General features: G+C 71.4%; 50 protein-coding genes (1 of these 50 running past the window's edge). 37 read left to right on the top strand and 13 right to left on the bottom strand.

The features are described from left to right. A protein-coding gene (locus tag JYK17_RS24650; RefSeq protein WP_108015519.1) for a cysteine desulfurase family protein crosses the window boundary here: on the top strand, positions 1–1005 show its 3' portion. 159 nt of this gene lie to the left of the window's left edge; the window shows 1005 of its 1164 coding nt (coding positions 160–1164); the start codon falls outside the window, past its left edge; its stop codon occupies positions 1003–1005. 34 nt (positions 1006–1039) lie between these two features. Here the strand turns inward: JYK17_RS24650 and JYK17_RS24645 are convergent, their stop codons facing one another. Next, the gene (locus JYK17_RS24645; RefSeq protein ID WP_128801866.1) at positions 1040–1708 is read right to left on the bottom strand and encodes an N-acetylmuramoyl-L-alanine amidase; all 669 of its coding nucleotides are present in this window, start codon (positions 1706–1708) and stop codon (positions 1040–1042) included. Positions 1709–1768: 60 nt separating this feature from the next. Between JYK17_RS24645 and mnmA the strand changes: the two genes are divergently transcribed. Then, on the top strand, positions 1769–2899 hold the full coding sequence (mnmA, locus tag JYK17_RS24640) for a tRNA 2-thiouridine(34) synthase MnmA (protein ID WP_108015517.1): 1131 nt from the start codon (positions 1769–1771) through the stop codon (positions 2897–2899). A 573-nt stretch (positions 2900–3472) separates the two neighbouring features. Here mnmA and JYK17_RS24635 read toward each other — a convergent pair. Both JYK17_RS24635 and JYK17_RS24630 read right to left on the bottom strand, forming a co-directional pair. Beyond that, positions 3473–4249, bottom strand: coding sequence for an alpha/beta fold hydrolase (locus tag JYK17_RS24635; RefSeq protein WP_222811189.1), 777 nt, complete (start codon positions 4247–4249; stop codon positions 3473–3475). Positions 4250–4296: 47 nt separating this feature from the next. After that, positions 4297–4620, bottom strand: a complete 324-nt coding sequence (locus tag JYK17_RS24630) for a DUF427 domain-containing protein (protein ID WP_108015515.1) — start codon at positions 4618–4620, stop codon at positions 4297–4299. Positions 4621–4670: 50 nt separating this feature from the next. Here JYK17_RS24630 and JYK17_RS24625 point away from each other — a divergent pair, with 50 nt between their 5' ends. The 5 genes from JYK17_RS24625 (at position 4671) to JYK17_RS24605 (ending at position 11700) form a co-directional block, all read left to right on the top strand. Next, the gene (locus tag JYK17_RS24625; protein ID WP_108015514.1) at positions 4671–5210 is read left to right on the top strand and encodes an LOG family protein; all 540 of its coding nucleotides are present in this window, start codon (positions 4671–4673) and stop codon (positions 5208–5210) included. Positions 5211–5304: 94 nt separating this feature from the next. Continuing rightward, positions 5305–5994: an SDR family oxidoreductase gene (locus JYK17_RS24620; protein WP_108015513.1), complete on the top strand. Its 690-nt coding sequence runs from the start codon at positions 5305–5307 to the stop codon at positions 5992–5994. A gap of 8 nt (positions 5995–6002) precedes the next feature. After that, positions 6003–6989, top strand: coding sequence for a methionine synthase (locus tag JYK17_RS24615; RefSeq protein ID WP_128804422.1), 987 nt, complete (start codon positions 6003–6005; stop codon positions 6987–6989). Positions 6990–7004: 15 nt separating this feature from the next. Beyond that, complete coding sequence (gene ligA / locus JYK17_RS24610; protein ID WP_108015512.1) at positions 7005–9197, top strand: NAD-dependent DNA ligase LigA; 2193 nt, start codon at positions 7005–7007, stop codon at positions 9195–9197. A gap of 259 nt (positions 9198–9456) precedes the next feature. After that, positions 9457–11700, top strand: coding sequence for a putative bifunctional diguanylate cyclase/phosphodiesterase (locus tag JYK17_RS24605; RefSeq protein ID WP_128801864.1), 2244 nt, complete (start codon positions 9457–9459; stop codon positions 11698–11700). A 29-nt stretch (positions 11701–11729) separates the two neighbouring features. On the opposite strand, the gene JYK17_RS24600 is transcribed toward JYK17_RS24605, so the two are convergent. After that, complete coding sequence (locus tag JYK17_RS24600) at positions 11730–12314, bottom strand: TetR/AcrR family transcriptional regulator (protein ID WP_108015510.1); 585 nt, start codon at positions 12312–12314, stop codon at positions 11730–11732. A gap of 96 nt (positions 12315–12410) precedes the next feature. Between JYK17_RS24600 and JYK17_RS24595 the strand changes: the two genes are divergently transcribed. The 6 genes from JYK17_RS24595 (at position 12411) to gatB (ending at position 16995) form a co-directional block, all read left to right on the top strand. Next, positions 12411–12782 (top strand): DUF4267 domain-containing protein, encoded by a 372-nt coding sequence (locus JYK17_RS24595; protein WP_222811188.1) that lies wholly within the window; start codon positions 12411–12413, stop codon positions 12780–12782. A 45-nt stretch (positions 12783–12827) separates the two neighbouring features. Continuing rightward, positions 12828–13319, top strand: coding sequence for a cupin domain-containing protein (locus JYK17_RS24590; RefSeq protein ID WP_108015508.1), 492 nt, complete (start codon positions 12828–12830; stop codon positions 13317–13319). An 89-nt stretch (positions 13320–13408) separates the two neighbouring features. Further along, entirely contained in the window at positions 13409–13705 is a 297-nt protein-coding gene (gene gatC / locus JYK17_RS24585; protein ID WP_016432511.1) for an Asp-tRNA(Asn)/Glu-tRNA(Gln) amidotransferase subunit GatC, read from the top strand. 5 nt (positions 13706–13710) lie between these two features. Then, on the top strand, positions 13711–15210 hold the full coding sequence (gatA, locus tag JYK17_RS24580; protein WP_108015507.1) for an Asp-tRNA(Asn)/Glu-tRNA(Gln) amidotransferase subunit GatA: 1500 nt from the start codon (positions 13711–13713) through the stop codon (positions 15208–15210). After that, entirely contained in the window at positions 15207–15467 is a 261-nt protein-coding gene (locus JYK17_RS24575; RefSeq protein ID WP_234548156.1) for a hypothetical protein, read from the top strand. The genes gatA and JYK17_RS24575 overlap by 4 nt, the downstream gene beginning before the upstream one ends. 13 nt (positions 15468–15480) lie before the next feature. Then, on the top strand, positions 15481–16995 hold the full coding sequence (gatB, locus tag JYK17_RS24570; protein ID WP_222811187.1) for an Asp-tRNA(Asn)/Glu-tRNA(Gln) amidotransferase subunit GatB: 1515 nt from the start codon (positions 15481–15483) through the stop codon (positions 16993–16995). Positions 16996–17101: 106 nt separating this feature from the next. On the opposite strand, the gene JYK17_RS24565 is transcribed toward gatB, so the two are convergent. Further along, complete coding sequence (locus JYK17_RS24565) at positions 17102–17911, bottom strand: SAM-dependent methyltransferase (protein ID WP_222811186.1); 810 nt, start codon at positions 17909–17911, stop codon at positions 17102–17104. A gap of 198 nt (positions 17912–18109) precedes the next feature. Between JYK17_RS24565 and JYK17_RS24560 the strand changes: the two genes are divergently transcribed. From JYK17_RS24560 to JYK17_RS24530, 7 genes are all read left to right on the top strand, one after another. Then, positions 18110–18463: a hypothetical protein gene (locus JYK17_RS24560; RefSeq protein ID WP_222811185.1), complete on the top strand. Its 354-nt coding sequence runs from the start codon at positions 18110–18112 to the stop codon at positions 18461–18463. A gap of 199 nt (positions 18464–18662) precedes the next feature. Further along, positions 18663–20906 carry an MMPL family transporter gene (locus JYK17_RS24555; RefSeq protein ID WP_128801862.1) on the top strand — a complete coding sequence of 748 codons (2244 nt, stop codon included), beginning with the start codon at positions 18663–18665 and terminating at the stop codon, positions 20904–20906. Next, a complete protein-coding gene (locus JYK17_RS24550; RefSeq protein ID WP_108015503.1) occupies positions 20884–21459 on the top strand; it encodes a GNAT family N-acetyltransferase in 576 nt (191 codons plus the stop codon). The genes JYK17_RS24555 and JYK17_RS24550 overlap by 23 nt, the downstream gene beginning before the upstream one ends. Before the next feature lie 100 nt (positions 21460–21559). Continuing rightward, on the top strand, positions 21560–22159 hold the full coding sequence (locus JYK17_RS24545; protein ID WP_108015502.1) for a hypothetical protein: 600 nt from the start codon (positions 21560–21562) through the stop codon (positions 22157–22159). A gap of 196 nt (positions 22160–22355) precedes the next feature. Beyond that, positions 22356–22544 carry a hypothetical protein gene (locus JYK17_RS24540; protein WP_108015500.1) on the top strand — a complete coding sequence of 63 codons (189 nt, stop codon included), beginning with the start codon at positions 22356–22358 and terminating at the stop codon, positions 22542–22544. Positions 22545–22798: 254 nt separating this feature from the next. Next, positions 22799–25837, top strand: a complete 3039-nt coding sequence (locus JYK17_RS24535; protein ID WP_222811214.1) for a helix-turn-helix transcriptional regulator — start codon at positions 22799–22801, stop codon at positions 25835–25837. A 13-nt stretch (positions 25838–25850) separates the two neighbouring features. Beyond that, positions 25851–26072 carry a DUF6191 domain-containing protein gene (locus tag JYK17_RS24530; RefSeq protein WP_108015499.1) on the top strand — a complete coding sequence of 74 codons (222 nt, stop codon included), beginning with the start codon at positions 25851–25853 and terminating at the stop codon, positions 26070–26072. A 7-nt stretch (positions 26073–26079) separates the two neighbouring features. Here JYK17_RS24530 and JYK17_RS24525 read toward each other — a convergent pair whose 3' ends face one another. Beyond that, the gene (locus JYK17_RS24525) at positions 26080–27234 is read right to left on the bottom strand and encodes a PQQ-dependent sugar dehydrogenase (RefSeq protein ID WP_222811213.1); all 1155 of its coding nucleotides are present in this window, start codon (positions 27232–27234) and stop codon (positions 26080–26082) included. 156 nt (positions 27235–27390) lie between these two features. After that, a complete protein-coding gene (locus tag JYK17_RS24520) occupies positions 27391–28389 on the bottom strand; it encodes an aldo/keto reductase (RefSeq protein WP_128801861.1) in 999 nt (332 codons plus the stop codon). A 76-nt stretch (positions 28390–28465) separates the two neighbouring features. Between JYK17_RS24520 and JYK17_RS24515 the strand changes: the two genes are divergently transcribed. From JYK17_RS24515 to serA, 6 genes are all read left to right on the top strand, one after another. Further along, positions 28466–29416 (top strand): 2-hydroxyacid dehydrogenase, encoded by a 951-nt coding sequence (locus tag JYK17_RS24515; RefSeq protein ID WP_108015496.1) that lies wholly within the window; start codon positions 28466–28468, stop codon positions 29414–29416. 452 nt (positions 29417–29868) lie between these two features. Then, the gene (locus JYK17_RS24510; RefSeq protein WP_164932159.1) at positions 29869–32892 is read left to right on the top strand and encodes a putative bifunctional diguanylate cyclase/phosphodiesterase; all 3024 of its coding nucleotides are present in this window, start codon (positions 29869–29871) and stop codon (positions 32890–32892) included. Between the two features lie 242 nt (positions 32893–33134). Continuing rightward, positions 33135–34979: an acetolactate synthase large subunit gene (locus JYK17_RS24505; RefSeq protein WP_128801858.1), complete on the top strand. Its 1845-nt coding sequence runs from the start codon at positions 33135–33137 to the stop codon at positions 34977–34979. A gap of 30 nt (positions 34980–35009) precedes the next feature. Further along, positions 35010–35534, top strand: coding sequence for an acetolactate synthase small subunit (gene ilvN, locus JYK17_RS24500; protein ID WP_016432494.1), 525 nt, complete (start codon positions 35010–35012; stop codon positions 35532–35534). A 118-nt stretch (positions 35535–35652) separates the two neighbouring features. Continuing rightward, positions 35653–36651, top strand: a complete 999-nt coding sequence (ilvC, locus tag JYK17_RS24495) for a ketol-acid reductoisomerase (protein ID WP_108015494.1) — start codon at positions 35653–35655, stop codon at positions 36649–36651. A 252-nt stretch (positions 36652–36903) separates the two neighbouring features. Then, positions 36904–38493, top strand: a complete 1590-nt coding sequence (serA, locus tag JYK17_RS24490; protein WP_108015493.1) for a phosphoglycerate dehydrogenase — start codon at positions 36904–36906, stop codon at positions 38491–38493. 124 nt (positions 38494–38617) lie between these two features. Here the strand turns inward: serA and JYK17_RS24485 are convergent, their stop codons facing one another. Continuing rightward, positions 38618–40135, bottom strand: a complete 1518-nt coding sequence (locus JYK17_RS24485) for an MFS transporter (RefSeq protein WP_222811184.1) — start codon at positions 40133–40135, stop codon at positions 38618–38620. A gap of 97 nt (positions 40136–40232) precedes the next feature. Here JYK17_RS24485 and JYK17_RS24480 point away from each other — a divergent pair, with 97 nt between their 5' ends. Then, on the top strand, positions 40233–40805 hold the full coding sequence (locus JYK17_RS24480; protein ID WP_222811183.1) for a TetR/AcrR family transcriptional regulator: 573 nt from the start codon (positions 40233–40235) through the stop codon (positions 40803–40805). Here JYK17_RS24480 and JYK17_RS24475 read toward each other — a convergent pair. Beyond that, the gene (locus JYK17_RS24475; protein WP_222811182.1) at positions 40792–42024 is read right to left on the bottom strand and encodes an MFS transporter; all 1233 of its coding nucleotides are present in this window, start codon (positions 42022–42024) and stop codon (positions 40792–40794) included. The two genes, JYK17_RS24480 and JYK17_RS24475, sit on opposite strands and share 14 nt — an antisense overlap. A gap of 47 nt (positions 42025–42071) precedes the next feature. Between JYK17_RS24475 and pdxR the strand changes: the two genes are divergently transcribed. Then, positions 42072–43484 (top strand): MocR-like pyridoxine biosynthesis transcription factor PdxR, encoded by a 1413-nt coding sequence (gene pdxR, locus JYK17_RS24470; RefSeq protein WP_222811181.1) that lies wholly within the window; start codon positions 42072–42074, stop codon positions 43482–43484. A gap of 27 nt (positions 43485–43511) precedes the next feature. Here pdxR and JYK17_RS24465 read toward each other — a convergent pair whose 3' ends face one another. After that, positions 43512–44714, bottom strand: a complete 1203-nt coding sequence (locus tag JYK17_RS24465) for a PucR family transcriptional regulator (protein WP_181362646.1) — start codon at positions 44712–44714, stop codon at positions 43512–43514. Between the two features lie 128 nt (positions 44715–44842). Here JYK17_RS24465 and JYK17_RS24460 point away from each other — a divergent pair, with 128 nt between their 5' ends. Further along, positions 44843–45769 (top strand): proline dehydrogenase family protein, encoded by a 927-nt coding sequence (locus JYK17_RS24460; RefSeq protein ID WP_222811180.1) that lies wholly within the window; start codon positions 44843–44845, stop codon positions 45767–45769. A gap of 60 nt (positions 45770–45829) precedes the next feature. Further along, positions 45830–47461 (top strand): L-glutamate gamma-semialdehyde dehydrogenase, encoded by a 1632-nt coding sequence (pruA, locus tag JYK17_RS24455; RefSeq protein ID WP_108015487.1) that lies wholly within the window; start codon positions 45830–45832, stop codon positions 47459–47461. Between the two features lie 63 nt (positions 47462–47524). Here the strand turns inward: pruA and JYK17_RS24450 are convergent, their stop codons facing one another. Further along, positions 47525–47692 (bottom strand): zinc-binding dehydrogenase, encoded by a 168-nt coding sequence (locus JYK17_RS24450; protein ID WP_108015486.1) that lies wholly within the window; start codon positions 47690–47692, stop codon positions 47525–47527. 18 nt (positions 47693–47710) lie between these two features. Further along, positions 47711–47908: a hypothetical protein gene (locus tag JYK17_RS24445; RefSeq protein ID WP_222811179.1), complete on the bottom strand. Its 198-nt coding sequence runs from the start codon at positions 47906–47908 to the stop codon at positions 47711–47713. Between the two features lie 293 nt (positions 47909–48201). Between JYK17_RS24445 and JYK17_RS40660 the strand changes: the two genes are divergently transcribed. From JYK17_RS40660 to JYK17_RS24425, 5 genes are all read left to right on the top strand, one after another. Then, positions 48202–48330: a hypothetical protein gene (locus JYK17_RS40660; protein WP_016432484.1), complete on the top strand. Its 129-nt coding sequence runs from the start codon at positions 48202–48204 to the stop codon at positions 48328–48330. Positions 48331–48479: 149 nt separating this feature from the next. Next, positions 48480–49532: a 3-isopropylmalate dehydrogenase gene (locus JYK17_RS24440; RefSeq protein WP_128801853.1), complete on the top strand. Its 1053-nt coding sequence runs from the start codon at positions 48480–48482 to the stop codon at positions 49530–49532. A gap of 250 nt (positions 49533–49782) precedes the next feature. Further along, entirely contained in the window at positions 49783–50871 is a 1089-nt protein-coding gene (locus JYK17_RS24435; RefSeq protein ID WP_108015483.1) for a branched-chain amino acid aminotransferase, read from the top strand. A gap of 136 nt (positions 50872–51007) precedes the next feature. Next, on the top strand, positions 51008–52078 hold the full coding sequence (locus tag JYK17_RS24430; RefSeq protein ID WP_128801852.1) for a hypothetical protein: 1071 nt from the start codon (positions 51008–51010) through the stop codon (positions 52076–52078). A 32-nt stretch (positions 52079–52110) separates the two neighbouring features. Next, positions 52111–53430, top strand: coding sequence for a KamA family radical SAM protein (locus JYK17_RS24425; RefSeq protein ID WP_108015481.1), 1320 nt, complete (start codon positions 52111–52113; stop codon positions 53428–53430). A 23-nt stretch (positions 53431–53453) separates the two neighbouring features. Here the strand turns inward: JYK17_RS24425 and JYK17_RS24420 are convergent, their stop codons facing one another. Further along, positions 53454–54929 (bottom strand): cytosine permease, encoded by a 1476-nt coding sequence (locus JYK17_RS24420; protein ID WP_222811178.1) that lies wholly within the window; start codon positions 54927–54929, stop codon positions 53454–53456. A 177-nt stretch (positions 54930–55106) separates the two neighbouring features. Between JYK17_RS24420 and ureA the strand changes: the two genes are divergently transcribed. Together ureA and JYK17_RS24410 are read left to right on the top strand one after the other, a co-directional pair. Continuing rightward, positions 55107–55811, top strand: a complete 705-nt coding sequence (gene ureA, locus JYK17_RS24415) for an urease subunit gamma (RefSeq protein WP_222811177.1) — start codon at positions 55107–55109, stop codon at positions 55809–55811. After that, positions 55808–57517 (top strand): urease subunit alpha, encoded by a 1710-nt coding sequence (locus tag JYK17_RS24410; RefSeq protein ID WP_108015479.1) that lies wholly within the window; start codon positions 55808–55810, stop codon positions 57515–57517. Before ureA ends, JYK17_RS24410 begins: the two co-directional genes overlap by 4 nt. Positions 57518–57671: the final 154 nt, after the last annotated feature.

Genomic DNA, 57671 nt, shown 5'->3' with positions numbered 1-57671 from the left:
GCGCTCGGCGCCCGCCCCAGTGAGGTCGTGCTCACCTCCGGCGGCACCGAGGCCGACAATCTCGCCGTGAAGGGCCTGTACTGGTCGCGCCGCGCCGCCGACCCGGCCCGCACCCGCGTCCTCGCCAGCCCCGTCGAGCACCACGCCGTCCTCGACGCCGTCGACTGGCTCGGCGAACACGAGGGCGCCACGGTCGAGTACCTCCCCGTCGACCCCTACGGCCGCGTCCGCCCCGAGACGCTGCGCGAGGCCATCGCCCGCAACCCCGGCGATGTCGCCCTGGCCACCGTGATGTGGGCCAACAACGAGATCGGCACGGTCATGCCGGTCCGCGAACTGGCCGACGTGGCGCAGGAGTTCGGCATCCCGCTGCACGCCGACGCGGTCCAGGCCCTCGGCCAGGTCCCGGTCGACTTCGCCGCCTCGGGGCTCGCCGCGATGACGGTCTCGGGCCACAAGATCGGCGGTCCGTACGGCATCGGCGCCCTGGTCCTCGGCCGCGAGCACACCCCCGTGCCCGTGCTGCACGGCGGCGGCCAGGAGCGCCATGTCCGCTCCGGCACCCTCGACGTCCCCGCCGTCGCCTCCTTCGCGGTGGCCGCCCGGCTGGCCGTAGAGCAGCGCGAGTGGTTCGCCACCGAGATCGGTGCCCTGCGCGACAGCCTGACCGAGGCGGTCCTCGCGGCGGTCCCGGACGCGATCCTGGGCGGAGACCCCGTCGACCGGCTCCCGGCCAACGCCCACTTCACCTTCCCCGGCTGCGAGGGCGACTCCCTGCTGCTCCTCCTCGACGCCCAGGGCATCGAGTGCTCCACCGGCTCCGCCTGCACCGCGGGCGTCGCCCAGCCCAGCCACGTCCTGCTGGCCACCGGCACCGACCCCGACCTGGCCCGCGGCACCCTCCGCTTCTCCCTCGGCCACACCTCCACACAGGCGGACGTCGAGGCCGTCGCGAAGGCGATCGGTCCGGCCGTCGAGCGGGCGCGCGCGGCGGGCCTGACCTGACGCGCCGCCCGACCTGACGCACCCCGGAGCCGTTCTACGACCTCGCGGACTTCGCCGGCGCCGCCTGGCGCACGAGCCGTATGTAGCGGCCCCAGTCCCAGTGCGGCCCCGGGTCGGTGTGGTCCGTCCCCGGCACCTCCGCATGCCCGATGATGTGCTTCCGGTCGACGGGTATGCCGTAGCGCCCGCATATCCCGGCCGTCAGCCGCGCGGAACTCGCGTACATCGCGTCCGTGAAGGAGGAGGCGCGGTCCACGAAGCCCTCGTGCTCGATGCCGACGCTTCGCTCGTTGTACTCCCGGTTGCCCGCGTGGAACGCCACGTCCAGCTCGCGGATCATCTGCGTGACGTGCCCGTCCTGGCGGACGATGTAGTGGGCCGCGGCCTGGTGGCCCGGGTTCTGGAAGGCCTTGACCGCGCTCGCGAAGCTGCCCTGGGTGACGTGGATGACCACCCTGTCGATCGCGTAGTCGGCGGGGCGGTCGGCCCTGCGGTAGTTGGCCGGGGAGGCCGCCGTCCACTGCGCGCCCCGGAAGTCGACCGCGCCGGGCGTGCGCGGCTTCTCCACCCCCGGCACCCGCCACCACAGATGCGACAGCTCCTCGCGCGCGAGAACGGCCGTGCCGACGGCGGCCGCGGCCCCGCCCACCAGCAGCGCGCGGCGGCCGATCCGCCGGTCCGAGTCGTTCTTCGTCGCCCCCATGTGATCACCAACGGATACTCGTGGGCTCCGGTTCCCGTGTCCCCGTACTCTTGAGGGGTTATGACTGACACCCCGCAGCGCTCCCGCCCTCTTCGCGTACTCGCCGCCATGTCCGGCGGAGTGGACTCCGCCGTCGCCGCCGCCCGCGCCGCCGAGGCCGGCCACGACGTGACCGGTGTCCATCTGGCCCTGTCCGCGAACCCGCAATCGTTCCGCACGGGCGCGCGTGGCTGCTGCACCATCGAGGACTCGCGCGACGCCCGCCGCGCCGCGGACGTCATCGGCATCCCGTTCTACGTCTGGGACCTCGCCGATCGCTTCCGCGAGGACGTGGTCGAGGACTTCGTCGCCGAGTACGAGGCCGGGCGCACCCCGAACCCGTGCCTGCGCTGCAACGAGAAGATCAAGTTCGCCGCGCTGCTGGACAAGGCGCTCGCCCTCGGCTTCGACGCCGTCTGCACCGGTCACTACGCCAAGGTGATCGTGAACGAGGACGGCACGCGCGAGATGCACCGCGCCTCCGACCTGGCCAAGGACCAGTCGTACGTCCTCGGGGTGCTGGACGAGAGGCAGCTGGCGCACGCCCTGTTCCCGCTGGGCGACACCGTCACCACCAAGGACGAGATCCGCGCCGAGGCCGAGCGCCGCGGCCTCGCGGTCGCCAGGAAGCCCGACTCGCACGACATCTGCTTCATCGCCGACGGCGACACCCAGGGCTTCCTGGCGAAGCGTCTGGGCAGGGCCGAGGGCGACATCGTCGACGAGTCCGGCGCCAAGCTGGGCACCCACGAGGGCGCGTACGGCTTCACCATCGGCCAGCGCAAGGGGCTGCGCATCGGCACCCCGGCGCCCGACGGCAAGCCGCGCTACGTGCTCGACATCTCGCCGGTCGACAACACGGTCACGGTCGGCCCGGCCGCCGGCCTGGACGTGAGCGCGCTGACCGCCGTCAAGCCCCGCTGGTGCGGCACCGCCCCCTCCGGCCCCGGCACCTACACCGCCCAGCTCCGCGCCCACGGTGGCGAGACCGAGGTACGGGCCGAACTGGTCGACGGCACCCTCGAGGTGTCGTTCGCCGAGCCGGTCCGCGGGGTCGCCCCCGGCCAGGCGATCGTGCTGTACGACGGCACGCGCGTGGTGGGCTCGGCGACGATCGCGTCGACCACGCGCGCGGCGGCGACGGTGGCGTAGGGCGGACCCTGCGGCCCCGGCCGCCCGCCCGCTCCAGCCGTGCCCGGCGCCTCGCGGTCCGGGCCGCCCGTTGGCGCCTCGCCGTTCCGGCGGTTCGTGGCGCTGTGCCGTTCCGCCGTGTTCGGCGCTCTCGCCGTCCGTGGCGTCCCGCCGTTCCGGCCGTGCCAGGCGTCCCGCCGTCTGCGGCGTCCCGCCGTGTCCGGCGTCCCGCCGTGTCCGGCGCCCTTGCCGTCTGCGGCGTCCCGCCGTGTCCGGCGCCCTTGCCGTCCGGGGCGCCCTGCCGTTCCGGCCGTGCCCGGCTTCCCGCCGTTCGGGCCGTCCGTGGCGTCCCGCCGTGTCCGGCGTCCTCGCCGTCCGTGGCGCTTCGCCGTTCCGCCGTGTCCGGCGTCCTCGCCGTCCGTGGCACCCCGCCGCCCGGCGTCCTCGCCGTCCGTGGCACCCCGCCGCTCCGGCCGTGCCCGGCGTCCCGCCGTGCACGGCGCTCTCGCCGTCCGTGGCGCCCCGCCGGTCCGGCCGTGCCCGGCGCCCTCGCCGTTCCGGCCAGGCCCGGCGCCAGCCGGCCTCCCCGGCGGCTCAGGCGAAGAACTCCGCCAGCACCGGTGCGAGCGCGTGCGGGTCCACCCGGTGGGTCTGGTCCTCCAGGAGCCGGTACGTCCCCTGGGGCACCGCGTCGGCCACCGCGCGGGCGGCCTCGCCCATCCACGCGGGGCTCGCGCCGCCGGAGACCGACAGGACGGGCACGCCGATCGAGGCCAGCCGCGCGTGGGGCACCGATCCCGCGCCCAGGACGGCGTCGTCGTAGGCGAGGCTCGGCGCGAGCGCCTCCATGCCGGCCCACATGGGGGACTGGCGGGCGCCCTGGATCATCTCCTCGGCCAGACCCGTCAGACGCAGGAACAGCTCGACCGCGTCCCCGCGACGGCCGCCGCGCAGCGCCTCGTCGAGGTGCGCGGTGTACTCGGCGCGCCCCTCGAGAGCGTCCTCGGACACCGCGTACGGCACCTCGTAGACGGCGGCACGACCGACCGGCAGCCCGCTCGCCACCGCCTCCAGGACGAGCGCGCCGCCCGACGAGATGCCGTACAGCGAGGCCTCGCCGCCCACCACGTCGACGAGCGCCGCCAGGTCCTCGACCTCGCGCTCGACCGCGTAGGGCGCGGTGTCGCCGCTCTCGCCGCGGCCCCGGCGGTCGTAGACGCAGACGTCGAAGCGGTCGGAGAGGGCCGCGGCGAGCGGGACCACCGTGGCGCTCGTCGACATCGCGCCGCTCACGAGAACGAGCGCGGGGCCCTGTCCGAACCGTTCGTACGCGAGGTGTGTGCCGTCGCGTGAAAGGGTCTTCTTCTCCATGCCTTCGGAGACTGCCCCACCACACGGAGATATGCGCGCTCAATCGCTCACGACACGTCCACTTCGTAGAAGCAGAGGTGGTCCTTGATCTGGGCGACGTCGGGCTTGGGGTCGGGGTAGGACCAGACGAGATCCGCCCGGTCCGGTGCCGACCAGTAGGAGGCGGTGCCCTTGAACGGGCAGTACGTGTGCGTCTCCGACGGCGTCAGCAGGTCCAGGCGTACGTCCTCGGGCGGGATGTAGTACCGCACCGGGCAGCCCGTCTCGTGCAGGAGGAGGGCCCGGTCGCTCTCCGCCAAAACCTGGTCGCCGTGCACCACGCGCACGTGCCGGTCGCCTTGCTCGATGGTGATCGTGTGTCCATTGGCCATAACAGGGCAGCGCTCGGAGGCCGCCGGTTCTTCCCACGTACGGTGTCGGCATGCGAATCTGCGTCTTCCTCTCCGCCGCCGACCTCGACGACCGCTACACGCGCCCCGCACGCGACTTCGCGAAACTGCTGGGCAAGGGCGGTCACACGCTCGTCTGGGGCGGCTCCGACGTCGGGCTGATGAAGGTGGTCGCCGACGGCGTGCAGGAGGCGGGAGGACGGCTGTGCGGCGTCTCCGTGGACTTCCTGGCGGCCAAGGCCCGGCCCGGCGCGGACGAGATGGTGATCGCCCGCGACCTCGCCGAGCGCAAGAGGCTGCTCCTGGAGAAGGCCGACGCGGTGGTGATCATGGTGGGCGGTACCGGCACGCTCGACGAGGCCACCGAGATCCTGGAACTGAAGAAGCACGGGCACACCGACAAGCCGGTCGTCCTGCTCAACACCGCGGGCTTCTACGACGGCCTCAAGGAGCAGTTCCGGCGCATGGAGGACGAGGGCTTCCTGCCGGTACCCCTCACCGAACTGGTCTTCTTCGCCGAGGAGCCGGTGGGGGCGCTGGCGTATCTGGAGGAGAGCCGGGGGATCGAGTGAGGCGGGCTTGAGGGGGAGCCGGGGCGGGCCTGAAGCGGGTGCCGCCGCCCGGGTGGGGCGACGAGTGGCGTCGGTGTGGTGCGAGCATGGCGGCATGGCTACACATGTGATCACCGGAGCGGGCTCCGGCATCGGCGCGGCCGTCGCCCGCCGCCTCCACGCGCGCGGGGACGAACTCGTGCTCCACGCGCGTGACGCGGGACGTGCGAAGGAACTGGCGGCACAGTTCCCCGGTGCGAAGACGCTCGTCGGCGACCTCGCCGACCCGGACAAGCTGTCCTGGGCCTTCTCCCACCAGACGCTTCCGGACCGCGTCGACTCCCTGCTCCACATCGCCGGGGTCGTCGACCTCGGGCCGGTCGGCGACCTCACCCCGAAGTCCTGGCGCCACCAGCTCAACGTCAACCTGATCGCCCCGGCCGAGCTGACCCGGCACTTCCTGCCCCAACTCCGCGCCGCCCGCGGCCACGTGCTCTTCGTCAACTCCGGTGCCGGCCTGAGCGCCGGCCCCCACTGGTCCGCGTACGCCGCCTCCAAGCACGGCCTGAAGGCGCTCGCCGACTCGCTCCGCCAGGAGGAGCACGCGAACGGCGTCCGCGTCACCACGGTCTACCCCGGCCGTACCGCCAGCCCCATGCAGGCCAAGGTCCACCAGCAGGAGGGCAAGGAGTACGACGCCTCGCAGTGGATCGACCCGGAGTCGGTGGCGACCACGATCGTGATGGCCCTCGACCTGCCGAGGGACGCCGAGGTCAACGACCTGACGGTGAGGCCGGGGCGGTGACCGAGGCGATGTTCGGTCCCGCCACCGGCATCGGTTCCCTGCCGGGCGGCGACGCCCGGGAGGCGGCCAAGACCGTGACCGGGACCTTCGAGGACTTCCCGTTCCTGCCCGAACTGCCCGCCCGCGGCCCCGGCGCCGACATGATCGGCCGCACCGCCGGCCTGCTCGTGGAGCTGTACGCGCGCGTGGAGCCAAGCGGCTGGCGGATCGGGGACCGGCCCGGCCGGGACACCAAGCGCGCCAGGTCCTGGCTCGGCGAGGACCTCGACGCCCTGGAGGAGTTCACCCAGGGGTACGAGGGCCCGCTGAAGGTGCAGGCGGTGGGCCCCTGGACCCTCGCCGCCGCACTGGAGCTGAGGAACGGCGAGGCGGCCCTCTCGGACCCCGGCGCCTGCCGCGACCTCACCGGCTCGCTCGCCGAGGGCATCCGGCTGCACCTGGAGGAGGTGCGGCGCCGCGTCCCCGGCGCCACCCTCGTCCTGCAGCTCGACGAACCCTCCCTCACCGCCGTCCTGCGCGGACACGTGAAGTCCGCCAGCGGCTACCGCACCCACCGCGCCGTGGACCGCCAGCTCGTCGAGGCCGGCCTCCGCGACGTCATCGGGGTTCACACGGGCGGCCCGGCCGTGGTCCACTCCTGCGCACCGGATGTCCCGTTCGCCCTGCTGCGCCGGGCGGGCGCGGCCGCGGTCTCCTTCGACGCCGCGCTTCTCACCGAGCGTGACGACGAGGTGATCGGTGAGGCGGTGGAAGCGGGTACGCGGCTCTTCGCCGGTGTCGTGCCGGGCACGGACGGCCCATTGTCAGACCCTGCCGGTAGCGTCATGGGTGTCAGGACGCTGTGGCGCAGGCTGGGGCTGCGACCGGAGCTGCTCGCGGAGGCGGTCACGATCACGCCGTCGTGCGGACTCGCGGGGGCCTCCCCGGACTACGCGCGCCGGGCCCTCGCCCACTGCGTCCGGGCGGCGAGATCCCTCGCGGACAACCCAGAGTAACGGGAGGACCATACGGTGGCCGGCGACAAGCAAGCGGAGACGGCGGTGCCCGCCGAAGCACGGGAGCAGCACGCGAAGCTCGCTGAGCAGATCGAGGAGCACCGCTTCCGGTACTACGTGAAGGACGCTCCGGTCGTCAGTGACGCGGAGTTCGACAAGCTCCTGCGCTCCCTGGAGGCGCTGGAGGAGGAGCATCCCGAGCTGCGCACGCCGGACTCGCCGACGCAGAAGGTGTCGGGGGCGTACGAGACCGAGTTCACGGCGGTCCAGCACGCCTCCCGGATGCTCTCCCTCGACAACACCTTCAACGACGAGGAACTCGCCGCCTGGGCCGACCGCATCCAGCGCGAGCTGGGCGAGCAGGAGTACCACTTCCTGTGCGAGCTCAAGGTCGACGGCCTGGCCGTCAACCTCACGTACGAGCACGGCCGCCTGGTGCGCGCGGCCACGCGCGGCGACGGACGCACGGGCGAGGACATCACCCCCAATGTCCGTACGATCGCGGAGATTCCGGACCGCCTGGGGGGCGACCGCGTCCCGGACCGCGTGGAGATCCGCGGCGAGGTCTACTTCCCGATGGAGAAGTTCGAGGAGCTCAACGCCCGCCTGGTGGAGGCCGGCGACAAGCCCTTCGCCAACCCGCGCAACGCCGCCGCCGGTTCACTGCGCCAGAAGGACCCCCGCGTCACCGCCACCCGCCCCCTGCACATGGTCGTCCACGGCATCGGCGTACTGGAGGGCTTCGAGGGCCTCACCCGCCTCTCCCAGGGTTACGACCTCCTCAAGACCTGGGGCCTGCCCACCTCCCCGCACAACAGGGTGGTCGACGGCCTCGACGGCGCACGGGAGTTCATCGCGTACTACGGCGAGAACCGCCATTCCGTGGCGCACGAGATCGACGGAGTCGTCGTCAAACTGGACGAGATCCCCCTCCAGGGACGCCTCGGCACCACCTCCCGCGCCCCGCGCTGGGCGATCGCGTACAAGTACGCGCCGGAGGAGGTCAACACCAAGCTCATCAACATCCGCGTCGGAGTGGGCCGCACGGGCCGCGTCACTCCGTACGCCCAGGTCGAGCCGGTCACGGTGGCCGGCTCCGAGGTGGAGTTCGCCACCCTGCACAACCAGGACGTGGTCAAGGCCAAGGGCGTCCTCATCGGCGACACGGTGGTGCTGCGCAAGGCCGGTGACGTCATCCCGGAGATCCTCGGCCCGGTCGTCGACCTGCGCGACGGCAGCGAGCACGAGTTCGTGATGCCGGCCGAGTGCCCCGAGTGCGGTACGCCGCTCAGGCCGATGAAGGAGGCCGACGTCGACCTGCGCTGCCCGAACGCGCGCGCGTGCCCGGCCCAGTTGCGCGAGCGCCTGTTCTACCTCGCGGGCCGCAAGGCGCTCGACATCGAGCACTTCGGCTATGTCGCCGCTGCCGCCCTGACCAAGCCGCTGGAGCCCGCCGACCCGCCGCTCAAGGACGAGGGCGACCTGTTCGACCTCACCGTCGAGCAGTTGCTGCCCATCAAGGCCTACGTCCTCGACCAGGACAGCGGCCTGCCCAAGCGTGACCCGAAGACCGGCGAGGAGAAGATCGCCACGGTCTTCGCCAACCAGCAGGGCGAGCCGAAGAAGAACGCGGTCGCCATGCTGGAGAACATCGCCGCTGCCAAGGAGCGCCCGCTCGCGCGCGTCCTGACCGGACTGTCGATCCGTCACGTCGGCCCGGTCGCCGCCGAGGCGCTGGCCCGTGAGTTCCGGTCGATCGAGCGCATCGAGCAGGCCACGGAGGAGGAGCTGGCGGGCACCGACGGCGTCGGCGGCATCATCGCCGCCTCCCTCAAGGAGTGGTTCGCCGAGGAGTGGCACCAGGAGATCCTCCGCAAGTGGCGGGCCGCCGGAGTCCGTATGGAGGAGGAGGGTTCGGGCGAGGACGAGGGTCCGCGCCCGCTCGAAGGACTCACCGTCGTGGTCACCGGCACCCTCGAACACTTCACGCGCGACGGCGCCAAGGAGGCACTGCAGAGCCGCGGAGCGAAGGTGACCGGATCGGTCTCGAAGAAGACGTCCTTCGTGGTGGTGGGTGACAACCCGGGTTCGAAGTTCGACAAGGCGATGCAGGTCAAAGTCCCTGTGCTGAACGAGGAGGGCTTCAACGTCCTGCTGGAACAGGGCCCGGACGCGGCGGCCGAAGTTGCGCTTCCCACAGAGGAGTAGCGATTGAAGGCCACCCGATCGGCGCATACCAGATGCATACGGGTGGCTGGGGTGCATTCGGGCAACCGTCGACGACCGCTGCCCGTGGAAGCCTTCTGCGGCCTACTGTTGAGATGTGCACCTGCCGTGCCCAGCTGCGGTTGGGGCATCCCCTTGCTCTTGGTGAGCAAGGGGAAGGGTTTTCCAACGCGGTGCCGTTGATGGTTGTCGGGCATCGGGCCGCGTGGCGTGGGCACCGCCGGCTGTGAGAGGGACGGGAATGGAACCGACCGAGAGCGCCGCCCCTGACTCAGGGCTGCGCGTGCGCCGGGTCACCGGCGCATGGCGGGCGAGCCGGTGGGCCGGGCGGCCTTCGGAGCGCCCGGGCGCGGAGGGGCGCGCCACCGGACAGTACACCGCACCTGACGGGCGTACCCCTCACCTCGACATCGAGCACCCTCCGGGCCTGTCGGACGGCGACCACGAACGGCACCTGTCCTGGCCCGCCCTGCCCGCCGCGGTCGTGGCCGCGGCCGCCTTCGTCCTCGGCGGCGGCTTCTACCGTGCGTTCAGCGGCGTCCACGCACTCTTCCCGTGCGGCACCGTCGGCTGGTCCTTCGCTCTGCTGACCGGCATCATCGTCGGCCACCTGGTCATGCTCGGCCGCTCCCGCTGGTGGGGCGGCACGGGCTCCGGCGCCGCCCTGACCCTCGCCGTCCTGATGCTCTACGGCTGGGTGCCGGCCGGGATGGTCAGCCTCACCGTCGTCGTACTGGTCGGCATCGCCCGCCGCAACCGCTGGCGCCAGGGCGTGCTGCACGGCGCGGTGGACATCCTCGGCATCGGCGCCGGGGCCCTGGTGCTGGGCGCGTTCGGCCGCGTGCCGTCCGTCGAGAACCCGTGGAAGCCGGACACCTGGACGCTCTACACCGCCCCCGAGGTGGTGCTGGTCGCCGCCGCCTACCTGGCGGTCACCCGCACCCTGCTGTGGTATCTGCACGTCCCGCGCGGCGGGCTGCCCACCGTGGCCCGTACGGCCCTGGTCAGACAGGGACTTGTCGCGGTCGCGCTGCTCGGCATCGCCCCGCTGGTGTGCGTGGTGGCCGCCGCCCAGCCGGTGCTGCTGCCGCTGTTCGCCATCCCGCTGATCGCCCTCGACTCCACGCTGTGGATCGCCCGCGCGCGGGCCGAGGAGCAGTTGCGCGACCCGCTGACCGGGCTGCCCAACCGGCAGTGGCTGCAGGAGCGCATCTGGACCGCGCTGGACGACGCCGAACGCATCGGCGCCCGCGCCGCCCTGATGCTGATCGACCTGGACCGCTTCCGTTCGGTCAACGACACACTCGGGCATCTCGCCGGCGACCGGCTGCTGCTGCAGATTGCCGACCGGCTGCGTCTCGCACTGCCGCGCGGAGCGGAGGCCGCGCGGCTCGGCGGGGACGAGTTCGCCGTGTTACTGCCGGTCGCCGACTCCACGACGTCCGCGACCCGGGTGGCCCGCGGCCTCGTCGCCGCGCTCAGCTCCCCGCTCGACCTCGACGGGCTCACCCTCGTGCTGGAGGCCAGCGCCGGGGTGGCCGTCTTCCCGGACCACGCCCTGGACGCGGAGGGGATGCTGCGACGGGCGGACGTGGCGATGTACCAGGCCAAGCGGGACCGCACTGGCGTCGAGGTCTACGAGTCCAAGCGGGACTCCAACACCCCCGACCGCCTCGGCCTGCTGGGTGATCTGCGCCGGGCCCTCGACGCCCACGAGGTGCAGCTGCACTACCAGCCCAAGGTCCGCTTCGACGGGCAGGTGGCCGGACTCGAGGCGCTGGTGCGATGGGTGCATCCCGAGCGCGGGAAGGTTCCGCCGGACGAGTTCATAGCGATCGCGGAGTCGTCGGGGCTGATGCCCCACCTCACGGAGTACGTGCTGGAGACGGCGCTCGGGCAGGTGGCCAAGTGGCGGGCCCAGGGCCTGTTCGTGCCGGTCGCGGTCAACGTGTCCCCGCGCGACGTCCACACCCCCGGCTTCGCGGGCTCCGTCGCCGCGCGGCTGGCCCGGCACGGAGTTCCGGCGGGAGCGCTCCAACTCGAGATAACGGAACACGTCCTGCTCGAGGACCCGCAGCGGGCCGCCGACACCCTGGCCGGTCTGACCGGACACGGCGTGAAGATGTCACTGGACGACTTCGGCACGGGCTACTCCTCCCTGGTGCATCTACGGCGGCTCCCGGTGAGCGAGTTGAAGATCGACCGCTCCTTCGTGGCCCGGCTGGCCGTCGACGCGGAGGACGCGGAGATCGTGCGCTGCACGGTCGACCTCGCCCACTCCCTCGGCCTGCTCGTCGTCGCCGAGGGCGTCGAGGACGACGAGACCTGGGAACGCCTGCGCGACCTGCGCTGCGACGCCGTCCAGGGCTGGCTCGTGGCCGCCGCAATGCCCGCCGACGAAACAACGGCCTGGCTCCTGGCCCGAGGCTCCCGAGGCTGGGTACGCCCCCGCGCGGCCCTACCGGCAGCGGCGGGCGACGAGTAGGCGACCGCCCACTTGGGCAAAAGCAGCCCTCACCCACCTCCCGCCGCGAAATGCCCGATCAGCAGGCCCAACCGTTCCTCGTGGGCCCTCTTCGGTAGGCGGCCGCTGCGCATCAGGGTGACCAGGCCGTGGAGGCCTGCCCAGTAGGTCTCTGTGAGGAGGCCCGTGTCCTCGCCCTCGGCGGCGACGGGCTCCACTACGGCCAGGATTTCGCCGAACGCCTCCTTGAGGGGGGCCGGGGCCTCCGCGGTGGCGAAGGGGAGGTCCGTGGTGAGGGTGAACATCGCGTCGTAGAGGGCCGGGCGGCGTTGGGCGAAGTCGGCGTAGGCGCGGCCCACCGCGGCGAGTGCCTCTCGGGTGCCGTCGGCCGCCGTACGGGCCGTACGCAGTTCGGCCGCCAGGTCCGCGCAGCCCTGGACCGCGACCGCCGCCATGATCGCGCCCTTGCCCTTGAAGTGGCTGTAGAGGACGGGCTGGCTGTACTCGATCTCCGCCGCGAGGCGACGGGTCGTCACGGCGTCCCAGCCCTCCGACTCCGCAAGGTCGCGAGCGGCCGTGACGATCAGCCGCTCGCGTTCCGCTCGTTCGCGCTCCCGGCGCTTCTGGATCGACATGCCAGGAATTCTAGCAGTGCTAGCCAATCTGTCGATGCTCTGCTAGCTTCGCTCCTGTTCCTAGCAGTGCTAGAAATCCAAGCGAGGAGAAGAGACATGACCGTCACCGCCTACACCCTGGCCGTCCTGCTCGACCTGTTCTGCCTGTTCCTCTGCTACCGGTTCCTGCTTCAACCGGGCCCCGCCGCAGCCGGCTACGGCGTCCCCGCACGCCCCGACGGCGACGCCGGCGCGTACCTCTCGGTCAAGGGCCTCAGGGACGGCACCTTCGGTCTGATGGGCCTGGTGCTGCTCGCCTTCGCGGGCGCCCGCGCCGAGGCCTGGTTCATGGTCGCCGTCGCGTTCGTGCCGCTGTTCGACACGGTGATAGTGCTGCGGCACGGAGGCGCGAAAGCCGTGGCTTTCGGGATCCACTTCGCCACCGCGATCGTTGTACTGATCAGCGCCGGACTGCTCTTCGCGGTCTGACGGGACGACATCTCACCGGGAGAGATCTCACAGGGGAGCCGAGAAATGTCGCTTTTCGTGCCAAAGTTCGACGAGACCGTGCTGGTCCGTGACGCCGAGGCCGAGGTGGTGGGCGCAGACCCCGTCGCCGTGCGGCTGCTGGCCGACAGCAGCGCCACCGGCGGCGCCCTGTCAACCGTGCGCGTCACCCTCGCCGAGGGCGCCGACGGCGCCCGCCCGCACCTGCACCGCAACTCCGCCGAGATGTTCTACCTCCTCGACGGCGCCGCCGAGGTCCTCTCCGGCGACGACGTCGTCACGGCCGAGCGCGGAGACCTGATCGTCGTCCCGCCGGACCGGCCGCACGCCTTCGCCGCCGCCCCCGGCACCCCGGCCGACCTGCTCATCGTCATCACCCCCGGCGTGGAGCGCTTCGAGTACTTCCGCCACCTCCAGCGCATCCGTCTGGGCGAGGTCACCCCGGAGAGCCTGCTGGAGGTGCAGGAGCTGTACGACAACCACTTCCTGCGCAGCGAAGCCTGGGACGGCCGGCGCTGAGCCGTAAACCGTTTAACGGCCACGGGCTCCGGCCCCATAGGATTGGGGCCAGTCGCACATCACACACACTCACCCCAGAGGATCGCTGCATGCCTGGCATCACGCGCGAGGAGGTCGCCCACCTCGCCCGGCTGGCGCGTCTGGAGCTGAAGCCCGAAGAACTCGACCACTTCGCAGGCCAGCTGGACGACATCATCGGCGCGGTCGCCCGCGTCAGTGAGGTCGCCGACCAAGACGTACCGCCGACCTCGCACCCGCTCCCGCTGACGAACGTCATGCGCAAGGACGAGGTCCGTCCGTCGCTCACCCCCGAGCAGGCGCTCTCCGGCGCCCCGGCCCAGGAGCAGCAGCGTTTCAAGGTGCCGCAGATCCTGGGGGAGGACTGAATCCCATGACGGACAGCAACATCATCAAGCTCACCGCCGCCGAGACGGCCGCGAAGATCGCCTCCGGCGAACTGACGGCCGTCCAGGTCACCGAGGCCCACCTCGCCCGGATCGACGCCGTCGACGAGAAGGTGCACGCCTTCCTGCACGTCGACCGCGAGGGCGCGCTGGCGCAGGCCCGTGCCGTCGACGCCAAGCGGGAGAAGGGCGAGAAGCTCGGCCCGCTGGCCGGCGTCCCGCTCGCGCTCAAGGACATCTTCACCACCGAGGGCGTCCCGACGACCGTCGGCTCGAAGATCCTCGAGAACTGGATCCCGCAGTACGACGCGACTGTCACCAAGCGCCTGAAGGCCGCCGACGTCGTCATCCTCGGCAAGACCAACATGGACGAGTTCGCCATGGGTTCGTCGACGGAGAACAGCGCGTTCGGCCCGACCGGCAACCCCTGGGACCTCACCAGGGTCCCCGGCGGCTCGGGCGGCGGCTCCTCCGCCGCCATCGCCTCGTACCAGGCCACGCTCGCCATCGGCACCGACACCGGCGGCTCCATCCGCCAGCCGGCCTCCGTCACGGGCACGGTCGGCGTCAAGCCCACGTACGGCGGGGTCTCCCGCTACGGCATGGTGGCGTTCTCCTCCTCCCTCGACCAGGGCGGCCCCTGTGCCCGCACGGTCCTGGACGCGGCGCTGCTGCACGAGGTGATCGCCGGACACGACCCGATGGACTCCACCTCCATCGACGCCCCGGTCCCGCCGGTCGTCGAGGCCGCGCGCAACGGCAGCGTGGCGGGCATGCGGGTCGGCGTCGTCAAGCAGTTCCGCGGCGAGGGCTACCAGGCCGGTGTCATCCAGCGGTTCGACGAGTCCGTCGCGCTGCTGAAGGAGCTGGGCGCCGAGATCGTCGAGCTGGACTGCCCGTCCTTCGACCTCGCGCTGTCGGCGTACTACCTCATCGCCCCCTCCGAGTGCTCCTCCAACCTCGCCCGCTTCGACGGCCTGCGCTACGGCCTGCGCACCGGCGACGACGGCGGCCACTCGGCCGAGGAGGTCACCTCCCTCACCCGTGAGGCGGGCTTCGGCCCCGAGGTCAAGCGCCGCATCATGCTCGGCACGTACGCCCTCTCCAGCGGCTACTACGACGCCTACTACGGCTCCGCGCAGAAGGTCCGCACGCTCATCAAGCGCGACTTCGAGAAGGCCTTCGAGCAGGTGGACGTGATCGTGTCGCCCACGACGCCCACCACCGCCTTCGCGATCGGCGAGCGCGCCGACGACCCGATGGCGATGTACCTGGCCGACCTGTGCACCATCCCGACCAACCTGGCGGGCAACGCGGCCATGTCGCTGCCCTGCGGTCTGGCCCCGGAGGACAACCTCCCGGTCGGCCTGCAGATCATCGCCCCGGCGCTCAAGGACGACCGGCTGTACAAGGTCGGCGCCGCGGTCGAGGCCGCCTACGTGGAAAGGTGGGGGCACCCGCTCCTGGAGGAGGCTCCGTCGCTGTGACCAAGTCAGGCAAGACAGGCAAGACGCTGACCAAGGCTCAGGACTTCAAGAAGTCCAAGTCCGGTATGTACGTGTCCATCGCCACCACCGCCTTCGGCGCGTTCGGTGTTGCCAAGCGGATCAAGAAGGCGCGCTCCGAGCAGGACGCGCTGCGCCTGATCGACGCGACCGTCGCCGCCGTCGGCATCGTCACCGGCCTCGCCGTCCTGTACCGCGAGCTCAAGCGGCTGGGCGACGACGACGTCCTGCTGGGCTGAGAGGGAAGTTTCAGTGACCACCACGACCGACCTGGTGTCGTACGAGGACGCTCTCGCGTCGTACGACCCCGTCATGGGCCTCGAGGTCCATGTCGAACTCGGCACCAAGACGAAGATGTTCTGCGGGTGTTCGACCGAGCTGGGCGCCGAGCCCAACTCCCAGACCTGCCCGACCTGCCTCGGCCTGCCCGGCGCGCTCCCGGTCGTCAACGCGACCGGCGTCGAGTCGGCGATCAAGATCGGTCTCGCGCTGAACTGCGAGATCGCCGAGTGGTGCCGCTTCGCCCGGAAGAACTACTTCTATCCGGACATGCCGAAGAACTTCCAGACCTCCCAGTACGACGAGCCGATCGCCCACAACGGCTATCTCGACGTACAGCTGGAGGACGGCGAGACCTTCCGCGTCCAGATCGAGCGCGCCCACATGGAGGAGGACACCGGCAAGTCGCTGCACGTGGGCGGCGCGACGGGCCGTATCCACGGCGCCTCCCACTCGCTGCTCGACTACAACCGCGCCGGCATCCCGCTCATCGAGATCGTCACCAAGCCGATCGAGGGCGCCGGCGAGCGCGCCCCCGAGGTGGCGAAGGCGTACGTCCGTGAGCTGCGCGAGCTCATCCGGGCGCTCGGTGTCTCCGAGGCCCGGATGGAGATGGGCCAGATGCGCTGCGACGTGAACCTGTCGCTGCGCCCCAACGGCACCGAGAAGTTCGGCACCCGCTCGGAGACGAAGAACGTCAACTCGCTGCGGTCCGTGGAGCGTGCGGCCCGCTTCGAGATCCAGCGGCACGCGGCCGTGCTGTCGTCCGGCGGCACGATCATCCAGGAGACCCGCCACTTCCACGAGGACACGGGGTCCACGACCTCGGGCCGGGTGAAGGAGGAGGCCGAGGACTACCGGTACTTCCCGGAGCCCGACCTCGTCCCGGTGGCGCCCTCGCGCGAGTGGGTCGAGGAGATCCGCGGCGCCCTGCCCGAGATGCCGCTGGCCCGCCGCACCCGGCTGCTCGCCGAGTGGGGCATCACGGCCACCGACATGCAGGCGATCCTGAACGCCGGTGCGCTGGAGCCGATCGTCGCCACCATCGACGCCGGCTCCGACGCCGCCTCCGCCCGCAAGTGGTGGATGGGCGAACTGGCGCGCAGCGCCAACGAGTCGGGCACCTCGCTGGACGAGCTGGCGATCACCCCGGCGCAGGTCGCCCGGGTCACCGAGCTGGTCTCCAAGGGCGACCTGAACGACAAGCTGGCGCGCCAGGTCATCGAGGGCGTCCTCGCGGGCGAGGGCACCCCGGACGAGGTCGTCGACAAGCGCGGCCTCAAGGTCGTCTCCGACGACTCGGCGCTCGGCACCGCCGTCGACGAGGCCATCGCCGGCAACCCGGGCATCGCCGACAAGATCCGCGGCGGCAAGGTGGCCGCGGCCGGCGCCCTGGTCGGCGCGGTCATGAAGGCCACCCGCGGCCAGGCCGACGCGGCCCGCGTCAAGGAGCTGATCCTTGAGAAGCTGGGCGTCAGCGAGGGCTGAGCGGCAGCACGCGGTACGGCCCCGGAGGCGTGACCTCCGGGGCCGTACGGCTGTCTGCGGCGTGCTGTCCGCGACATGCCGGGTGCGGCGCGCCGGGTGCGGCAGGCTACGTACGGCGTCCGACGACCCGTACGAAACCGAGCATGCGGCCCTCGTCGGCCCGCACCATCTCGCCGACCCGGCGGGCCATCGTGCGATGGAACTCCTCCGGGCTCTCCTCGGAGACCACCTCGCACCACAGCAGCCAGTCCCGCCAGCCGTCCGGCTGCCAGTCGGCCGCCTCGACCTCGACGGCCCCGCTGCGGGTCCAGTGGCGCCGCCACCAGCCGGGGGAGTGGAAGCACCAGAAGTCGGGCTCCCACCAGGGCGCGAGATGCTCGGGCGGTTCGGCGCCCGCCGGTTCCTCGCGCAGTGCCGGTACGACGACGCCGATCCGCCCGCCGGGCTTCAGCAGCCGGGTGAGCGTGGGCAGATAGAGGTCGTCGGTGCCGAAGTACTGATAGGCGTCGACGCTCACGATCGCGTCGAAACCGCCCTCGGCGAACGGCAGTTCATGAGCCTCGGCGTGCACGGGCAGCACCCGGTCGGCGAACCCGGCCTCGGCGATGCGCCGGGCGTTGTCGTCGGGCTTCACCCACAGGTCGGCCGCCGTGACCTGGGCGTGGAACTCCCGCGCCAGGAAGATCGACGTCATCGCGCGGCCGCAGCCCAGATCGAGCACCCGCGCACATGGGCGCAGGGCGTCCAGGCCCAGGGCGGGGGCCAGCCACTCCAGCAGCCACAGGGCGTTCGGGCCCATCTGGTTCTCGACGGTCCAGCGGGCGTCGTACTGGCTGCTGCGCGGGTAGGCCGGGTGGTTCACACGGTCAGTGAGAGGGTCCGGGTCGGGCGAGGTCCTGGAACGTGGATCGGACATCGGTGAACGGGCTCCTTGGGGTCTTCGTAGGGGAAGGTGATGCTGAGGAGCTCGGTCGGACCTTCAAACAACGCACCCGCTTCGGTCGTCGGCGAGGAGCCGGTGACGGCTGATCAGCGGAAGCTAACAGTTGCCCGGGGTGGCCCGCAGCGGGTTTCCCGGCCGGATTCCCAGACGGACGCGCTACTCTCGCCCGCCATGAACGGACGCGCTGATTCCGAGATTCCGGACGAGGCCGTGGACGACGAAGCCGTGGACCATGAAGCCGTGGACATGGACGACGCCGTGGATCCGACGGATCCGGCCGGGGACGCGCGGCGGGCCCGTTGGGTGGCGGTCGGGACGGGAACGCTGCTGGCCCTGGCCGGACTGGCCGCGGCCGTGCTGCGGGCCTTCGGCTCCGCGCCGGCGCGCGCACCCGCCGCCTATGCCGTCGGCGCCGCCGTCTGTGCCCTGGCCGCGGTGCTCGGCTCCCGCGGGCGTACCCGGCGCGCGCTGTGGCTGCTGGTCGCCGGAGTGATGGTGATGGCAGTGGGAGACCAGTTCGACTGATTCGACCGAGGTGACAGAGTCGTCGTTACTGTCCTGTGATCTGCCTCCCATTCCTGTGAATAGCCACACGAAGGGCATGAACGATCACTTCTGCCTGCAAGAGTGGTCCTCGCATGGCTCATACGTTCTTTGCGGGCCGTTCACCCTGTGAGCGACTGTTCCCGGCCAAAGATCCACAAATCGCCCCGGGAGCTCGTTCGTGGCAGCCCTTGCCCGTTGGTGCGTTCGCCACCGCCTCGCCGCGGTTCTCCTCTGGCTCCTCGCGTTCGGCGCAGTGAGCGCGGCCGCCGCCGTCGTCGGCTCGTCGTACTCGAACGACTACGAGGCCCCCGGCACCGAATCGGGCGCCGCCACCGCACTGCTGCAGGACGGATTCCCCGGACTCGGCGGCGACAGCGACACCGTCGTCTGGCACACCACCTCCGGCACCGTGCGCGCGGCGGACGTCGAGCAGACGATGACCCAGACCCTGGACAGGATCGCGGACCTGCCCGCGGTGGCCTCCGTGAGCAGCCCGTACGACGGCCAGGGCACGGGCCGGATCAGCGCCGACGGACACACCGCGTACGCCACGATCGGCTTCGCGGACCGCGCCGAGGACATCTCCAAGTCCGAGGCCGAGGCCGTCGTCCGCACCGCCGAGTCCGCCGACACCGACGGGCTCCAGGTCGAACTGGGCGGCAGCGCCGTCGCGCTCACCGAGTCCGGCGGCGGGCATCTCGCCGAGATCGTCGGCGTGGTCGTCGCGGCAGTCGTGCTCCTCCTCGCCTTCGGCTCACCCGCCGCCTCCGTGCTGCCCATCGCGACCGCGCTGGTCGGCGTCGGCACCGCGTACGCCGGCATCGCGCTGCTCGGGCACGCCATGACCGTCGCCGACTTCGCGCCCATGCTCGGCATGCTGATCGGCCTCGGTGTCGGCATCGACTACGCGCTCTTCATCGTCACCAGACACCGGCGCGGACTCAAACGCGGGCTGTCCGTGACCGAGGCGGCCACCCATGCCGTGACGACCACGGGACGCGCCGTGGTCTTCGCGGGCGCCACGGTGTGCATCGCCCTGCTCGGGATGCTGATCCTCCGGCTGAGCTTCCTCAACGGCGTGGCGATCGCCGCCTGCCTGACCGTCGTCCTGACGGTCGCCGCCTCCGTGACGCTGCTCCCGGCCCTGCTGTCCTTCATCGGCATGCACGCCCTGAGCCGGCGCGAGCGGCGGCGCCTGGCGGAGCACGGGCCGCAGCCCGAGCTGCCGACCGGGTTCGCCCACCGCTGGTCGGCGTTCGTGGAGCGCCACCCCAAGGTGCTCGGCGTGATCGCGCTCGCCGTCATGACCGTCCTCGCGCTGCCCACCCTCTCCCTGCACCTGGGCACCTCCGACCAGGGCAACGACCCCAAGGCGTCGACGACCAGGCAGGCCTACGACCTCCTCGCGGAGGGCTTCGGACCCGGCGTCAACGGCCCGCTCACCCTGGTCACCAAGGTCAACGGCGCCGAGGACCGGCTCGCGCTCGACAACCTCGACGCCACCATCCGCACCACGGAGGGCGTCGCCTCGGCGACCCCGGTGACGTACAACACCGGCGGCGACACCGCGTACTTCACCATCGTCCCGACCTCGCAGCCCCAGTCGCAGAGGACCAGCGACCTCGTCGACCGGCTGCGCACCGAGGTGCTGCCGCGCGCCGAGACCGGCACCTCACTGGACGTGCACGTCGGCGGGGTGACCGCCAGCTACGACGACTTCGCGGACGTCATCGTCGGCAAGCTGCCCCTGTTCATCGGCGTCGTCATCGGCCTCGGCTGCCTCCTGCTGCTGCTCGCCTTCCGGTCCGTCGGCATCCCGGCGAAGGCCGCCGCGATGAACGTCGCCGCGGTCGCCGCCGCCTTCGGTGTCGTGGTCGCGATCTTCCAGTGGGGGTGGGGGAGCGAACTGCTCGGCCTCGGCCGCGCCGGCCCCATCGAGCCCTTCCTCCCGGTGATCATGGTCTCCGTCCTCTTCGGGCTCTCCATGGACTACCAGGTCTTCCTGGTCAGCCGGATGTACGAGGAGTGGCTGGAGACCGGCGACAACCGGCGCGCGGTCCGCGTCGGGCTCGCCGAGACCAGCCGCGTGATCAACTCCGCCGCGGTCATCATGATCTCGGTCTTCCTCGCCTTCGTCCTCAGCGGCGACCGCGTGATCGCGATGTTCGGCATCGCGCTCGCCTCCGCCGTCGCGCTCGACGCCTTCGTACTGCGCACCCTGCTGGTGCCGGCCCTCATGCACCTGCTCGGCGGCGCCAACTGGTGGCTGCCCCGCTGGCTGGACGTCCGGCTGCCCCGGATCAGCATCGAGCCGCCCGAGTGCCGCGCCGCCCATGAAAGGCTGGCCGCGGCGACGGACGCCGAGGTGGCGGACGTACTGGCGAAGGGGCAGGACGAGGATGTACGCGATATCCCTGGGTGACGACGGAGCGCAGCTGCGGCCGCTGGAGCCGTGGCACGCCGAGGAGTTTCTCGCGCATCTGGAGCGCGGGCGGGAGTTCATCGGGCGGTTCATCCCGTTCGGCTCGACCGTCGTCGACGCCACCACCGCCCGCGAGACGCTCCAGCGCTACGCCGACCTGCGCGCCGCCGACACCGCCTCGTACCACGGCATCTGGCTGGACGGAAAGCTCGTGGGCGGGGTGCTCACGCTGAACTTCGACGCGCAGAGCGGCAACTGCGAGGTCGGCTGCTGGCTGGAGCCCGCCGCGACCGGCCGCGGACTGATCACCCGCGCGATGCGGGTGCTGATCGACTGGGCGGTCGAGGAGCGCGGCATCCACCGCGTCGAATGGGTGGCCGCGTCCGGGAATGTGCCCAGCCTGAACGTCGCCCGCCGCCTCGGAATGACCCGGGATGGCGTACGACGCCAGGCGCACCCCTATGGTGGGGTGCGGCACGACCTCGAGGTGTGGTCGATCCTCGCCCCGGAGTGGCGCGCGGCACGCGCGCGTGCCGAACACACAGATCAGTAGCACTCAGATCAGTAGCACTCAGATCAGTAAGGAGAGGCTCGGCGGATCGCCCCGGTGATCTCTCAGAGACTTCTCAGACAGCGTCCGTACGGTGCGAGGTATGGGAACCAGCAAGACTGTTGACGAGGCCAAGAACGAGGCCGCAGAAGTGAAGCCCGAGGAGGACACGGTGGACGCCACCGCGACCGAGGCGCCCGAGGCGAGCGAGAAGACCGCCGAGGACACTGCCGAGGAGACCCCCGAGGAGGCGACCGCTCAGGCCGACCTTGCCGAGTCCGACGACGCCGAGGGCGTGCAGCCCTCCGGTGTCGGCCAGGGCGCGGGCGCCGTCGTCTCCGCCGCGCTCGGCATCGTCTCGCTGACCGGCAGCTGGGTGGGCACCGTCGCGTCCGCGCGCCAGTCGCTCATCGGCCAGCTGCACGCCCAGAGCTCCCAGAACAGCAGCGTCTCCAAGCTCCTCGACGAGGGCTACGGCAACGCCTGGCACGCCACCGCGCTGTGGGGCGGCATCTTCGCCCTTCTCGGCCTGGTCATCGGCGTCGTCGTGCTCGCCCGGCCCGCGTTCGGGACCCCGGGCAGGCCGCAGGCCGTGTGGATCAAGTCGGTCGCCTGGGGCGGTGTCGCGCTCGGCGTCATCGGCCTGCTCCTGGCCGTCCTGAAGTACACCGACGTCCTGCTCGGCCTGCCGTCCGTCAGCTGAGCCACCGCAGGTCCTGAGGGGTCTTAGGGCATCCGTGAGCACCTTACGGATGTTCTGAGGCCCCTCCTGCGTGTCTAAGGCCCCTGGCCGGGCCGAAGATGCGGAACTCTCCCGATGTGGCGGACCCCCCTTGGAGACGAAGGTAAAGGCATCGCAGAAAGCGAAGCCGAACACCACATCTCACAAGGGACACAACATGTACGAGTACGAGTACGCCCAGATCCGCTCCGCCGAACTGATCCGCCAGGCCGAGCAGGAGCGCCAGGTCCGCGAGGCCGTCCGCAGCCGGCGTGCCGCCCGCCGCGAGGCCGCCGCACGCTCCGCGGAGCACGAGTCCCATATCCCGGGCCTGCGCCGGCTCCGGTCGAACGCCCGCGCCGCGTGAGCGGGCAGCTCCGGGAGTACGGCCGCGCGGGGGACGGCCGTACGGCACCGGAGAAGAAACCCGGGACGGACGCCGGCACGGCGCACGACCGTACGACGCCCGACCGAACGACGCCCGACCGAACGACGGACCTCAACCGCACCATCGAGGCCCTGCCCACGCCCTCACCGCACCTCCCCGCGGTGAGGGCGGCGGTGCGTCCGGACGACACCGCTCCGGCGAAAACCGGTGCCGCACCGCCGGACCACCGTGCCATGCTCGGGCTCGTGGAGACCAAGTCCGTCAGCCCCGTGTTCGTCGGCCGTACCGAAGAGCTTCAGACCCTGAACGACGCGCTCGTCCGCGCCGCCGCGGGCGAGCCGCAGGCCTTGCTGATCGGCGGGGAGGCCGGGGTCGGCAAGACCCGGCTCGTCGAGGAGTTCGCCACCGCGGCCTGCCGGGAGGGCGCCGTCGTCGCGCTCGGCGGCTGTGTGGAGATCGGCGCCGACGGACTGCCCTTCGCCCCGTTCTCCACGGCCCTGCGCGCCTTGCGCCGCGAACTGCCGGACGACTTCGCCGCAGCAGCAGCAGGGCAGGAGGAGGAGCTGACCCGTCTGCTGCCGGAGTTGGGCGAGTCCAGCGGAGGGCGGCACGACGAGGAGGGCATGGCGCGCCTCTTCGAACTCACCGCCCGCCTCCTGGAACGCGTCGCCGCCGACCGCACCGTCGTCGTCGCCCTGGAGGACCTGCACTGGGCCGACGCCTCCACCCGCCACCTGCTGGCCTATCTCTTCCGCACCCTGCGCACCGGCCGCCTCGTGGTCCTCGCCACCTACCGCGCCGACGACATCCACCGCCGCCACCCGCTGCGCCCCCTGCTCGCCGAACTGGACCGGCTGCGCACCTTCCTCCGTGTCGACGTGGGCCGCTTCAACCGGGACGAGGTCGGCCGCCAGCTCGCCGGCATCCTCGCCACCGAACCGGAACCCACCCAGGTCGACGCCATCTTCGAACGCTCCGACGGCAACGCCTTCTTCGTCGAGGAACTCGCCGTATGCGCCACCGAGGGCTGCGGCACCGGCCTCACCGACTCCCTGCGCGATCTGCTCCTGGTCCGCGTCGAGCGGCTGACCGACAGCGCCCAGCGGGTCGCCCGGGTGGTCGCCGAGGGCGGATCCACCGTGGAGTACCGGCTGCTCTCGGCCGTCGCCGGACTCGCCGAGGACGATCTCATCGAGGCGCTGCGGGCCGCCGTGAACGCCAACATCCTGCTGGCCACCCCCGACGGCGACGGATACCGCTTCCGGCACTCCCTGGTCCGCGAGGCCGTCAGCGACGACCTGCTGCCGGGGGAGCGCTCCCGCCTCAACCGCCGCTACGCCGAGGCCCTGGAGGCCGACCCCACGCTCGTCCCCGCCGACGAGCGCATCATGCGCCTGGCCAGCTACTGGTACCACGCCCACCACCCCGCCAAAGCCCTCCCCGCCGTCCTGGACGCCTCCGTGGAGGCCCGCTGCCGCCACGCCTACAGCGAGCAACTGCGCCTGCTGGAGCGGGCGATGGAGCTGTGGGACGCCGCCCCGGAGGACGTACGCGACCGGCTGCGCCCCATCGACTACACCGAGGTCTATCCCCCCTGCGGCTGCGACCCCGCCACCACCCCCCTGCGCTATCTCGACATCCTCGCCGAGGCCGCGGTCGCCGGCCGGCTCTCCGGGGAACGCGAACGCGCCCTGAAGATCACCAAACGCGCCCTGCACCTGCTGGAGGACGAGGGCGACCCCCTGCGCGCCGCCTGGTTCTGGGTCCAGCGCTCCCGCCTGGTGCAGGCCCTGGCCCGCGGCGACGGCTGGCGCGAACTGGGCACCGCACAGCAGCTCGTGCGCGGCCTGCCGCCCTCCGAGGTGCACGCCGAGGTGCTCGACACCGTCGCCAATTGGTCGATGCTCCACGAGCCGGGCCCCGACGCCCTCTCGGCCGCCGAGAGCGCCGTGGAGTACGCGCGCATGGTCGGCGCCCGCGAGACCGAACTCAACGCCCGCATCACCCTCGGCGCCCTCCTGGTCGACTCGGGCTCCCCCGAGCCGGGGCTCGCGGAGATGTACGAGGTCAAACAGCGCGCCCTGGCGGAAGGCGTACCGGGCGTCGCCGGCCGCGCCTACGTCAATCTGCCCAGCGAACTCGACGCGGTCGGCCGCACCCGGGAAGCCGTACCGATCCTCCAGGAGGGCCTCGCCTACACCCGCAAGTACGGACTGCTGGACTCCGAGGCCTGGGTGTGGGCCAACCTCTCCGAGGCGCTGTACTCCCTGGGCCGCTGGGACGAGGCCGCCGACGCCGCCACCGGCGCGCTGCGCGTGGGACTCAGCGCCAAGCCCCAGGGCGGCGGCGCGATGTGCCTGGCGCATGTCGCCCTCGGCCGCGGCGACCTGCCCGAGGCCGCACGCCAACTGGCCGCCGCCCGCGCCCACTTGGGCACCCACGACCCCATGCCCCAGCACACGCTCCTGCTGAGCCGCATCACGATCGGCATCGCCGCCGCGGAGGGCCGCCTCCTCGACGCCCGCGCCGAACTGGCCCAGGTCCTCGCCACCGGGATCCCGCCCGGCACCCAGCGCTACGGCTGGCCCGTGCTGCTCGCCGCCGCCACCGCCGAGGCCGACTCCCGCGCCCTGCCCGCCGCCGCCGAGAACAGCGCCGAGGTCATCCAGCGGCTCCGCGACGCCGCCAAGAAGATCGCCACCGACGCCCCCATCTGGCTCGCCCACGAACAGTGGGTGCGCGCCGAGCTCACCCGCGCCGAAGGCCGCGACACCGCCGACACCTGGTCCGAGGTGGTCACCGCCTTCGAACGCCTGGAGCGCCCCTACGACCTCGCCCGAGTCCGCCTCCGCCTGGCCGAGGCCCTTCTCACGGGCGGCGGCGACGAGGAACGCGACCGCGCCGGTGAACTGCTCCGGCTGGCCCGGGCCGTCGCCGACCACCTCGGCGCCCGCCCGCTCGCCCACTCCGTCGCCCTGCTCGCCCAGCGCGCCCGCCTTGCGCTGAGCCCGGCCCCGGAGCGGCGGAACGCCGACCCCGTCGAGGCTCTCGGTCTCACCAGCCGGGAGCGCGACGTCCTGCGCCTGGTCGCCGTCGGCCGCACCAACCGCCAGATAGCCGAGGAGCTTTTCATCTCCCCGAAGACGGCGAGCGTCCATGTCTCGAACATTTTGGGGAAGCTGGGCGTTGCAGGAAGAGGAGAGGCCGCCGCCGTGGCCCATCGCCTCGGGCTGTTTCCGACGGGGGACGGGGACCGCATGGTTGCCGGATGAGAGAGGGGACGCCGTGTTCAACGCCTTCGAGGAGCTGTTCGCACCAGGTCGCAAACACACCCACGACGAGCAGAAACGGCTGGAGCTGACCCGCGAGGACGTGGGCGACGCGGACCCCGGACGCGGACCGATAGACCTCGCGTCCGGGAAGGTCGTCGTACGGCGGCCGAAGCCCGAGGAACCCGAGGCATCGGAAGAAGCCGACGCACCGCAAGGGGAGTCCGCCGAGGAGTGACCGTCGGCTACTTCACCTGCAGCTCCAGGATCCGGTCGTCCCCGCTCTTCGGGTTCCCCCTTCCGTCCGTGTTGCTCGTCGTCAGCCACAGCTTGTCCCCGCCCGCCGACACCACCGTGCGCAGCCGGCCGTACGTGCCGGAGAGGAAGGCCTGCGGGGCGGCCGAGGCCTTCGTCCCCTTGAGGGGTATGCGCCACAGACGCTCACCCTTCAGGCCCGCCATCCAGATGGAACCCTCGGCGTAGGCGATACCGCTGGGGGAGGCGTCGTCCGTGTGCCACTGGGCGATCGGGTTCTGGAACTTGGAGCCGGAGGACTTGCCCTCGGCGTCCGGCCAGCCGTAGTTGCCGCCCGGCTTGATCACGTTCAGCTCGTCCCAGGTGTCCTGGCCGAATTCCGAGGCGAACAGGCGCTGTTTGTCGTCCCAGGCCAGACCCTGCACATTGCGATGGCCGTAGGTGTAGACCGGCGAATTCGGGAACGGGTTGCCGGGGGCCGGTTCGCCCTCCGGGGTCAGGCGGAGGATCTTGCCGCCCAGGGACTTCTTGTCCTGGGCCAGGCCCCGCTGGCCGCTCTCGCCCGTGCCGGCGTAGAGCATCTTGTCCGGGCCGAAGGCGATGCGGCCGCCGTTGTGGATGTACCCCATGGGGATGCCCTTGAAGATCGTGTCCGGTGCGCCCAGCTGTTCGCCGGCCGGCTTCCTCGTGTCGTAGAGCATGCGGGCGATGCGGTTGTCCGAACCCGAGGAGAAGTACGCGTAGATCATGTGGTCCGAGGCGTAGTCCGGGGAGAGGGCGATGCCGAGCAGGCCGCCCTCTCCGGCGTGGGCGACGCCCGACACCTTGCCCAGCTCGGTCTTCTTCCCGGTCTTCACGTCGACCTTGGTGATCGCCCCCGAGTCCCGGGAGGCGACGAGCAGGCCGCTGTCGTCGGGCAGCGGGGCGACACCCCACGGGGTGTCCAGGTCGGTCGTCACCGTGCGCAGCACCTTGACCGAGCCCTTCGCGGGCGGCGCCTGCTCGGCCGGCTGCCGCGACGGCGAGGAGTTCGCGGTCGTGCTCGCCGGTGGTTTTTGGTCGTCGCTCGCGGATCCGCCGCCCCCGTCGCCGGAGGAACAGCCCGCCGTCAGCAGGAGTGCGGTCGTGGCCAGCACGGCCGGCACAGCTCGTCGTAGCACGGTCTTGGTCCCTTCGGGCGGCGGTCCAGCGGCAGGTTCTACTTGTCTTACACCGCTCGCGCCTCGCAGGTTCCCGATCAGCCGATACCGAATCCGCGGCACAGCGGCACCCGGCCGCTCCCGGTCTCGCGACCGCGCTCTTCAGTCCCAGGATCCCCGCGCGCCCGGCAGCCCCGCCACCTCGGCGAGATCGGCCGGTGTCAGCCGCAGCGCCGCGGCCGCCGCGTTCTGCGTCGCCCAGCGCTCGTGCTTGGTGCCCGGGACCGGTATCACGTGCCGTCCCTGCGCCAGTATCCAGGCCAGCGCCACCTGGGCGGGGGTGACCTCGGCGCCGTGGCGGGCGGCCAGGCGGCGCAGTCCGACCACGATGGGCTGGTTCGCGGCCATCATCTCCGCGGTGAAACGGGGGTGCCGGGCCCGCAGATCGTCCGGCTCGAAGCCCTCGCCCGGGGTGAGGGTGCCGGTCAGGAAGCCGTTGCCGAGCGGCATCGCGGCCAGGAAACCGATGCCGCGCGCCTCGCACCACGGCAGCAGCGACTCCAGCGCCTCCGGCGACCACACCGACAACTCCGCCTCCACCGCGCTCACCGGGAACACCTGCTGCACCCGCTTCAGCAGCCCGATCGTCGCGTCGTGCAGGCCCCCGCCCGAGCGGCGGCCGCCGCGCGCGCCGACCGCGCACAGCCCCAACGCCCTGACCTTTCCCGCCTGTACGAGCTCCGCCATCGCGCCCCAGGTCTCCTCGACGGGCACCTCGGGGTCCTCGCGGTGCAGCTGGTAGAGGTCGATCACATCCGTCTGCAGGCGCCTGAGGGACGCGTCGCAGGCCCGCTTCACATACCCGGGGCGGCCGTTGGCCACGATGTGCTGCTCACCCACGAGCAGCCCAACCTTCGTGGAGACGAAGGCGTCCGCCCGCCGCTCCTTCAACACCCGCCCCACCAAAAGCTCGTTGGTGAACGGGCCGTACATGTCGGCCGTGTCCAGCAGCGTCGAGCCCGCGTCGAGCGCGCCGTGCACCGCCCTGACGGACTCGTCGCCCCGCTGCCGCGACCCGCTGTACGCCCAGCTCATCGGCATGCACCCGAGGCCCACGGCCCCCACCTCGAGCGCCCCCGCGCCGATCGTCCTGCGCTCCACCTGCTCGTGACCCTCCCTCTCACCGGTCCACCAACCTAACCTCTGCGCCGCCACCGGCCTGACATAGCCTCCTGGCATGACTGCTGACGTGTGGCTCCCCATCCCGCCGGACACCATCGAGGGGCTCCCCGAAGGCCCCCGTTACCGCTTCTGGGACGGCACCGACGACTTCCCCGCCGATCCCGCCGACTGCGCCTACTACGTCGTTCCCTACATGAAGCCCGCCGAGGTGGCCCGGCGCCCGCTGCCCCGGCTGAGCGGCGTACAGGTCGTGCAGACGCTGTCGGCCGGCATCGACAGCCTGGAGCCCGCTTTGAAGGAGCTGCCCCCCGGCGTGCAGGTGTGCAACGCGCGCGGGGTGCACGAGGCGAGCACCGCCGAACTCGCGCTCACGCTGATCCTCGCCTCGCTGCGCGGCGTCCCCGACTTCGTGCGCGCCCAGGAACGCGGTGAGTGGCTCGGCGGGTTCCGGCCGGCCCTGGCGGACAAGAACGTGCTCATCGTCGGGTACGGCTCCATCGGATCCGCGATCGAGGACCGGCTCGTGCCGTTCGAAGTGGCGCGGGTGGCGCGCGTCGCGCGCTCCGCACGCACCACGGCGCGCGGCCCGGTGCATCCGCTCACCGACCTGCCCGCCCTGCTCCCCGAGGCCGACGTCGTCGTCCTGATCACGCCCCTGAACGACACCACCCGCCACCTGGCCGGGGCCGACTTCCTCGCGCGCATGAAGGACGGCGCCCTGCTGGTGAACGTCTCCCGCGGCCCGGTCGTCGACACCAAGGCCCTGCTCGCCGAGGTCGAGAGCGGCCGCATCACCGCCGCCCTCGATGTCACCGACCCCGAACCGCTGCCCCGCGAACACCCCCTGTGGCGCGCGCCCGGTGTCCTCATCAGCCCCCACGTCGGCGGACCCACCTCCGCCTTCCTGCCCCGCGCCAAGCGGCTGCTCGCGGACCAGTTGACCCGTTTCGTGAACCGGGAGCCGCTGCGCAACGTGATCCTTACGACAGGCTCAACCGGCGCGTGAGGGCGGCGGGTCGAGCGTCCCGCGAGTGACCCACGCGGGGGGCGCGGCAGGCGCACAGTCCGCTTCCGGCACCCTCCGCAGTCTCCCGGACGCGGTACGTGCTCGCATATCCGCTGGTCGTCACGGAGCGTAGAGGAACTATGTCCCTGAGTGACGAGACTGGTGTATCGTCCGGAGCAGGGGCTGCGCCGCGCACCGTTCGGCGCCGGGGATGGACATAGCAGACTGTGAGGGGGGCGACGGGCGATGCACGGCCTATGGACGAGCGATCCGACGCGACGGGACCGCCGGCGGCGACCCTGGCGTACGGCCGCGTGCAGACGCGGTCACCACGGCAGTCACGGCTGCCGTCACAGTCACCACCACCGCAGGCACAGCGGCCGCCGCAGGAATGCGCATCCAGCGCACAGGGACTCGCGGGACTCGGGGGCCCAGCGGACCGGGAGCACCCGGTGAGCCCGGCCCTTCCCCCCACGACCACCTTCGACGGAGCGCTGCGGACGCGGCCTTCGCCCAGGGTGCTGCTGCCCCGCGGCCCGGCCCCCGCCGGCCGGCCCGGCCTGGTCCGTCAACTCGTCCTCGCCCTGGTGTGCGCGGCCTACGCCGTCGGTGCCGCGCTCGACTGGGGCTCCCAGCAACTCGCCTTCGTCATGGGTGACTTCGGGCTGAGCGCCGCCGCGGGCACCGCCGCCGTGTCGCTGTTCCTGTACGCCCGCAGCCGCCGTATCCGCTTTCGACCCGCCTGGCTGCTGTTCGCCCTCTCCTCGGCCATGGCCTGTCTCGGCAACGCGGTCTGGGGGTGGTACGAGGTGGTCCTCGGCGAGCCGGTGCCCACCCCCAGCTATGCCGACCTGTTCTTCCTGTGCTTCGCGCCGCCCGCGATCGTGGGGCTCCTGGTGCTCGCCAAGCGGCCGGTGACCAAGGCCGGGTGGGTCTGCCTCGCGCTCGACGCCTGGCTGATCGGCGGCTCCCTGCTCACGCTGTCGTGGAGCCTCGCGCTCGCCCAGGCGGCCAAGTTCGACGGGCCGAGCGTCGCGCACACCGCGCTGTCACTGGCGTACCCACTGCTGGACATCGCCCTGGTCAGCATGGTGCTCGCCCTGCACTTCCGGCGCTCGGCGAGGAACCGCACCGCGGTCAACACCGCCATCGGCGCACTGGCGTTGACGGTGATGTGCGACGCTCTGTTCACCTCACCGCTGCTGCACAACAGCTACCACTCGGGCCAGTTGCTCGACGCGGGCTGGTTCGCCGGTTCGCTGCTCCTCGCGTACGCCCCCTGGGCCGCGCCCCGCGGCGGACAGCACATGGCGGAGGACGACGGGCACACGCGCGTGGTGCACGAACATCTGCCGGGCCCGCGCGGCGGCGTCCACCAGCACCACCCCGCGCCGCAGCAGGGCGACCACGGCCGCTACCCGGCCGCCCGGCCCATCGCCGGCTCCCTGGCGGCTCTCACGCCCTATCTCGCCGCCGCCGTCTGCACGCTGGGGATCCTCTACAACGTCCTCAACGGCCGCAGTGTCGACCGCGTGGTGCTCCTGACCGGCGGCACGGTCGTGCTCGCCCTCGTCGTGCGCCAGGGCATCATGCTGCTCGACAACATCACCCTCACCCAGGAACTGGCGCAGAAGGAGAACCACTTCCGCTCCCTGGTGCAGGGCTCCAGCGACGTCATCATGATCGCCGCGCCCAACGGCATACTCCGCTACGTCTCCCCGGCCGCCGCCGGGGTCTACGGACGCCCGGCGGAGGATCTGGTGGGCACGGAACTGGCCAGTCTCATCCACCCGGAGGACCTGGGCTGCGTGGTGCACGAGGTGCGCCGCTTCCTCGCCGCCAGCCCGCTCGAGGAACCCACCACGCGCATCGAGTGCCGGTTCCGCTCCGGCGGCGGGGGCACCTCCCGCCCGGGTGAGGCCGGCAGCGGGGGCGGCTGGCTCAACGTCGAGTCGACCGTCAACCGCCACCAGGGCGGCCTCATCTTCAACAGCCGGGACGTGACCGAGCGGGTCCGCCTGCAGGCGCAGCTGCAGCACAACGCCGAGCACGACCCGCTCACCGACCTGCCCAACCGCGCCCTGTTCACCCAGCGCGTGCAGCAGGCCCTGTCCGGCCGCCGCTCCACCGACCGGGGCACGGCCGTCCTCTTCATCGACCTCGACGGCTTCAAGGCCGTCAACGACACGATCGGGCACCAGGCCGGGGACGAGCTGCTCGTCCAGGCCGCCCGCAGACTGCAGGACGCGGTCCGCAAGGGCGACACCGCCTCGCGGCTCGGCGGCGACGAGTTCGCGGCGCTGATCGTGGGGGACGGCACCCGGGACCGCACCGCGCGCGAACGGCACATACTGGAGCTCGCCGACCGCCTCAGGGTCACGCTCTCGCAGCCCTACCTCATCGACGGCAACGATGTCCGGGTGGCCGCCTCCATCGGCGTGGCCTTCGCCGAACCGGGCCTGGGCGCGGGGGAGTTGCTGCGCAATGCCGACCTCGCCATGTACCGCGCCAAGGCGAGCGGCAAGGGGCGCGTCGAGCTGTACGCACCCCAGATGCAGCAGGACGTCGTACGCAAGGCGGAGCTCGCCACGCGGCTGCGTGCCGCACTGCACGACGGCGAGTTCGCGCTGCTGCACCAGCCCCTCGTCTGTCTGGAGGACGGCCGGATCTCGTCGGTCGAGGCGCAGGCGCGCTGGCGCTCCTCGCAGGGGGTGCTGTTCACCCCCGCCGAGTTCCTGCGCGTCGCCGAGGACAGCGACCGGACCGCCGAGCTGGGCCGCTGGATGCTGGAGGAGGCCGTCGAGCAGGCCGCCGAGCGCACCGCGACGGGGCTGGGCGTGCCCGTGGCGGTCCGCGTCAGTGCCCGGCGCCTTCTGGACCGGTCGATGCCGCTCGGCTCGATCGAGGCCCTGCTGACCCGGCACGGACTGCCGTCCGGCTCCCTGGTGATCGAGCTGACCGACGCCGATCCGCGGATCTCGCTGGACGAGCTGGAGCGGAGACTGGGCACCCTGCGCAGGCTCGGCGTCCGGATCGCCCTGGACGGCTTCGGCAGCGGCCATGCGGCGATAACGGCGCTGCGCAGACTCCCCGTCGACGTGCTCAAACTCGACCGCAGTCTGGTCGAGGGCGTCGTCGAGTCCGCCCGGCTGCACAAGATCACCAGCGGGCTGCTGCGGATCGCGTCCGACCTCGGGCTGCAGTCCGTGGCCGAGGGCGTGGACCTGCCCGAGCAGGTCGTGGCCCTGCGCGCGATGGGCTGCACGCACGGGCAGGGCTCGGCGTTCTCCGGTCCGCTCGACGAGTACCGGCTGCGCCGGGCACTGGCCGCAGGCCGCTATCCGGTGCCGCACGGACCCGTGGAGCCCGCGTTCGCGGGTGGTGGCAGCGGGGTGTACACCAGTGGTGTAGCCGCCGTCCTGGGCGGCGGAAGTGACCTCCGCTCACATAATGAGACTCCCGTCCCACCCACTTGACACGTGGTGCGTGCCGGGGGGAGGGTCAGTGCCATGCGCACCCGAATTCTCGTACTTGGAAAGCGCGTCGGCTGAGCTGGTGATGTCCGGACGAACCCGGAACTCCCAGCGACCACACCCGGCGCGCTCCCCTCGCTTGCCTTACGGCACGAGGGGTTTTTTGTTGCACAGGCACTGCCCGCGCAGCATCTGAACCCCGTACAAAGCTCGCAAAAACCCTCAGCATCGAGAAGAGAATGACGATGACCGAGCAGGCCACCGGGACCCATCCGCAGCCGCGGCCCCGATCCGGAGGACAGCAGTCCGCCCCCGAGCACGTCACGGGTGCGCAGTCCCTCATCCGCTCTCTCGAGGAGGTCGGGGCCGACACGGTGTTCGGCATTCCCGGCGGCACCATCCTTCCCGCGTACGACCCGATGATGGACTCCACGCGGGTGCGCCACGTGCTGGTCCGCCACGAGCAGGGCGCCGGACATGCGGCCACCGGTTACGCGCAGGCCACCGGCAGGGTCGGCGTCTGCATGGCGACCAGCGGCCCCGGTGCCACCAACCTGGTGACGCCGATCGCCGACGCGATGATGGACTCGGTGCCGCTCGTGGCGATCACCGGTCAGGTCGTCTCCAAGGCGATCGGCACGGACGCCTTCCAGGAGGCGGACATCGTCGGCATCACCATGCCGATCACCAAGCACAGCTTCCTGGTCACCAAGGCGGAGGACATCCCGCGGGCGATCGCGCAGGCGTTCCACATCGCCTCGACCGGCCGCCCGGGACCGGTCCTGGTCGACATCCCCAAGGACATCCTCCAGGCGAAGACCACCTTCTCCTGGCCGCCGGCCATGGACCTGCCCGGCTACCGGCCCGTCACCAAGCCGCACGCGAAGCAGATCCGCGAGGCCGCGAAGCTGATCACCGCCGCCAAGCGGCCGGTCCTGTACGTCGGCGGCGGCGTGATCAAGGCCGGTGCCACCGCCGAGCTGAAGGTCCTCGCCGAACTCACCGGAGCGCCCGTCACCACCACCCTGATGGCGCTCGGCGCATTCCCCGACAGCCACCCGCTGCACGTGGGAATGCCGGGCATGCACGGTGCGGTCACCGCCGTCACCGCGCTGCAGAAGGCCGACCTGATCGTCGCCCTCGGCGCCCGCTTCGACGACCGCGTCACCGGCAACCTGGACAGCTTCGCCCCCTTCGCCAAGATCGTCCACGCGGACATCGACCCGGCCGAGATCGGCAAGAACCGTGCCGCGGACGTGCCGATCGTCGGCGATGCGCGTGAGGTCATCGCCGACCTGGTGCAGGCGGTGCAGAGGGAGCACGCCGAGGGTCACCAGGGCGACTACAGCGCCTGGTGGAAGGACCTCTCCCGGTGGCGCGACACCTACCCGCTCGGCTACGACCAGCCGGACGACGGCTCGCTCTCCCCGCAGCAGGTCATCGAGCGCATCGGCCAACTCGCCCCGCAGGGCACGATCTTCGCGGCGGGCGTCGGCCAGCACCAGATGTGGGCCGCGCACTACATCCAGTACGAGAAGCCGGCCACCTGGCTGAACTCGGGCGGCGCCGGAACCATGGGCTACGCGGTCCCCGCCGCCATGGGCGCCAAGGCCGGGGCCCCGGACCGGACCGTCTGGGCGATCGACGGCGACGGCTGCTTCCAGATGACCAATCAGGAGCTGACCACCTGCGCCCTGAACAACATCCCGATCAAGGTCGCCGTCATCAACAACGGCGCCCTCGGGATGGTCCGCCAGTGGCAGACCCTCTTCTACAACCAGCGCTACTCCAACACCGTCCTGCACTCCGGGCCCGACGACGTCAACCCGGAGGCCAGGGGCACCCGCGTCCCCGACTTCGTGAAGCTGTCGGAGGCCATGGGCTGCTACGCGATCCGCTGCGAGTCCCCCGAGGACCTCGACAAGGTCATCGAAGAGGCCAACTCCATCAACGACCGCCCCGTCGTCGTCGACTTCATCGTCCACGAGGACGCGATGGTCTGGCCGATGGTCGCCGCCGGCACCTCGAACGACACGATCATGGCCGCTCGGGACGTCCGCCCCGACTTCGGCGACAACGAAGACGACTGAGCGCGACGCAAGAGAGAGACGTAAAAGACCATGTCCAAGCACACGCTCTCCGTCCTGGTGGAGAACACCCCGGGCATCCTGGCGAGGATCGCCGCCCTCTTCTCCCGCCGCGGCTTCAACATCGACTCGCTCGCGGTCGGCGTCACCGAGCACCCCGACATCTCCCGCATCACCATCGTGGTGGGCGTCGAGGACCTCCCGCTGGAGCAGGTGACCAAGCAGCTCAACAAGCTGGTCAACGTCCTGAAGATCGTCGAGCTGGAGCCCGGCCAGGCCGTTCAGCGCGAACTCGTTCTGGTGAAGGTGCGCGCCGACAACGAGACGCGCTCCCAGATCGTCGAGATCGTCCAGCTGTTCCGCGCCAAGACCGTGGACGTCTCCCCGGAGGCCGTGACGATCGAGGCCACCGGCAGCAGCGAGAAGCTGTCCGCCATGCTCAAGATGCTGGAGCCGTACGGCATCAAGGAGCTCGTCCAGTCCGGCACGATCGCCATCGGCCGCGGCGCCCGTTCGATCACGGACCGCTCGCTGCGCGCCCTCGACCGGTCGGCATAACGGCGCAAACGGGCGGCCGGCCGACTCCGGCCGCCCGGATACCGAGACCCTGAGACTTCCCTTACGCCCACCGTCATACGGTGGGACGCAACACCCGCACACAAGGAGAGAACCCAAAGTGGCCGAGCTGTTCTACGACGCCGACGCCGACCTTTCCATCATCCAGGGCCGCAAGGTCGCGGTCATCGGTTACGGCAGCCAGGGCCACGCCCACGCGCTGTCGCTCCGTGACTCGGGTGTCGACGTGCGTGTCGGTCTGCACGAGGGCTCCAAGTCCAAGGCCAAGGCCGAGGAGCAGGGCCTGCGCGTGGTGACGCCCGCCGAGGCCGCCGCCGAGGCCGACGTCATCATGATCCTGGTCCCGGACCCGATCCAGGCCCAGGTCTACGAGGAGCACATCGCCCCGAACCTGAAGGACGGCGACGCGCTGTTCTTCGGCCACGGCCTGAACATCCGCTACGGCTTCATCAAGCCCCCGGCCGGCGTGGACGTCTGCATGGTCGCCCCCAAGGGCCCGGGCCACCTGGTGCGCCGCCAGTACGAGGAGGGCCGCGGCGTTCCGTGCATCGTGGCCGTCGAGCAGGACGCGACCGGAAGCGGCTTCGCGCTGGCGCTGTCGTACGCCAAGGGCATCGGCGGCACCCGGGCCGGCGTCATCAAGACGACGTTCACCGAGGAGACCGAGACCGACCTGTTCGGTGAGCAGGCGGTGCTGTGCGGTGGTACCGCGGCGCTGGTGAAGGCGGGCTTCGAGACGCTGACCGAGGCCGGCTACCAGCCGGAGATCGCGTACTTCGAGTGCCTGCACGAGCTGAAGCTGATCGTGGACCTCATGTACGAGGGCGGCCTGGAGAAGATGCGCTGGTCGATCTCGGAGACCGCCGAGTGGGGTGACTACGTCTCCGGTCCGCGGATCATCACGGACGCGACCAAGGTGGAGATGAAGCAGATCCTCGCCGAGATCCAGGACGGCTCCTTCGCCAAGAACTGGATGGACGAGTACCACGGCGGTCTGAAGAAGTACAACGAGTACAAGAAGCAGGACTCCGAGCACCTGCTGGAGACCACCGGCAAGCAGCTGCGCAAGCTGATGAGCTGGGTGAACGAGGAGGCGTAGGTCTCCGACGGACGGGGCCGGAGCGGACTGCTCCGGCCCCTTTGTCCAGCCCGTCGCATCACGGACGGGTGATCCTTCCGCGGAGGCGCAGGACGAGAACCGCCGCGCCACTACACTGCCGTATTACATACGCGTCAGGCCCACAGCGTCGTGCGTCTTCCACGCGGCTCAAGCGGCCCCCAGGGCCGCGACACCCCTCCACCGCCTGCGGCCGTCGGGACGGCCGTCCGCAATGGACTTGTGAGGACTCACGTGAGCTCGAAACCCGTCGTACTCATCGCCGAAGAGCTGTCGCCCGCCACCGTGGACGCGCTCGGCCCCGACTTCGAGATCCGCCACTGCAACGGAGCGGACCGAGCCGAACTGCTCCCCGCCATCGCCGACGTCGACGCCATCCTGATCCGCTCGGCCACCAAGGTCGACGCCGAGGCGATCGCCGCCGCGAAGAAGCTGAAGGTCGTCGCGCGAGCCGGCGTCGGCCTGGACAACGTCGACGTCTCCGCCTCCACCAAGGCCGGCGTGATGGTCGTCAACGCCCCGACCTCCAACATCGTGACCGCCGCCGAGCTCGCCTGTGGTCTGCTCATCGCCACCGCCCGCCACATCCCGCAGGCCAACGCCGCGCTGAAGAACGGCGAGTGGAAGCGCAGCAAGTACACGGGCGTGGAGCTCGCCGAGAAGACCCTCGGTGTGGTGGGTCTCGGCCGCATCGGCGCGCTCGTCGCCCAGCGCATGTCTGCCTTCGGCATGAAGGTCGTCGCCTACGACCCCTACATCCAGCCCGCGCGCGCCGCGCAGATGGGCGTGAAGGTGCTGTCGCTGGACGAGCTGCTCGAGGTCTCCGACTTCATCACCGTCCACCTGCCCAAGACCCCCGAGACCCTCGGTCTGATCGGCGAGGAGGCGCTGCGCAAGGTCAAGCCGAGCGTGCGCATCGTCAACGCCGCGCGCGGCGGGATCGTCGACGAGGAGGCGCTGTACTCCGCGCTGAAGGAGGGCCGCGTCGCGGGCGCCGGCCTGGACGTGTACGCGAAGGAGCCGTGCACGGACTCGCCGCTGTTCGAGTTCGACCAGGTCGTCTCCACCCCGCACCTGGGCGCCTCCACGGACGAGGCGCAGGAGAAGGCAGGCATCGCCGTCGCCCGCTCGGTGCGCCTCGCCCTCGCCGGTGAGCTGGTGCCCGACGCGGTGAACGTGCAGGGCGGTGTCATCGCCGAGGACGTCAAGCCGGGCCTGCCGCTCGCCGAGCGTCTCGGCCGCATCTTCACCGCGCTCGCGGGCGAGGTCGCGGTCCGCCTCGACGTCGAGGTGTACGGCGAGATCACCCAGCACGACGTGAAGGTGCTGGAGCTGTCCGCCCTCAAGGGTGTCTTCGAGGACGTCGTCGACGAGACGGTGTCGTACGTCAACGCCCCGCTGTTCGCGCAGGAGCGCGGCGTCGAGGTGCGGCTGACCACCAGCTCCGAGGCGACCGACCACCGCAACGTCGTCACCGTCCGCGGCACGCTCACCGACGGCCAGGAGGTCTCGGTCTCCGGCACGCTGGCGGGTCCGAAGCATCTGCAGAAGATCGTCGCCGTCGGGGAGTACGACGTCGACCTCGCGCTCACCGAGCACATGGTGGTGCTGCGCTACGAGGACCGTCCCGGCGTCGTCGGCACGGTCGGCCGTGTCTTCGGCGAGGCGGGCATCAACATCGCCGGTATGCAGGTCGCCCGCTCCGCGGTGGGCGGGGAGGCGCTGGCCGTGCTGACCGTTGACGACACCGTTGCTGCCGGGGTTCTGGCGGAGGTTGCCGAGGAGATCGGGGCCACGTTCGCCCGGTCCGTGAACCTGGTCTGACGGGGCGTTGGGGGTGCTGTCTGGGGGCTGCCGCCCCCAGGCTCCCGCTTTCGTCCCTTGAGGGGCCTCGTCCTCAAACGCCGGACGGGCTGAAATTGCCCGTCCGGCGCTTTTTATGTGCCCGTCACTTGTCGATCACGTGAATCCCCCGCAGCGCCCGCGCCGCCAGCAGTGCCGCCGCCGCGAGGAGTACGGCTCCGGCGATCGCCGCGCCCTGCATGCCGTTGGTGAAGGCCTCGCGGGCGGCGGTGGCCAGGGCGTCTCCCGTGCGCCCCGGGAGCCGGTCCGCGATCGCCAGGGCGCCGCCGAGGGTCTCGTGGGCCGCGTCCGGTGCCGAGGCCGGGATGGCGTGGCGGTAGATCGCGGTGCCGATGGAACCGAGGATCGCCATGCCCAGGGCGCCGCCGAACTCCGCGCCGGTCTCCATCAGGGAGGACGCCGAGCCCGCCCGCTCCACCGGGGCGCTGCTGAGGGCGAGGTCGGTGATCTGCGAGATGACCATGACGATGCCGGAGGCGAGGACGCCGCACGCGGCCAGGACCAGCCAGAGCGAGTCGGTGTCCGCGAACGCCAGCATCGCGTAGCCGCCCGCGGCGATGGCGAAGCCGGCGGTGACGACGTGGGCGCGGTTCACGCCCTTCTGGACCAGTGAGGTGGCCAGCGGGGCCGCCATGCCGATCGGCACCGAGGGGAGCAGCGCCCACAGGGCCGCCTCCATCGCGCTCTTGCCGAGCACCGACTGCAGGTACTGGGTGGTGAAGTAGGCCGAGCCCATCATGCCGAACGAGGCGACCAGGTTGAGGACCACGGAGGGGGCGAAGCCTCGGCCGCGGAAGAGGGCCGGGTCGATCAGGGGTGAGGCCACGGTGCGCTGGCGGTGGACGAAGAGGGCCGCGAAGAGCAGGCCGACGGTGATCGAGACGACGTAGTGGGCGTGCCAGCCCTCGGACGGGATCTCCTTGAGGCCGTAGATGACGGGGAGCACGGCGGCCATCGACAGCGGGACGCTCGGCCAGTCGAAACGGCCGGGCTCGGGGTCGCGCGACTCCGGCAGCAAGAACGGGCCGAGGACCAGCAGTACGGCCATGGCGGGCAGGTTGACCAAAAAGACCGAGCCCCACCAGAAGTACTGGACCAGGACGCCGCTCATCACCGAGCCGAGCGCGATGCCGGCGGTCATCACGCCGGACCACATGCCGATCGCCTTCGCGCGCTGGCCGGGGTCGGTGAACATCGCGCGGACCAGCGCCATGGTCGACGGCATCAGGGTCGCGCCGCCGATGCCGAGCACCGCGCGGGCCGCTATCAGGGTCTCGGCGCTGTTCGCGTAGGCCGCGACGAGCGAGGCGGCGCCGAAGGCCGCGGCGCCGATCAGCAGGAGTTTGCGGCGGCCGATGCGGTCGCCCAGGGAGCCCATGGTCATCAGCAGGCCGGCCAGGACGAAGGCGTAGATGTCGAAGATCCACAGCTGCTGGGTGCCGCTCGGCTCCAGGTCCGCGCTGATCGCCGGGATGGCGAAGTACAGGACGGAGACGTCCATCGAGACCAGCAGCAGCGGGAGCATCAGGACGCCCAGCGCGGTCCATTCGCGGCGGCCGGCGAGGCCGGGCGGGGAGGTGGTGGTGCTCGGTGAGTTCGTCATGACAGGGACTGTACGAGCGTCTTAAACGGTTGTCTAGTACGCTTGTATAAATCGCTCGTCTAGGACGGTTGTATGGATCGGCGGTAGGGTGGCGGACATGGGACACCGTGAGGATCTGCTCGAAGGCGCCAAGCGCTGCCTGCTGGAGAAGGGGTTCCTGCGTACGACCGCGCGGGACGTCGTCAAGGAGTCGGGGACCAACCTCGCGTCGATCGGCTACCACTACGGGTCGAAGGACGCACTGCTGGCGCAGGCCTACCTCGCGCTGGTGGAGGAGATGTCGTTCGAGGGGGAGGCCGGGGTCGGTGGTGCCCCCGGTTCGCTGGAGCGCTTCCGCGCGGTGTGGTCGAACATCGTCGACTCGATGCGCAGGCCGGGGTCGCTGTGGCGGCTGAGCATGGAGATCGTGACCATGGGCGACCAACTGCCCGAGGTGCGCGACCAGTTGTCGCGTGCGCAGCGCGAGGGCGGCCGGGGCCTGGTGTCGCTGATGACGTCCGTGCCGGAGGAGGAGATCTCCGACGAGACCGCCGACACCCTGGGCCGCTTCTACATGACTCTGATGTCGGGGCTCATCTCGCAGTGGACCTTCGACCCGAAGACCGCGCCCGACGCGGAAACCCTCACCGAGGGCCTGCGGCAGATCGTCGAGGGGCTCACGGAGAACTGACCCGGCCGGCCCCCCGGCGGCCGGCCCGGTGGTCGGCCCGGACGTCGCGCAGGACCACCGCCGACGCGCCGAGCATCAGCACCGCCGTCACCGCGAACGCCCACGGGTAGCCGCTCAGCCCCGCGAGGACGCCGAAGCCCGCGGCGCCGACGCCCATGCCGCCGTCGTAGGCGAGGTTCCACAGGGCGCTGACCGTGCCGTAGGAGGAGGCGGAGACCCGGGCGTACATCAGGGCCAGGGTGGCGTTCTGGGTGATGCCGAAGCCGGCGCCGAACAGGGCGGCGCCCGCGACGACGGCGGCCGCGCTGCCCGTCGCGGCGGTGACCAGTACGCCCGTCGCCGACAGCAGCAGGCCGGGCAGGACCAGCCGGGCGCTGCCGTGCCGGTCGCCGTGGCGGCCCGCGATCCAGCGGAAGACGGTGGAGGCGGCGGGCTGCACGAACAGCGCCACGGTGACGATCCCGGCGGAGGCCCGCGGGACGGCCAGCGGCAGGAACGTGACCAGGATGCCGGCCGCCGTCGCGGTGGTGGCGAACACGATCACCGGGCGGAGCAGGGCCCCGGTGCGCAGCCCGCGCAGCACGCCCACCGGCTCCGTCGCCCGTGCCCCGCTCTCCGGCTTCGCCGCGCGGTCCGGCAGTCCCAGGACCGAGACGATCGCGGCCAGCGCCGCCGCGCCGCCGATCACGGCCACCGGCCCGTACCCGATCTGCCCGGCCAGCCAGAGCCCCAGCGGCAGCGTGACCAGCGACGGCACCCCCGAGACGACGCCCACGATCGCCAGGCCCTCGCCCCGGCGCTCCGCCGGGATCAGGGACGCGGTCAGCGCGCCGCCCGCGACGATCGTGAGCGCGAAGCCCAGACCGCGCACCAGGCACACCGCCACGATCCACGCCACGCCCTGGGAGACCGTCAGCACCACGGCCGGGGCACCGAGCAGGAAGAGCCCGGCCATCAGCGTCGCCCGGTAGCCGAAGCGGGCGACCACACGCGGGGTGACCAGCTCGCCGAGGACCGTGGCCAGCATCAGCGAGCCGGTCGCGAGGCCCGCGCCGCCTCGGCCGCCCGCCCCGGCCGCGTAGGCGGGCACCACCGACAGCAGCAGGAAGAAGCTGACGCTCGCGCCGATCATGCTCACGAAGCGCAGCAGCAGCGGCCGGGTCAGCAGCGGCGGAGCCGGAACGATCACCTGGGGAGGGCACGGGGCCGAAGTCGTCATACCGAAGACGTTAGGGACCTACCGGCTCCCCGCTAAGCTCCAATTCCATGCCAGTGCAGTGGGCCGGTTTGTCACCCGCGCTGCTCCTGACGGTCGACCGGGACAGCGGGGACCGGCTGTGCGCGCAGCTGGAGCGACAACTGCGCGACGCGATCCGCTCGGGCCGCCTGCAGGCCGGCGAACGCCTCCCCTCCTCCCGCGAACTGGCCCGCATCCTGGGCCTGTCCCGCGGCCTCGTCCAGGACTGCTACGCCCAGCTGCAGGCCGAGGGCTACCTGGTCACCCGCGTCGGCTCCGCCACGCGCGTGGCGGACTGCGCACAGCCGGCACCGCCCGCCGCGGCACCCCGGCCCGAGACACGGCCCCGCCTGATCGCCGACTTCCGGCACGGCGTTCCTGACCTGGCCTCCTTCCCGGTCCCCGACTGGCTGTGGGCGACCAGGGAAGCGGCCCGCACCCTGCCGACCGCGGAGCTCGACTACGGCGATCCGCGCGGGAGTCGGGCGCTGCGCGAGGTGGTGGCCGGATATCTGCGGCGGGTGCGCGGCGCCGCCGCCGACCCCGCCCTGACCGTCGTCTGCTCCGGTTACGCGCAGGGCCTGAGCCTCACCCTGCGGGCCCTCGCGCACCGCGGGACACGGATCGTGGCGTACGAGGATCCGGGCGGCCCGGACACCGCGCGTGCCGCCGCGGAGGCGGCGGGCCTGACGGCCGTCCCGGTGCCGGTCGACGAATCGGGCGTCGACGTACGGGCGTTGGACGCCACCGGGGCCCGCGCGGTGATCGTCACGCCCGCCCACCAGTGGCCCACGGGCGTCGTGCTGGCACCCGATCGCCGCCACGAACTGATCGCATGGGCGGCCGGGCGCGACGCGTACGTCATCGAGGACGACTACGACGCCGAGTTCCGCTACGACCGCGAACCGGTGGGCTCCCTCCAGGGGTTGGCGGCCGACCGCGTCGTCTCCGTCGGCACGGTCAGCAAGTCCCTCGCCCCCGCACTCCGCCTGGGCTGGCTGCTCTGCCCACCCGCCCTCGTCGAGCCGCTCACCGACCTCAAACGCATCGCCGACCGCGGCTCACCGGCCCTCGACCAGCTCGCCCTCGCCCGCCTCGTCGAGTCCGGCCGCTACGACCGCCACCTGCGCCGCATGCGCGCGACCTACGCGGCCCGCCGCACCGCCCTCGTCACGGCCCTCGCCCAACACGCCCCGGCGGTACGGCTGTCGGGGCTGGCGGCGGGGTTCCACGCGGTGGCGCATCTGCCCGACGGCACGGACGAGGCGACGGTCGTGGCGCAGGCCCGCGCGCGGGGAGTCGGCCTCTACGGCATGAGCGACTGCCGCACCTCCAAGTCCGCGCTCCCGCCCCAACTGGTCCTGGGCTTCGGCAATGTGACGGAGCGTGCGATCAGCGAAGGGATCGCGGCGGTCGCCGATCTGCTGGGTGGTGAACCCTAGTCACAGCCGCGGGGTGGTGAACCCCAGTCACAGCCGCGCCCCCTTCAACGCCATGTGCAGCAGCAGCCGGTCCTCGCCGTCGTCCAGGTCGAGGCCGGTCAGTTGTTCCACGCGGGAGAGGCGGTAGTAGAGGGTCTGGCGGTGGATGCCCAGTTCGGCGGCGGTGCGCGTGGCCTGGCCCGCGCAGTCGAGGTAGATCTCGGCGGTGCGGGCGAGTTCGCGGTGGGCGGGGGAGAGGAGCAGGTCGACCGCCGGATCGTGGGCCACCTCCGGCGGCAGTGCGGTCAGCAGCCGGAACGGGCCGATGCGCGTCCACTCCGCGACCGGGCCGAGCCGGGGTTCCGCGAGCGCGGCCCGCGCGGCCGCCAGGGCCTCGCGCCAGGCCGTCGCCAGTTCCGCGAGACCGGTGCGCGCGGGGGCGACGCCGGAGGCCGCGGTGGCGCCGCGGTCCAGCTGCCGCGCCCGCTCCAGCAGCCGTCCCGCCGCCGTGACCGCCGGGGTCAGCACGTCCGCCGAGCGCAGCCGGACCAGCAGGGCGAGGGACTGGGAGGCCGCACCCCACGGCACCGTGCACAGCGCCGTCGCGCCCGGCACCGTACGGACCGAGGGGGCGTCGTCCGGGTCGGCGGACGGCCAGGGGGCCACGCAGACCACGGTGTGCAGGGCGTCCGCGCGCGGGCCCAGCGCGGTGCGCAGCTCCGCCACCGCCATGTCCTGCTGCCAGCCGCGCTCGGCGGTGAGCACGGCGCGCAGCTCCCGGGTGAGATCGGCGCCGTGCTGGGCCTCGTCCGCGAGCAGCGCGCCGATGCGGACCGTCACGTCCATGGCCGCGGTCAGCTGCCGCTCGGTCGGGCCCGGCTCGGACTCCAGCAGCCAGACGTAGCCGAGGACGACCCCCCGATGGCGTACCGGAAGGCAGATGCGTCCCCGGTACACGCCCGCCTCGGGCGTGCGCGGGATACGGACCGGGCCCGTCGCCCGGGTGATGCCGAAGCCCTCGAACCAGGTGCGGACGGCGGAGGTGGAGCGCCGGGTGAGGATCGAGCGGGTGCGCACCGGGTCCAGGGCCGAGGCGTCGAGGTCGCCCTCGCTGTCGTAGGCACCGAAGGCGATCAGCTCGAAGTCCCGGCTCTCCAGGGTCGCGGGAGCCCCGAGGAGTTCCGAGATCTCGTCGACCAGTTCCTGGTAGTCGCCTTTGTAGTCCGCCGTCACAGGGGCATTCTCCCGCATTTCCGCAGGCGCCTCATACATCTGTCTGAGATCTGCGGCACGGATGCGTGACAGCTGTCGATGGCCGACGATCGGGGGGATCCTTAGGTTTCACGGTGGTTCTATCTGCTGGTTTGTGGAGGTGCCCCGTGCTGGGTCCCGTGATTCTTGCCGCGTCGCGCAGCGACCGGATGCGACGCCTGATCTCGGCGGCCCCGGTGACCAAGCAGGTCGTCGACCGCTTCATCCCCGGTGAGGCCGTCGACGACATCGTGCCGATCATCAAGGACCTCACGGGCAAGGACCTGGAGCTGACGATGGACGTCGTCGGCGAGGACATCACCACCCCCGAGCAGTCCCACGCCGCCCGCGACGCCTACCTGGCGCTCATCGACCGGCTGGCGGTGCTGGACCTGGGGGAGCAGGTCGAGATGTCCGTGAAGCTGTCCATGTTCGGCCAGGCGCTGGACGGCGGCCACGACCTGGCCCTCGCCAACGTCCGCCAGGTCGTCGTGGCGGCCGCCGCCATCGGTACGACGGTCACGCTCGACGCCGAGGACCACACCACCCTCGACTCGATGTTCGCCATCCACGAGGAGCTGCGGAAGGACTTCCCGCAGACCGGCTGCGTCATCCAGGCCTACCTCTTCCGCACCGAGGCCGACGCCCGCCGGCTCGCCGCGGCCGGCAGCCGGGTGCGGCTGGTGAAGGGCGCGTACAAGGAGCCCGCCGAGGTCGCTCACCAGAACAAGCACGAGATCGACAAGGCGTACGTCCGCATCCTGAAGATCCTGATGGACGGCGAGGGGTACCCGATGGTCGGCTCCCACGACCCGCGCCTGATCTCCATCGCCCAGGAACTCGCCCACCGCGCCGGACGCAAGCCCGACGAGTACGAGTTCCAGATGCTCTACGGCATCCGCGGCGACGAGCACCTGCGCCTGGCCGCCGAGGGCCACCGCATGCGCGTCTACACCGCCTACGGCACCGACTGGTACGGCTACTTCATGCGACGCCTGGCGGAGAAGCCCGCCAACCTGCGCTTCTTCCTCCGCAGCATGATCAGCAAGGGCTGAAGCCCGACAGGCCCCCCTCAAGCCTCAACACCCGCTCACGTACAAGGAGTTACGGATCCCATGGACGCTGTGACCCAGGTCCCCACCCCCGTCAACGAGCCGGTGCACGGCTACGCCCCCGGCTCGCCCGAGCGCGCCCGGCTGGAGGCCAAGCTCAAGGAGCTGGCCGAGAACCCGGTCGACCTGCCGATGACCATCGGCGGCGAGAAGCGCCTCGGCGGCGGCGAACCCTTCCAGGTGGTCCAGCCGCACAACCACAAGTCCGTCATCGGCACCGGCCGGCACGCCACCCAGCAGGACGCGCGGGACGCCATCGACGCGGCCCTCGCCGCCGCGCCCGCCTGGCGCGCGATGTCCTTCGACGACCGCGCCGCGATCATCCTGCGCGCCGCCGAGCTGCTGTCCGGCCCGTGGCGCGAGACCATCGCCGCGTCCACCATGCTCGGCCAGTCCAAGACCGCCCAGCAGGCCGAGATCGACAGCCCGTGCGAGCTGATCGACTTCTGGCGGTTCAACGTCCACTACGCCCGCGGCATCCTGGCCGAGCAGCCCCCGGCCAACTCCCCGGGCGTGTGGAACCGCATGGACCACCGCCCGCTGGAGGGCTTCGTCTACGCGATCACCCCCTTCAACTTCAGCGCGATCGCGGCCAACCTGCCGACCGCCCCCGCCCTGATGGGCAACGTGGTCGTCTGGAAGCCGTCCCCGACCCAGACGCACGCGGCCGTCCTGCTGATGCAGCTCCTGGAGGAGGCGGGCCTGCCCAAGGGCGTCATCAACCTCGTCACGGGTGACGGCATCGAGGTCTCCAAGGTGGCGCTGGAGCACCGCGACCTCGCGGGCATCCACTTCACGGGCTCGACCAAGACCTTCCAGTACCTGTGGAAGACGGTCGGCAACAACATCGAGAAGTACCGCACCTACCCGCGCCTGGTCGGCGAGACCGGCGGCAAGGACTTCCTGGTCGCGCACCCGAGCGCCGACCGCGCGGTCCTCAAGACCGCCCTGACCCGCGGCGCCTTCGAGTACCAGGGCCAGAAGTGCAGCGCGACCTCCCGCGCCTACATCCCGGCGTCCATCTGGAACTCCGGCTTCAAGGAGGAGTTCGCGGCCGAGGTCGACCACCTGACCATGGGTGACGTCACCGACCTGTCGAACTTCCTCGGCGCCGTGATCGACGAGCGCGCCTTCGCCAAGAACAAGGCAGCGATCGACCGCGCCAAGTCCGACCCGTCCTGCACGATCGTCGCGGGCGGCTCCTACGACGACTCGGTCGGCTGGTTCGTCCGCCCGACCGTCGTCGAGTGCGACGACCCCGACAACGAGGTCTTCCGCACCGAGTACTTCGGCCCGTTCCTCGCCGTGCACGTCTACGAGGACGACCGGTACGAGGAGATGCTGACCCAGATGGAGTCGGTCTCCGACTACGCGCTGACGGGCTCGGTCATCGCGGGCGACCGCGCGGCGGCGGCCTACACGATGGAGAAGCTGCGCTACGCGGCCGGCAACTTCTACATCAACGACAAGTCCACCGGCGCCGTCGTCGGCCAGCAGCCCTTCGGCGGCGGCCGTGCCTCCGGCACCAACGACAAGGCCGGCGCCCCGCAGAACCTGCTGCGCTGGACGCTGACCCGCGCCATCAAGGAGACCCTGGTCCCGCCGACGGACTACGCGTACCCGCACATGGGCTGACCTCCGCGAACACACGAACGGGCCGGATCCCCCGATCCGGCCCGTTCGCATACCCCGGCGGGCTCAGCCCGGCAGGACCGACACGAGCCTGCCCTTCGCCCGACCCGCCTCGCCCCTCTCATGGGCCTTGGCCGCGTCGGCGAACGGCAGCGCCGCCTCGACATGGACACGGATGCGGCCGTCCGCCGGCAGCGCGGCGAGCTTGGCGAGGCGCTCCCCGGAGGGCCTCACCCGGGTCGCCGAGGGTGCTCAGGGTGCGCGGGGTGCGCGGGCCGTATCCCCGCCGATCGGATCGAGGGCGGCGTCGATGTCGTGCACGGCCCCGGTGAAGGCGCCGGCCGCGTTGTCGACCGGCTCGTCGGCGCCCAGGTTGCGCAGGACGCCCTGACGGTCCGCGCGGACGGTCGCCACGACGTACGCGCCCTCCGCCTTGGCGGGCTGCACCACGGCGCTGGGTCATCAGCCGCGTAACCCCCCGGCAGGGCCACCCGCAAAAGTCCAGGTCAGCGTGGGGTGGCCCAATTCGCCGTCTCAGATAGTAGGAAGTCCGAGTAATTGTGGAGACAGACCGGGGCCGCTCCCTTACTTTTGTAGAAGCCGAACGTCTCGCTCGACCAAGCGAATGGCGGTCGTGAGCCGGGCCCCGTGCAGGCAACCCCTGCGGCACCGCTCCCCGCCACCACCCGGCGTCTCGTAACCCCTTTTTCCGCACTCCCGGATGTCGAAGGAGTCGATTTCCCATGGCCGAGACGACCGCCCGCCGCCGCCGTCACCTCTCCCGTACGAGCGAGTCCGACCGCAAGAACGCCGCCGCGGCCCTCCAGCGCGCCCTGGACCGCAGGGACAACGGCGGCTCCACGGGCCACTGAGCACCAGCGATCCGCGATCCGCGATCCGCGATTGCGAGGTAGCCATCCGCGATCCACGAGGTGCGGCGAGGACTTGCTAGGGGCCGGGCTGATGTCCGTATCGCGGACATGGCGTGTCATCCCATGGGACGAGGAGTAGGGTCCCCTCCATGTCGGCAAGTTCTCGCAGCATCGATCTCGCAGTGATCCCGGGTGACGGCATCGGCCAGGAGGTCGTGGCCGAAGGCCTGAAGGTCCTCTCCGCCGTCCTCCCGCAGGATGTGAAGCTGGAGACCAAGGAGTACGACTTCGGCGCCCGGCGCTACCACGCCACCGGTGAGACCCTCACCGACGCCGACCTCGACGCGCTCAAGCGGCACGACGCGATCCTGCTCGGCGCGATCGGCGACCCGTCGGTCCCGTCCGGCGTGCTGGAGCGCGGCTTCCTGCTCAAGCTGCGCTTCGCCTTCGACCACCACGTCAACCTGCGTCCGTCGAAGCTGCTCCCGGGCGTGGCCACCCCGCTCGCCGGTGAGCCGAGCATCGACTTCGTCGTGGTCCGCGAGGGCACCGAGGGCCCGTACACCGGCAACGGCGGCACCATCCGCAAGGGCACCGAGCACGAGGTCGCCACCGAGGTCTCCGTCAACACGGCCTTCGGGGTCGAGCGCGTCGTCCGCGACGCCTTCGCTCGCGCCCAGGCCCGCCCGCGCAAGAAGCTCGCGCTGATCCACAAGAACAACGTGCTGGCCTTCGCGGGTCACCTGTGGACGAACGTCTTCAACAGGGTGGCCGCGGAGTTCCCCGACGTCACCACCGAGTACATGCACGTGGACGCGGCGACCATCTACCTGGTCACCCAGCCCGAGCGGTTCGACGTGATCGTCACCGACAACCTCTTCGGCGACATCATCACCGACCTCGCCGCGGCCGTCTCCGGCGGCATCGGCGTCGCGGCCTCCGGCAACATCAACCCGAGCCGCGAGTTCCCGTCGATGTTCGAGCCGGTCCATGGCTCGGCCCCGGACATCGCCGGCCAGGGCAAGGCCGACCCCACCGCCACGGTCCTGTCCGTCGCCCTGCTCCTGCGCCACCTCGGCCACGAGGCCGAGGCCGCCCGGATCGACGAGGCGGTCTCCGCCGACCTCGCCGAGCGCACCGGCAAGCCCGCCCGCAGCACGTCGGAGATCGGCGACGCGCTGGCCGTACGAGTAGCCGGCTGACCCGGGCTCACTCGAAACCTTTCGAAGCCGCCGGGTCGCATCCGCACCCGGCGGCTTTCGCTCTGTCCCCGCCGGGTGCCACCATCATCCCCTGGGCCGCATTTCACGCCGTTTCGTCCACGTGCTCCGCCTTGCGATAATCGAACGCGGAGCCGCGGAATGAGGCAATGCTCGGACGTCCTACTACTGGTCACGGTCAGTACGGCGTGAGCGCGGCCCGTCACACACAACCGGTGAAGGACAACCACTCATGACGACGCCCACGATCGAGCTCAAGCCCTCCGCCAGCCCGCTCGCCGCCGCCGAGCGCGCGGCGATCCTGGAGAACCCCGGGTTCGGCCGCCACTTCACCGACCACATGGTGACGATCAAGTGGACGGAGGGCCGCGGCTGGCACGACGGTCAGCTCGTCCCGTACGCCCCGCTCTCCATCGACCCCGCCACGATGGTCCTGCACTACGCGCAGGAGATCTTCGAGGGCCTCAAGGCCTACCGCCAGCCCGACGGCACGGTCGCCACCTTCCGTCCCGAGATGAACGCCCGCCGCTTCCAGCGCTCGGCGCACCGGCTCGGCATGCCCGAGCTGCCGGTCGAGACGTTCATCGAGGCCTGCGACGTGCTGGTCCAGCAGGACAAGGACTGGGTGCCCGCGCACGGCGGCGAGGAGTCGCTCTATCTGCGCCCGTTCATGATCGCGACCGAGGTCGGCCTCGGGGTCAGGCCCGCGGGCGAGTACCTCTTCCTGGTCATCGCCTCCCCGGCCGGTGCCTACTTCCCGGGCGGTGTCAGGCCGGTCTCCATCTGGCTCTCCGAGGACCGTGTGCGCGCCGTCCCCGGCGGCATGGGCGACGCCAAGACCGGCGGCAACTACGCCGCCTCCCTGCTCGCCCAGGCCGAGGCCGCCGCCAAGGGCTGCGACCAGGTCTGCTACCTCGACGCGGTCGAGCACAAGTGGGTCGAGGAACTCGGCGGCATGAACCTGTACTTCGTCTACGGCGACAAGATCATCACGCCCACCCTCACCGGTTCCATCCTGGAGGGCGTCACCCGCGACAGCCTCCTCACCGTCGCCCGCGACCTCGGCTACGAGTCCGAGGAGGGCCGCGTCTCCATCGACCAGTGGCAGCGCGACGCCGAGAACGGCACCCTCACCGAGGTCTTCGCCTGCGGCACCGCCGCCGTCATCACCCCGGTCGGCACGGTCAAGCGCGCGAACGCCGAATGGCAGCAGTCGGGCGGCGAGCCCGGCAAGGTCACGGTCACCCTCCGCGAGGCCCTGCTGAACATCCAGCGCGGCACGGCGAAGGACGACCACGGGTGGATGCACCCGCTCGGCTGAGCCCAACCCTCTCCAACCTCCGCGCCACGGCCGGTAGTTCGTTCGACGAGTAGTGCCTCCCCCAGGCGGGTATCCACTGATTCCGCGGGGGAGCGCGCTGCCCCGTGCGCGGATCCGGCCGGGGGAGGGAGTACGGGTGAACGGGCGGACGCCTACGTCGAGGCCGCGCTGGCTGATCCGTGCGTTACGCACCCCACGCCGCCCCCAGAGCCTCACGGTGCTCGCCCTGCTGGCGGGGTGCGCCGGGATGCTGCTGTGGTTCGCCGCGCGCATGGAGAACTACGGCGAGAACCTCACCCTCAACCTGGGCACCGATCTCGTCGGCGTCGTCATCACCGTGTTCGTGATCGGCCCGCTCATCTCCCGCGCCCAGGAGGGCCGGGTCCGCGAACACACCCGGCTCGACTACGAGTGGTTCAGCGCCCAGGTCTACGGGTCGACCTCGAACGTGAAGGTGCTCGACACCTTCTCCAACCTGTTCGGCCCGCAGTACTCCGACCGCCTCTTCCGCGGCGTCAAGGCCGCCACCGCGCACGGTGCCCGGGTGCAGATCCTGCTCCTCGACCCCGACTCCCTCGCCGCCATCCTGCGCGGCCGTGAACTCGGCGAGCAGAGCGACGACATCCGCCGCGACATCCTGCGCAACCTGCGGACACTCAGCCAGTTCGCGCGCCGCCTCGACGACAACTCCAGCCAGTTCCTGGAGGTCCGGCTCTGTTCGACCTCACCGGGTGTGACGCTCTACCGCTGGGACGAGCGCTCCCTCGTCTCCTTCCTCACGGTCGGCCGGCTCTCCGGCGAGGGAGTCCAGCTCGAAGTCGCCGTACGCTCTCCGCTCGGCGCCTTCGTCGAGCAGAGGTTCGACGAGCTGTGGCAGCAGAGCAAGCCCATGGACCGGTTCACCCATCTGCCGGTCACGCTGGTCGACGCGACCGACGGCCGCCGCGAGTTCAGCTGTCGCTTCGTCCACGTCGACGACTGCCTGTACGTCGCCGGACACGACCTCGTGTCGTACATGGCGCGCCATCGCCTCGACCAACTCTCCGCGTACAGCGATGCCTTGCATGTGCAGGACGCCCACGAGCTGATCGTCGTCGACGACGAGAGCGAGCTGCACGAGGTGCTGAGGCAGAACTTCGCAGAGAAGTACGATGCGTCGGCGGCCGCCTTCGTCGAGTTGCGGCCGCAGGTCCCGGTCACGGAATAGGTCCTGGTCACGGAATAGAGGCCTTGCCACACATGAGTTCAGCGCTCCACCTCGCTCATCACGCGAGCCCGCGTTTTCGCGCTTTCACGCCCCGTGACCTGGACGGTCTGCTGCAGCGCGTCTCCCTGCCCGACACCGAGCGGCTCGCCCTGCGGGCCGTCTCGTCGGTGCTGCCGTTCCGTACGAACTCCTACGTCGTCGACGAGCTGATCGACTGGGCGGCGGTCCCCGAGGACCCGATCTTCCGGCTGACCTTCCCGCAGACCGGCATGTTGCCCGCGCCCGATCTGCGGCAGATGGCCGACCTGCTGGTCCGGGAGGCGCCGCGCGCCGAGATCCAGCGCGCCGCGCACGAGATCCGGATGAGGCTCAATCCGCACCCCTCCGGCCAGCTCGACGCCAACGTCCCCGTGCACGAAGGGCAGCGGCTCACCGGGCTCCAGCACAAGTACCCGGAAACGGTGCTGATCTTCCCGCGCCAGGGCCAGACCTGCCACGCCTACTGCACCTACTGCTTCCGCTGGCCGCAGTTCGTCGGCGAGTCCGAACTGCGCATCGCCACCGACGACATCGCGACCACGTCCGCCTATCTGCGCGCCCACCCCGAGGTCACCAGCACCTTGATCACGGGCGGCGACCCGCTGGTGATGAGCACGGAGGTACTACGGCGTTACGTGGAGCCGCTGTTGAAGATCGACACCGTGCGCTCCATCCGCATCGGCACCAAGTCGCTCGCCTTCTGGCCGTACCGCTTCACGACCGACCGCGACGCCGACGACCTGCTGCGGCTGTTCGAGCAGGTCGTGGCGAGCGGCCGCCATCTCGCGCTGATGGCCCACTTCACGCATCCGCAGGAGCTGCGGCCGCCAGTCGTGCGGGAGGCCATGCGCCGGGTCCGCGACTCCGGGGCCGTGATCCGCTGCCAGGGTCCGCTGGTGGCCGGCATCAACGACAGCGCCGAGGCGTGGGCCGAGCTGTGGGACGTGACGACCACGCTGGGGGCAGTCCCGTACTACCAGTTCGTGGAGCGGGACACCGGGCCGCAGGGGTACTTCGGGGTCCCGCTGTTCCGGGGCCACCAGATCTTCCGTGACGCCTACTCCCGTGTTTCGGGCCTTGCCCGCACCGTCCGGGGACCGGTGATGTCCGCGATGCCGGGCAAGGTGTGCGTGGACGGTGTCGCGGAGGTGGCCGGTGAGAAGGTCTTCGTGCTGCATCTGATCCAGGCCCGTGATCCCGGCCTCGTCGACCGGCCGTTCTTCGCGGCGTACGACGAAGGGGCCACGTGGTTCACGGATCTGAAGCCGGCGTTCGGCTCGGCGGAGTTCCTGCCGGGGCTGGAGCCGGGGTGAGCCGGGGGGTGTCGGGGGTGGCCCTACTGGGGGGCTGCGCCCCCCAGGCCCCCCGCTTCGGCCTGAACGGCCTCGTCCTCAAGCGCCGGACGGGCTGAGAGGGCCGGACCCGGCTGAGGATGCGCCCGGGGGTGCAGCAACAGGTACGTCGCGCCGCCCGCCAGCCCCGACAGCACGAAGCTGCAGTCCACCCCGCCCGTCAGTGACAGCAGCGGGCCCTCGTACGACGGCAGGGACACCGCGAGCAGGCCGATCGCCGCGCCCACTGCCCACGACACCGTCGCCGGGATGTTCCAGCCCGCGCGGTACCAGTAAACGCCGCCCCGTGAGCGGCGGTTGAAGACCTGGAGGGCGTCCGCGTCGTACACGCCTCGGCAGCGGGCGAAGCCGATGAGGGTGATGACGGCCCAGGGGGTGCCGATCGCGGTGAGGAGGAGGACGAAGGACGTCATGGCGTCCTGGGTGCTGGAGTAGTAGTGGCCGGTGAAGACGCAGACCGTGGCGACGACGGCGACCGTGTAGGTGGCGCGGGCGCGGGAGGCGCGGGGCAGGATGGCGTCCAGGTCGAGGCCCATGGAGTAGAGCATCAGGCCCGCGTTGCCGACCGACCCTGCGGAGGCCGACAGGAGCAGCGGGATCAGGTACCAGGTGGGGGACGCCGAGACCAGCGGGCCCGCGTAGTCCGCCGACGCGCGGGCCGCGAACGCCGTGAAGGTGCCGAAGAGTTGGGGCACCAGCAGGCCGAGGATCAGACCGAGCCAGGTCGCGTGCAGGACGCGGCGAGAGGAGTGGCGGGCCGGGGAGATGTAGCGGGTGTAGTCGCCGAGCAGGGTGATGAAGGCGATGGGTCCCGACAGCCCCGCCGCCACCGTGGCCAAAAACCACGTCGGCCAGAAGCCGCCCAGCAGATAGCCGCCCGCTCCGGGCAGCGCCGCAGCCGTGAAGTGCGGGGCGTACGCGACGATTCCGAGCACCAGCAGGGCCGTCATGCCGATCGCCAGGACGCGGGACATGGCGAGCAGTACGCGATAGCCGTACACCGCGCCCGCGACCGTCGCCGCCGCGAGCAGTCCGTAGACGACGCCGTAGGAGAGGCCGTCGGCCGGCAGGCCGACGAGGCGGCCCAGTGCGCCGACCATCACGTCCCCGCCGATCCACACGGTCAGCGCGGTGTAGCCGAGGGCCAGCAGCAGGCCGACGACCGAGCCGACCAGCCGGCCGCGGACACCGAACTGCGCGCCGGAGGAGGTGGACAGGTTGGTCGCCGTGCGCAGGGAGATCAGGGCCAGCGGCGCCGTCAGCGCCGTACCGGCCACCGTGCCCACGACGATCGAGCTCAGCGAGCCCCACCAGTCGAGACCGAAGGACGGCGGCAGCCAGCCGAAGATGATCACGCCCAGACAGAGGTTGGAACCCAGCAGGATCGACACGAGATCGCGTGGACCGCTGGTGCGTTCCTCGTCCGGGATGGTGTCGACGCCGCGCTGTTCCATCGGCATGGCTGGTCTCCTTCGATCGGCCGCCTCGGCAGGTTCGAGCAAGGTGAAGCAAGTCGGAGCAAGTTAGAGCGACGTTCAATGTGACGCCTTGAGGATCAGGCGTCAATGCCTGAGGGCTTGCGGATTTATTGTTTAGAGTGTTGTTCTAAGTCAGGGAAGGCAAGGAGGTGTCGCTGCGTGAGACTGACCCCCACGGAACGTGACCGGCTGCTGCTCTTCGGAGCCGCCGAGCTGGCCCGTGCCCGCCGCGCCCGCGGGCTGCGGCTCAACGTCCCCGAGGCGACCGCGCTCATCGCGGACACCGTCTGCGAGGCCGCCCGCGACGGCGCCCGGCTCGCCGAGGCCGTCGAGCGTGCCCGGTCCGTCCTCGGTCCGTCCGACGTGCTGCCCGGCGTCGCGGACGTGGTCACCGAGGTGCATGTCGAGGCCGTCTTCGACGACGGCTCACGGCTCGCCGTGGTGAGCGACCCGATCGGCGGCGGGCTCGGCGACGAGGCGCCGGGGGCGCTGTTGCCGGGACTGCCGCACGCCGAACCCGAGCCGGTACTGCGGCTGACGGTCACCAACACCGCCACCGTGCCCGTCTCCGTCACCTCCCACTTCCACTTCTTCGAGGCCAACCCGCGCCTCGACTTCCCGCGCGCCGACGCCTACGGCATGAGGCTCGCGGTGCCCGCCGGTTCGTCGGTGCGCTTCGGTCCGGGGGAGTCCGCGGAGGTCGGCCTCGTGCCCATCGGCGGCGCCCGCGTCGCCATCGGGTTCGCCGGCCTCGTCGACGGACCGCTGGACGCGCCCGGCGCCCGCGAGGAGGCGCTGCGCCGCGCCGCCGCGTGCGGCTATCTCGGCGTACCGCACACGCCCGACAAGGAGGCCGGGCGATGAGCCGTCCCGGAGGACACCCCGCCGAGGCCCGCCGCCTCACCCCCCACGAGTACGCGGCCACGCACGGGCCCCGGGCCGGCGACCGCATCCGCCTGGGCGACTCCGGTCTGACGGTCCGGGTCGAGTCCGACGCGCAGGCGTACGGGGACGAGTTCCTGGCCGGCTTCGGCAAGACCGCCCGCGACGGGCTGCACCTCAAGGCGGCGGCCGTCCGCGACACCTGCGACGTCGTGATCAGCAACGTCGTCGTGATCGACGCCGTGCAGGGGATCCGGAAGGTGTCGATCGGCATCCGTGAGGGGCGGATCTGCGCGATCGGACGGGCCGGGAACCCCGACACCCTCGGCGGGGTCGACGTCGTGGTCGGCACGGGTACGTCGATCGTGTCCGGCGAGGGGCTGATCGCCACCGCCGGTGCTGTCGACACCCACGTGCATCTGCTGTCGCCGCGCATCATGGAGGCATCGCTCGCCTCCGGCGTGACGACGATCATCGGGCAGGAGTTCGGCCCGGTGTGGGGCGTCGGCGTCAACTCGCCCTGGGCGCTGCGGCACGCGTTCGGCGCCTTCGACGCCTGGCCGGTCAACATCGGCTTTTTGGGCCGGGGTTCGTCGTCCGGCGAGGCCCCGCTGATCGAGGCGCTGGCCGAGGGCGGCGCGAGCGGCTTCAAGGTGCACGAGGACATGGGCGCCCACAGCCGGGCGCTGGACACGGCGCTGCGGGTCGCCGAGGAGTACGACGTCCAAGTCGCCCTGCACAGCGACGGGTTGAACGAGTGCCTGTCGGTCGAGGACACCCTGAAGGTGCTGGAGGGGCGCACCATCCACGCCTTCCACATCGAGGGCTGCGGCGGCGGGCACGTCCCGAACGTCCTGAGGATGGCGGGCGTGCCGAACGTCATCGGCTCCTCCACCAACCCCACCCTGCCCTTCGGCCGGGACGCGGTCGCCGAGCACTACGGCATGATCGTCTCCGTCCACGACCTGAAGACCGACCTGCCCGGCGACGCCGCCATGGCCCGTGACCGCATCCGCGCCGGAACGATGGGCGCCGAGGACGTACTGCACGACCTGGGCGCGATCGGCATCACCTCCTCCGACGCGCAGGGCATGGGGCGGGCCGGCGAGACGGTCCGCCGTACGTTCGCCATGGCCGGGAAGATGAAGGCCGAGTTCGGCGCCCCGGACGAGCACGACAACGAGCGCGTCCTGCGCTACATCGCCAAGCTGACCGTCAACCCCGCCATCGCCCACGGCCTCGCGCACGAGGTGGGCTCCATCGAGACCGGGAAGCTGGCCGACATCGTGCTGTGGCGGCCGGAGTACTTCGGCGCCAAGCCGCAGCTCGTCCTCAAGTCCGGCTTTCCGGCCTACGGCGTGACCGGCGACCCGAACGCGGCCACCGACACCTGCGAACCCCTGGTCCTCGGGCCGCAGTTCGGCGCGCACGGCGCCACGCCCGCCGAGATCTCCGTGGCCTTCGTCGCGCAGGCCGCCCTCGACCAGGGAGGCGACACCATGCCGACGCGCAGAAGAAGGGTCGCCGTGCGCGGCACCCGCGGTATCGGCCCCGCCGACCTGCGCCTCAACTCCCGTACCGGAGCGGTGGACGTCGACGGGCGCACGGGCCTGGTCACCCTCGACGGCGAGCCGATCCGCTCGCAGCCCGCCGACTCGGTCTCCCTCAACCGCCTGTACTTCCTCTGACCCCCTGCCGACCGACCCCCTGCCGACTGCCCCCGGCCGATCGACCCTCTGCCGACCGACTTCCTGCCGACTGACTTCCTGCCGACTGCCCCCGCCGATCGACCCTCTGCCGGCTGCCCGCCCGGCCGACTGACCCTCTGCCGATCGACCCTCT

Source organism: Streptomyces plumbidurans (assembly GCF_019857225.1).
GTDB classification, from domain to species: Bacteria; Actinomycetota; Actinomycetes; order Streptomycetales; family Streptomycetaceae; genus Streptomyces; species Streptomyces plumbidurans.
This window is presented reverse-complemented; position numbering and strand designations above follow the sequence as displayed.

Excerpts from the sequence above, each read along its gene's own strand:
- JYK17_RS24600 (WP_108015510.1), bottom strand. The coding sequence starts at position 12,314 with ATGTCGATCCAGAAGCGCCGGGAGCGCGAACGAGCGGAACGCGAGCGG.
- JYK17_RS24485 (WP_222811184.1), bottom strand. The coding sequence starts at position 40,135 with ATGACGAACTCACCGAGCACCACCACCTCCCCGCCCGGCCTCGCCGGC.
- JYK17_RS24605 (WP_128801864.1), top strand. The coding sequence starts at position 9,457 with ATGGAACCGACCGAGAGCGCCGCCCCTGACTCAGGGCTGCGCGTGCGC.
- JYK17_RS24645 (WP_128801866.1), bottom strand. The coding sequence starts at position 1,708 with ATGGGGGCGACGAAGAACGACTCGGACCGGCGGATCGGCCGCCGCGCG.
- JYK17_RS24630 (WP_108015515.1), bottom strand. The coding sequence starts at position 4,620 with ATGGCCAATGGACACACGATCACCATCGAGCAAGGCGACCGGCACGTG.
- gatC (WP_016432511.1), top strand. The coding sequence starts at position 13,409 with ATGCCTGGCATCACGCGCGAGGAGGTCGCCCACCTCGCCCGGCTGGCG.
- JYK17_RS24545 (WP_108015502.1), top strand. The coding sequence starts at position 21,560 with ATGGGAACCAGCAAGACTGTTGACGAGGCCAAGAACGAGGCCGCAGAA.
- JYK17_RS24410 (WP_108015479.1), top strand. The coding sequence starts at position 55,808 with ATGAGCCGTCCCGGAGGACACCCCGCCGAGGCCCGCCGCCTCACCCCC.
- JYK17_RS24465 (WP_181362646.1), bottom strand. The coding sequence starts at position 44,714 with ATGCGGGAGAATGCCCCTGTGACGGCGGACTACAAAGGCGACTACCAG.
- JYK17_RS24635 (WP_222811189.1), bottom strand. The coding sequence starts at position 4,249 with ATGGAGAAGAAGACCCTTTCACGCGACGGCACACACCTCGCGTACGAA.
- pruA (WP_108015487.1), top strand. The coding sequence starts at position 45,830 with ATGGACGCTGTGACCCAGGTCCCCACCCCCGTCAACGAGCCGGTGCAC.
- JYK17_RS24475 (WP_222811182.1), bottom strand. The coding sequence starts at position 42,024 with ATGACGACTTCGGCCCCGTGCCCTCCCCAGGTGATCGTTCCGGCTCCG.
- mnmA (WP_108015517.1), top strand. The coding sequence starts at position 1,769 with ATGACTGACACCCCGCAGCGCTCCCGCCCTCTTCGCGTACTCGCCGCC.
- gatA (WP_108015507.1), top strand. The coding sequence starts at position 13,711 with ATGACGGACAGCAACATCATCAAGCTCACCGCCGCCGAGACGGCCGCG.
- pdxR (WP_222811181.1), top strand. The coding sequence starts at position 42,072 with ATGCCAGTGCAGTGGGCCGGTTTGTCACCCGCGCTGCTCCTGACGGTC.
- JYK17_RS24425 (WP_108015481.1), top strand. The coding sequence starts at position 52,111 with ATGAGTTCAGCGCTCCACCTCGCTCATCACGCGAGCCCGCGTTTTCGC.
- JYK17_RS24625 (WP_108015514.1), top strand. The coding sequence starts at position 4,671 with ATGCGAATCTGCGTCTTCCTCTCCGCCGCCGACCTCGACGACCGCTAC.
- JYK17_RS24560 (WP_222811185.1), top strand. The coding sequence starts at position 18,110 with ATGAACGGACGCGCTGATTCCGAGATTCCGGACGAGGCCGTGGACGAC.
- JYK17_RS24620 (WP_108015513.1), top strand. The coding sequence starts at position 5,305 with ATGGCTACACATGTGATCACCGGAGCGGGCTCCGGCATCGGCGCGGCC.
- JYK17_RS24550 (WP_108015503.1), top strand. The coding sequence starts at position 20,884 with ATGTACGCGATATCCCTGGGTGACGACGGAGCGCAGCTGCGGCCGCTG.
- JYK17_RS24540 (WP_108015500.1), top strand. The coding sequence starts at position 22,356 with ATGTACGAGTACGAGTACGCCCAGATCCGCTCCGCCGAACTGATCCGC.
- JYK17_RS24435 (WP_108015483.1), top strand. The coding sequence starts at position 49,783 with ATGACGACGCCCACGATCGAGCTCAAGCCCTCCGCCAGCCCGCTCGCC.
- JYK17_RS24515 (WP_108015496.1), top strand. The coding sequence starts at position 28,466 with ATGACTGCTGACGTGTGGCTCCCCATCCCGCCGGACACCATCGAGGGG.
- ilvN (WP_016432494.1), top strand. The coding sequence starts at position 35,010 with ATGTCCAAGCACACGCTCTCCGTCCTGGTGGAGAACACCCCGGGCATC.
- JYK17_RS40660 (WP_016432484.1), top strand. The coding sequence starts at position 48,202 with ATGGCCGAGACGACCGCCCGCCGCCGCCGTCACCTCTCCCGTACGAGC.
- JYK17_RS24505 (WP_128801858.1), top strand. The coding sequence starts at position 33,135 with ATGACCGAGCAGGCCACCGGGACCCATCCGCAGCCGCGGCCCCGATCC.
- JYK17_RS24440 (WP_128801853.1), top strand. The coding sequence starts at position 48,480 with ATGTCGGCAAGTTCTCGCAGCATCGATCTCGCAGTGATCCCGGGTGAC.
- JYK17_RS24595 (WP_222811188.1), top strand. The coding sequence starts at position 12,411 with ATGACCGTCACCGCCTACACCCTGGCCGTCCTGCTCGACCTGTTCTGC.
- JYK17_RS24420 (WP_222811178.1), bottom strand. The coding sequence starts at position 54,929 with ATGCCGATGGAACAGCGCGGCGTCGACACCATCCCGGACGAGGAACGC.
- JYK17_RS24480 (WP_222811183.1), top strand. The coding sequence starts at position 40,233 with ATGGGACACCGTGAGGATCTGCTCGAAGGCGCCAAGCGCTGCCTGCTG.
- JYK17_RS24565 (WP_222811186.1), bottom strand. The coding sequence starts at position 17,911 with ATGTCCGATCCACGTTCCAGGACCTCGCCCGACCCGGACCCTCTCACT.
- JYK17_RS24615 (WP_128804422.1), top strand. The coding sequence starts at position 6,003 with ATGTTCGGTCCCGCCACCGGCATCGGTTCCCTGCCGGGCGGCGACGCC.
- JYK17_RS24535 (WP_222811214.1), top strand. The coding sequence starts at position 22,799 with ATGCTCGGGCTCGTGGAGACCAAGTCCGTCAGCCCCGTGTTCGTCGGC.
- JYK17_RS24590 (WP_108015508.1), top strand. The coding sequence starts at position 12,828 with ATGTCGCTTTTCGTGCCAAAGTTCGACGAGACCGTGCTGGTCCGTGAC.